Origin of the sequence: Rhizobium sp. BR 315, assembly GCF_050577975.1 — a bacterium.
GTDB lineage: Bacteria > Pseudomonadota > Alphaproteobacteria > Rhizobiales > Rhizobiaceae > Rhizobium > Rhizobium miluonense.
In genome coordinates, this window is the sequence record NZ_JARWKZ010000011.1 from 1 (window position 1) to 57671 (window position 57671).

Sequence of the window (57671 nt, forward strand, 5' to 3'; positions counted from 1 at the left end):
CGGACCATAACGTTCCGGCACTTCCGCCCACGGCGAGCCTGTTCGGAAACGCCAAAGGATGCCGTTCAGGACCCGTCGGTCTTCGACACGAGGAACGCCCCGAGGCTTGTTCGGCAGACGTGGCAAAATGATCGACCATTCATGGTCCGTAAGTTCGTAGCGACGGCGTGTCATCATAGCTCCTCATTCGGAAGCCTTGAATCACGCGAGCCGTAAAACGCAAAGCGAATTTATGAGTTTACGTCCTAGGCGAACGTCACGATTTCGATCCAGTTCGCGCCGGCATTGACCGGATACCTGCCGACGGCAGAGAGTTCGCCATCGGCTTCGCCAATGGAATAGACCGACAGCCGATCGGACTTTTCGCCAGACGCTACCAGGAACCGGCCCGACGGGTCGATGCGAATGCCGCGCGGCTGCCGCTCCGTCGGATTGTTGGTGACATAGGTCAGCGTTCCATCCTGCCCGTCCACATGGAAGAGCGCGATCGTGCTCGTGGTTCGCTCGGTGGTATAGAGGAACTTGCCGTTCGGCGTGATGGCGATATCGGCAGCCCAAACCTTTGGTTTGCTGTCATCCGCCTGGCTGACAGTCGACGTTGTCGTCCCAATTGGCGCAGGAGCCGGCGGTGCAACGCCTGGAAACAGCCCAGCCTTATCGGGAACGGAATGTACGCTCTCGACCTCAACCAACGTTCCCTTGGCCTGATCCTGTGCGTAGTGAATGACATGGCCGGTCAATTCCGTGAGGACATAGACATATCTGTTGTCCGGCGAAACAACGATATGACGCGGGCCGAAACCCGACCCCGTCGTCACATGCGGTGGGTCGTTTGCCTCCAGCCGACCGGTCTCGGGGTTGAGAATGAACTGCAGTACGGCATCCGAACCGAGATTGGTCGCAAAGACATACCTGCCGCTCCGGTCGCTAACGACCGAATGCGCGTTGCGCCCGGTGGGGATAATCTGCGCCTCTCCGTCAGTGACGAGCCCATCTCCGCCGATCCGCAGCACTGCAACCTTGTTGCCGCCATAGGATGCGGCGAGGAGCAAGCTGCCCGACGGATCCGTGGAAATGTAAGCCATGCTATCGGGCAGAGGAGCAACGGCTTCCTGTACCAATTCGCCGGTTAGAGGATTTATCGCCAAAGTCAGCAGCCGATACGGCTGCGCCCGAATGGCCGCATAAAGATGCTTTTTATCTGGCGCAACGACCGTCGGCATAACCATCGCGCCCGCGTCGAAGGCTGAAACCGGCGTGAGCGCGCCTGTCGCGTCATCCATCGCGTATATGTCTATCGTCCCTGCGGTGGCAGCAGAGACGTAGACGAAGATCCGGGCAGGTGTATTGAAGGAATCTTGTTTCATAATTCACCTCACCCGGGCGTCGACGGCCGGCATGGCTTATCGATAATACGGACCTTCTAGCAAATCTCATCCGGCCGCGGCGACGATCTTCTCCAGCACGACCATTTCCTCCGCCGTCAGATCGGTCAGAGGCGGCCTTACTGGACCCGGCTCCTTGCCGAGAACGCGCAGTCCCGCCTTGATGATCGAGACTGCATATCCTTTCCTGCGATTGCGCAAATTGACGAGCGGGAAGAAAAACCCTTTCAGGATCGTGTCCACCGTTGCCTGGTCTCCGGCACGCAGGGCCTTGTAGAAACGTTGCGCCAGCGCTGGCACGAAATTGAAGACGGCCGACGAGTAGGTTGTCACGCCCGCAGCGAAGTAGGCCTGCGCATAGACTTCATGGGTGGGCATGCCGCCGACATAGACCAGGCGATCCTTGAGCGTCGTGGTTATTTCGATGACCTTGTCGACATCGCCGACGCCATCCTTGTATCCGATGAGATTGGAGCACTCGTCTGCCAGGCGCGTCAGGCTCTCGGCACTGAGCACGGCATTGTCGCGGTTATAGACGATGACACCGATACCGACGGCATTACAGACCGCCTTCACATGAGCGATCAAACCGGCCTGCTCCGCAAACATCAGATAGGGCGGCAGCAACAGCAGACCGTCCGCGCCGGCCTTTTCCGCCGACTTGGCAATTTCCACGGCAAGCGAAGTGCCGTAGCCGGTTCCAGAAACGATAGGCGTGCTGCCGGCCGCGGCCTTGGCGGCGCGGACAACTTGCGGAATTTCTGCAGGATTGAGAGAGAAGAACTCACCCGTTCCGCCGGCGGCGAAGAGTGCCGCCGCGTCGTAACCTGCCAGCCATTCGACATGAGTGCGATACTTCGCCTCGTCGAATGTCAGATCCTGATTGAAGTGCGTGACGGGAAAGGACAGCAGCCCACTGCCAACGGCCTTCTTCAGTTCATTCGGGTTCATGGAGAAATCCTCTTTTCGGTCAGTAGGACCATCAAATCTCAGGCCTGTTCAAGCGTCTGCAGAAGGGCGGCGATGTAGCCGTAGCAGAAAGCGAAGGCGACGCCGGTCGGATCGCGGCCGCTGATCGTCGGGACGTGATCGGGCATCAGCATGTATCGGTAACCGACCTCCTTGTAGATCCGGGCGGATCGCGCCATGTCCATGTCGCCCTCCTCCGGGAAGGTCTCCATGAATGATAGCTTGCCACCTCGGATATTGCGGAAGTGGACGTTGAAAATCTTGCCGCGCATGCCGAACCAGCGAATGATGTCGTCAATCTCCTCGCGCGGATTGTCGAGCATCTCGCCGATCGAGCCTTGGCAGAAGTTCAGCCCATGATAGGGACTTTCGCGCATGAGCACGAATTTCTTCAGGCCCTCCACGGAGCCCAGCACACGCGTCACGCCGCGATATCCAGGTGGCGTATAGGGATCGTGCGGGTGACACGCCAGACGAATGCGATTGCTTTCAGCCACGGGAACAACGCGCGCGAGGAAATAGTCGATGCGCTCCCAGTTTTCGTCTTCCGACAAAACGCCCGCGAGGCCGGGTGCGGCTTCACGGTCGGTCTTGTCCCAACGGAAGCTCGCATTCATCGAGCCTCCTCGTCCGGGCTCGTCCGGCGTACGCGGAATACCGATGAGATTGAGATTGTATTTCACGGAAGGGATGCCGGCGGCGGCGGCTTCCTCGATCAACTGACAGACCGCATCGATCTGTCGGTCGCGATCAGGCCCTGCAAGCAGGATGTCGGGATAGGAGGCTTTCTCGATCGGCTGCGAGGGCAGCGGCAGCTGGATCATGTCCAGAACCAACCCAAAGCTTTCGATCTTGTCACGGTGACGCTCGAGATCGGACAGCGTCCAGCGATCCGGTCTTCCCGGTGGGTCCGCGCAGATATGCTTTACCCCTAATTGCGCAAAGACCCGGTAGTCATCATCGTCTCGCGCCTCGACCTGTGTTCCCACATACACCCGCTGCATCTCCCACGGAACTTATATCATATGACATAATATGACTCTCACTGGGAGTCGAGCCTTATTGAGGCTGCTGCTCCGCCAGTTGCCGGTAGCGCCGCTGGCTCGCCGTCATATGGGCCCGCATCGCCTGACGCGCACGATCGGGATCCTGCTCGGCGATTGCAGCGAGGATTTCCGTATGTTCGGCGTGAACCTTCTCCAGATAGGCGCGATCATTGGCTTCCGGCAATGTCGGAAATTGCCCGCGCGGGATGGTGCGCGCACCGAAATGCCGGAGTACGTCGACGTAGAAGCGGTTGTTGGTGGCGATCGCAACGGCCAGATGAAACTCATAATCTGCTTCGACCGTCGAAAGCCCCTGCTCTATCAGAGCCGCCATTTTCCGGTTGGCGGCAGCAATGGCGGCTTCCTGTTCGGCGGTTCTGCGATAGGCCGCAATCGCAGCCGCCTCGCCCTCGGCGGCCATGCGAAACTCTAGCAATTCCAGCGTCTCGGGAATGCCCTTGATCTCGACCGGCGTCAACACCAACCCTGGTCGTGCCGTCATCTCGGAAACGAATACACCCTTGCCCTGGACCGGCTTTACGAGGCCTGCGGCGCGCAGATCGGCGATCGCCTCGCGCACGACCGTGCGACTAACGCCGAATGTCGCCTCCAACTGCGGCTCCGTGGGAAGCTGATCACCCGCTTGAAGTTTACCCGTTTCGATCTGCTGACGCAGCTGGTCGATGACCTGTTGCGCCAACCTTTGTCGGCCTCGGCCGATTATCGTCATTTCCTGCTCCATCCGGCCGCCGCGAGCCTCTCCGGATAACATTTCGTTATCCAGTCACTCGTCAATTCATAATATGACATGGAATGCGTGCCAGCGGCAATCAGCGGCTCACGTTCTCATTGGCAAGCATAGTCGCGACCACGCTGCCGTAATACGGCGAGATCAACTTTCCGGATCCAGCCCGCACAACGGGACCGAAATTTTGAGCGGTAGCATTCCCGACCCTCCTGCTCCCGACGTTGCAAAGAGAGACTGCAAGGCGGCTTGGAAATAAGCAAGCGTCCGCCTCGGTGTCACGCTCTCCACATCACGATGCGAGACGCCCGGAAGAGCCAATCCCTCCGTCCGCAGCAATCAGCGTCATCAGCCCAGCCTTCCAGACCACCCGATAGAGAAGCATGCGTAACTATTATTTGTGATGAAATATCAAATAATTAAGACAAATTTCGAAACCTATTTCTCCGAAACCGCCACCTTCTCAAAAAAGGCCAGAACCGCCGTTTCGTTAAATCTGAATTGCCATATTGACATTTGTCGAACGTAACTCGAATATTGTAAACATCAGTGCTCGAAGACAGAGATTGGCTCCAGTCGATCTTTTGGACCGGCATTCAGCGTGCGGAGGGGAACGTGGAATTCCTGCTTGAAGTAGAGGGGCTGAAGAAGTCCTTTGGCGGCGTCGCTGCATTGCGCGACGGGCGCTTTCAGCTGCGCCCCGGCTCCGTCCACGCCTTGTGCGGGGGCAATGGTGCCGGCAAGTCGACCTTCCTCAAGATCTTGATGGGCATCCACAAGCGCGATGCCGGCTCCATTCGCCGCCGCGGCAAGGATGTGGATTATGCAAGCCCTGCCGAAGCCCTCGCCGCCGGTATTGCCATCATTGAGCAGGAACTCAGCCCCATCCCGCATATGACCGTTGCGGAGAACATCTATCTCGGGCGCGAACCATCGGCGCGGTTCGGTGGCATCGATTTCAAAACGATGAACCGAAATGCGCAGGCCCTGCTCGACCGACTGCAGTTCAACATCCGTGCCTCCCAATTCATGATGAATCTCTCGGTCGCCCAGATTCAACTGGTCGAGATCGCAAAGGCGCTCAGCCACGATGCCGAAGTGATCTTCATGGACGAGCCAACTTCGGCGATTGGTGAGAAGGAAGCGCAGCAGCTGTTCTCGACCATCGAGCGACTGAAAGCCGAGGGCAAAGGCGTCGTCTATGTCTCGCACCGGCTATCTGAAATCTTCCAGATCGCCGATTCCTACACAGCCTTCCGCGATGGTTCCTATGTCGGCAGCGGCGCTCTCGCCGATATCGATCGGCCCGGGCTCATCCGCATGATCGTCGGCCGCGAGCTTGGTGAGGAATACATCAAGACCAATGTGCCGACGGCAACGCCCGGGCTGGAAGTTGCAGGCCTGACGGCGGCAGGCAAGGTCAACGATATCTCGTTTACCGCCCATAAGGGCGAGATCTTCGGTATCTATGGCCTGATGGGGTCTGGCCGAACCGAGATCTTCAACTGCATTTTCGGCGTCGATACCGTCGATAATGGCCAGATCAAGCTGGCCGGAGAGCCCATCTCCGTGAGCAAGCCTGCCGAAGCCATGCAGCACGGCATCGCCTTTGTGACGGAAGACCGCAAGCTGACCGGCCTTAACCTCATCGACAGCGTGCGCAACAATATCTGCCTGGCAAGTCTTCCTGAAATGAGCCCGCGTTTCTCGATGGATCGCCGGGCGGAAGCCAGCGCCAGCCAGGAGATGATCAAGCACTTCGGTATCAAGGCAGCACGCGACAGCATGCCCGTCTCCGGCCTCTCCGGCGGCAATCAGCAGAAAGTTGTGCTCGGCAAGTGGTTCCTGCGCAAGCCGAAAGTGCTGTTGCTGGACGAGCCGACGCGCGGCGTCGATGTCGGTGCCAAGCGCGAGATCTATCGCATCATCTGCGACTTCGCCGCCGAAGGCGGCACCGTCATCATGATCTCGTCCGAAATAGACGAGGTTCTCGGCATGTCCGACCGCATCCTGGTGATGCGCCAGGGGCGTTCTGCCGGAATTCTCAAGAGGGAGGAGGCCGACGCGCAAGCGCTCGTGCATCTGTCGACCTGAATGCGACAGAGCTCGAAGCCCAGAAAACAGCGCCCGGCAACAAGAGGTATTTGCAATGACCGCCACTGACAACAATCAGTCCAACTCCTGGTTCGGCTCGGACCGGCGCAGACTGATCATTCAGGAATACGGGATCTTTCTCGCTTTCCTGCTGCTCGCCGCCGTTCTCTCGGTCTCGAACCAATACTTCCTGACGGCCGGTAACATCTCCAACGTCTTGCTGCAGACCTCGATCAACGGCGTGTTGGCGATCGGCATGACATTCATCATCCTGACGCGCGGCATCGATCTCTCCGTCGGCTCCGTGGTCGCGCTCACCGGTATCGTCAGCGCGAGCTTCGCGACCACCTCCGCGACGGCCGGTATCGTTGGCGCCCCCTATCCGCCCTATGTCGCGCTCGCGGTCGGGCTGCTGGTCGGTGTCGCTTGTGGCGCCTTGGTCGGCCTCATCGTTTCGCGCTTCGCCGTTCCAGCCTTCGTCGCGACGCTCGGCATGCTCTCGGCAGCACGCGGCCTGACACTGATCTATGGTGGCGGCAAGCCGGTTCCGGCCCTCACCCCCGATTTCCGTTGGATCGGTACCGGCAGCATTCTGTCCATCCCGATGCCCGTCATCCTGCTCACCATCGTCTTCATCATCGCCTGGTGGGTCCTCAACCGCACGCGCTTCGGCCGGTATATCTATGCCGTCGGCGGCAATCCGCATGCTGCCATCACCTCGGGCATCAATGTCAGCAAGCTGCGCTTCCTGGTCTATGTCATTTCCGGCGGCCTTTCCGGGCTGGCAGGCATGATCCTTGCTGCCCGCACCGGCTCAGCTCTGCCTCAGGCCGGCATCGCTTACGAACTCGATGCGATCGCGGCTGTCGTCATTGGCGGCACCAGCCTCTCCGGCGGCGTCGGTCGCATCACCGGCACGCTTATCGGCGCATTGATCATCGGCGTCATGAATAACGGCCTCGATCTGATGGGGATCCAATCCTACTACCAGCAGGTCCTCAAAGGGGCGCTCATCGTTGGCGCCGTCATGCTCGACCAAAAGAGAAATCTGGGCAACTGAGCCCAAAGAAATCCCTGTGTTCGCACCAGGAAACCAAACGGCGCGTCACGACGGCCGCCGGACTTTCAACGGAGGAGAATTGTAATGAAGAAATTGCTTATTGCTCTTGCTGCAGCAACTGCACTTCTGGCTTCGCCATCTCTTGCTCAGGAGAAGAAGCTGAAGATCGGCGCGGCCCCCTATGGCCTGAATGCCGAGTTCATGCAGATCTGGTCGGCAGCGCTCAAAGAACACCCTGCCGTCAAGAGCGGCGGCGTTGATCTGACCATCTTCGACGGTCGCTACGATGCGCTCGTCCAGCAGGAACAGGTCAATACGATGATCACGCAGAAGTTCGATGCGATCATCTTCGTCCCGATCGATATCGAAGCCGCAGCGACCGCCGTTCAGGCCGCGCATGACGCCGGTATCCCGGTCGTCGGCTCCAACACCCGCGTAAACTCCGATCTGCTGTCGTCCTATGTCGGCTCCGACGATACGGTTTCCGGCTACATGGAAGCCAAGACCGTGCTCGACAAGCTCGGCTGCAAGGGCAATGTCGTCATCCTCGAAGGCCCGATCGGCCAATCGGCGCAGATCTCGCGCCTCGAGGGCAACAAGAAGGCGCTTGCCGAGTGCCCGAATGTGAAGGTGCTGGAAGACCAGACGGCCAATTGGTCGCGCGCAGAAGCGCAGACGCTGATGGAAAACTGGCTGACGGCGCATCCGGGTCAGATCAACGGCGTTATCGGCCAGAATGACGAGATGGCGCTGGGCGCGATCGAAGCGATCAAGGCAGCCAAGCTCAACGTCAAGGATTTCTCCATTGCCGGCATCGACGGCATCACTGATGCACTCCACGCCGTCAAGCAAGGCACGATGACCTCCATCCTGCAGGACGCAAGCGCACAGGCGCAGGGCGCACTCGATCTTGCGATATTCGCAGCCAAGAAAAGCAACTACAAGCCGGAATCCAAGATTTGGCAGCAGTATCCGGACATGCCGTTCAACGAAGGCAAGAACAAGAATTACAATGTTCCGTGGACCCCGGTAACGGCAGAGAACGTCGACAAGCTGCTCGAAACCCGCAAGTAAAATGAATGCGGCGGGGCGAGGATCTCGCCCCGCTTCCCCTAAAGACAGAGGCTTGAATAAGATGACCGAGACATCTCCAGACATCGATTTGAACTTCCCGCTCTCCGGCAAGATCGCCCTCGTCACGGGCGGCGGCTCCGGCATCGGCGCTGCCGTTGCGGCAGCGTTCGCATCCAAGGGTGCAAAGGTCGCCGTTCTCGATATCAATGTCGATATGGCAAAGGCCAAGGCATCCGAAATCGGCAGCGGAGCCGCACCGTTTGCCTGTGATGTCTCTGATCCCGCTTCGGTCAACAAGGCAGTGAGCGACGTTGTCTCGCATTTCGGCGGCATCGATATCGCCGTCAACAGCGCCGGTGTCGTCTTTCTCGCGCCCGCCGAGGATTTGTCGTTGGATCATTGGGATAAGACGATCAACATCAATCTCAAGGGCACGTTCCTGGTCACCCAGGCTGTTGGTCGCGCCATGATCGCCGCTGGCAAAGGCGGCAAGATCGTCAACCTCGCCTCCCAGGCGGGCACTGTCGCCATCGAAGAGCATGTCGCCTATTGCGCCTCCAAGTTCGGCGTTATCGGCATGTCCAAGACCTTCGCCGCCGAATGGGGCAAGCACGGCATCTGCGTCAACACCATCTCGCCAACCATCGTCCTGACCGAGCTCGGCAAGAAGGCCTGGGCCGGCGAAAAGGGCGAGGCAGCTAAGAAGCGCATCCCCACCGGCCGCTTCGCTTTCCCGCAGGAGATTGCAGCTGCGGCTGTTTTCCTCTCGTCGTCGGGCGCGGACATGATCAACGGCGCCGATCTGCTGATCGACGGCGGCTACACCATTCTCTGAGCGCAAATGCTCGACAATTCGACAGGAGTGACCATGCAGCGGTTCGTCAACAATCCCGATGAAGTCGTTGAAGATACTGTAAAAGGCTTCATCAAGGCACATTCGGACATCGTCCGTCTAGCAGAAAATCCGCGCGTCGTCGTCGCCAAGGATGCGCCCCATGCTGGAAAGGTCGGCGTGGTCACCGGCGGCGGTTCGGGTCATGAGCCGGCATTCATCGGCTATGCCGGCAGGAACATGCTGGATGCGGTCGCAGTCGGCGAGCTCTTTTCTTCTCCGACGGCCAAAAGCTTCCATGACGCTATTCGGGAGGCCAATGGCGGTCGCGGCGTCATCTGCTTGTACGGCAATTATGCCGGCGACAACATGAACGTGAAGATGGCGACGAAGCTTGCCGCAAAGGACGGCATCGAAGTCGTCACCGTTGTTGCCAACGACGATGTCTGCTCCGCACCGGCGGAGGAGCGCGAGAAGCGCCGAGGCGTGGCCGGCGAAATCTTCATGTGGAAGATCGGCGGCGCCAAGGCTTCAAAGGGAGCAAGCCTTGAGGAAGTCCGCATTGCCGCGCAGAAAGCGATCGACAGTTGCCGCTCGGTCGGTATTGGACTCGGTCCCTGCACCCTGCCCGCCGTCGGTCATCCCAATTTCCAGATCGAGCCGGGCACCATGGAAGTCGGCATCGGTCATCACGGCGAGCCCGGCGTTCGCGTGGAGCCGTTGAAGACAGCAGCCGAGATCGGTGAAGCCATGTGCCAGATCGTGCTCGACGATCACAATCTGGCAGCCGGAACGGAAGTGGCCGTCCTCGTATCGGGCCTCGGCGCGACCCCGGTCAACGAACTCTACATCCTGAACGATACGATCGAGGCGAAGATCTCCGAACGGGGCCTGAAAATCTACAAGACCTATGTCGGCAACTACTTCACGTCGCTCGAAATGGTCGGCGCGACGCTGACCGTGATGGCGCTCGACGAGGAGCTGAAAGAGCTTCTGGACGTCGAGGTCAAGTGCACGACACTGCTCTGAGGGGGGCGCACGCATGCAGACATTCAACAACACAACGGCTGGCAACATCGTCTTGGCAATGGCTGATCGCATTGTCGAGAACCGCGCCTATCTCAGCGAGATCGACGGCAAGATCGGCGATGGCGACCATGGTGTGAATATGGCCAAGGGCTTCGGCATGGCCGCGGAGCGCCTGAAGGGCAAGAACCAGTCGCTTGCGGCTTCGCTTGAAACGTTGGGCACCGTACTGATGACCGAGATCGGCGGCTCCATGGGCCCGCTCTATGGTATCATGTTCACCGAGTTTGCCGAAAAGCTCGAAGGTATCGAGGCGATCGACAGCGCAGCCTATAGCCGAGCACTTCATGCCGGGCTCGAAGGCATTCAGTCGATCGGCTCAGCAAAGGTCGGCGACAAGACGTTGCTTGACACGCTGGTTCCGGCGATCGAGGCCTTCGACGCGGCAAATGCTGCCGGCAAGTCGTTTGCCGACGCGCTCGATGCGTTGGTGGCTGCTGCCGAGGCTGGCCGTGACTCCACGCTCAATCTGGTCGCCAAGATTGGCCGCGCCAGCCGGCTGGGCGAGCGCTCGCTCGGCGTGCTGGATGCCGGTGCGACCTCCTGCGCGGTCATCCTGAAAGAGCTTTCCCTGGGCGCTCGCGCTCAACTGCAATAACGGGCTCTCCCAAGGCTGCGCGATCCCTCGATCCACCGTGGGGTCGCGCGCCGCCCCTCAAGAAGAAGCATTTGCAAACATGCGCTATTGCTTCCATCTTCGGGCGGGAAAAGGGAACAGTGAATCGTCATGACAGGTAAGGCATCTTCGGTCAGCAAAACTGGTGCAAGCAAAACGGGCGTGCCGGACGCGACCGACAGCATGCCGCTGCGCTATGGCGACGACCCCTACGTCTGGGCTTGCTGGCTCTATTACGAAGACGGCAGGACCCAGGGCGATATCGCTGACATCATGGGTATCTCCCGGGCGACCGTGAACAGCTACCTCGCTGACGCGCGCAGCCGCGGCATCGTCAATATCTCGCTCGAACCGTCACGCCTGAGCTCCCTTTCGATCGCGCTTGAACTGAAACGCCATTTCGGGCTGCACGACTGTCTTGTCGTCCCCAGCGACGATGGGGCACGCCCATTGATCGACCGCCTGGGAACGGCTGGTGCGCAGGCGATTGCCAAGCTGCTGAAGTCAGGCGATACGCTCGCCGTCGCTTGGGGTCGCACGGTCCTTGCAATCGGTGAACAGGCGAATGTTCCGAACCTGCAGGATGTCACTGTCGTTCAGGCTACGGGTGGCACACGGGCGCGTTTTGCCTATACGCCGGAGCTTTGCGCGGCGGCCTTCGCAAATGCCACCGGTGGGAAGCTCGTCAACATTACTGCTCCAGCCATCGTTTCGACGACGGAAGTCCGTGATATCCTGTTGCAGGAACCGTTGATCGAAGATGAATTTGCGGTGCTCTCCAAAGCCAACAAGGCGGTCTTCGGCGTGTCGTCGCTGCGGCCAAACTCGACCATCCACAGCAGCGGCTTTTTTGAATCCGTCTCGCTGCAGGACTATCTGGTCAAGAATGCAGTGGGTGTCGTTGCCGGGCGCTTCATCGATACGAAGGGCCAGCCCGTCGCCGGACCTCTCGATGAGCGGACCATCGGCATATCCCTCGACATGCTGAAATCGATCGGCCTGCGCATCGCTGTCGCCGGTGGTTTCGACAAGGTGCCTGCGATCCTTGCCGCGCTGCGCGGCGGCTATATCAACGTACTGATCACGGACGCCGCCACGGGTCGAGGCATTCTGAACGCCGATGGCGTCACGGCCCTCGATCAGAAGGCGACCCAGCGTCCACGGGCAGACAACAGCGTGGCGTTGCCGAGCAACTATCGCACGCACATCAAGAAATTCCTCAACAATCCCGACGACGTCGTCGACGAGATGCTGGACGGCGTCGTCAAGGCGCATGCGTCTCACATCGCACCAATCAAGGGATCGAACCGGGCGCTGGTTGCGCGGAATGGTCCCCGGCCTGGGAAAGTCGGCCTCGTCATCGGCGGCGGTACGGGCCATGAACCCGGCTTTCTCGGCTATGTCGGCAAGGGTCTGGCCGATGCCGTTGCCATCGGCAACATCTTCTCCTCGCCTCCCCCGACGCCCATCCTCGAATGCGCCAAGGCAGCCTCAGGCGGTCAAGGCGTGCTCTTCGTCTACGGCAATTATGCCGGCGACGTCATGAACTTCGAAATGGCTGCCGAAATGGCGCAGGAACAGCAGATCGACGTCCGCACGGTGCTGACGACCGACGACATCGCATCGTCGCCCATCGAGGATAAAGAAGGACGGCGCGGCGTTGCCGGCAATTTCTTCATCTTCAAGATTGCCGGAGCTGCCTGCGACAAGGGCTTGTCGCTCGATGCCTGCGAAACCGCGACGCGCAAGGCCAACGATCGAACCTTCACCATGGGTGTCGCGCTGGAGCCTTGCTCAATGCCGCAGACACGACGGCATAATTTCGAGATCGGCCCGGACGATATCGAGTTCGGCATGGGCATCCATGGCGAGCGCGGCGTTACCCGCGAGAAAATGATGAGTGCAGACGAGATCACGGATCGCGTCTTGGACCGGATCTTTGCCGAGATGAAGCCCGCCGCCGGTGACCGTGTCGCCGTTCTGATCAACTCCTTTGGCGCGACGCCGATGATGGAACTCTATATTCTGTTCCGACGCGTCGAGCAGAGGCTAAGCGCCAAGGACATCAAGATCGACGCGAACTGGGTGGGGCACTACTGTACGTCGCTCGACATGGTCGGCGCATCCATATCCATATTGCATCTCGATCAGGAGCTGACGGAGCTGTTGCACCATCCGTGCGACACCTTCGCTCTGAGGGTCGGATGATCATATAAGAATGAGCCCGGCGGCCTACATAACTGCTGGGACCGGGAGGAAGACGATGTCGGAAAAAGCCGCGCGATGCCTGGGCAACATGTTTCAGCGCATATCCATCGCAATCAATGCAGAGAAAGACCGTCTCTCCGAGCTTGATGGTGCGATCGGAGACGCGGATCACGGGATCACCATGTCCCTCGGCTTCATGGCGGTGAACGCCGAATTGACGAAGCTGGACCCTGCTCAGGCGCTACCCTCCGAGATATTTGCTGTTGCAGCCTCCGCCTTTCTGGATGCCGTCGGCGCATCGACGGGCCCGCTCTACGCGACAGCCTTCCGCCGAGCCGCACAGGCACTGAAGACGGATGAGTCACTTTCCCCGGCCTCCCAGGCGATGATTGTGGACGAGATGCGCGCGGGCATTCAGCAGCGCGGCAAGGGCCAGCGAGGCGACAAGACCATGCTGGACGCCTGGATCCCCGCAGCCGAAGCTGCCATCGATGCCAGGGCACGCTCGCTTGAAGTCGCCGGCATGTGGAACGCCATTCTGGACGCTGCCGAAACCGGTGCGAATTCGACGAGCTCCATGGTTGCCGCTCGCGGCCGGGCGGCCCGTCTTGGGCAAAGGTCGCTCGGACACATCGATCCTGGCGCGGCATCAGCGGTAATCATCCTGCGTGCGATGAAGGATACGTTTGTGGAAGGCGGAACCGCAGCTCATCCATAGCCGCCCCGACGGCACCGTTTTCATTTGCCATAGTCAGTCCACCAGGCCGCGAAAGGCTCCCGTCTGAAATCTTCCATTTATGCGCGCTGTCGCAGATAGACATATTCGCGGCATGATAGTATCAATTGCTCACTATTGGTTTGTCGCCCCATTCTGATCAATCAAAAAGGCTGCACAATGATGCATACAAGGATAGGTTTTGCATTTGCGCTTGCGGTTCTCTCGGCGTCTCCGGCTTTGGCGGACACCTGCGCGAGCCACTATGAGAGCAGCGGTGTTCCGTTGGTCACGGGTGTCACCTACAAGACCTGGATGGTTTTTCCGTCAGTCAATCCGAACGCGGCCTTTGACAAGGTTTCCGGCGCGGTTCTGGCCGAGGGCTTTGTCGATGTGAATGTGGAGAAGAAGCTCGGCACGTTGACGGCTCAGCAGGAAACGAGCGGATCCGGACGGCCACAAACCCTGCGCGTCGTGGTCCGCAAAAATGACAAGGGCAGCCGAGTCGATGTGGTTTTCATCGTGCAACAGGGGCAAGTGGCCCCGAACATGAGCAAAAATCTTTGCCGTATCGCCAACGCCGTTGGTGAATAAGCGGCTCGAATAACAATTTCCTAATGGGGTCCGGAGCAAGCGCTCCGCGTTGCAGCAGGAAATGGCGCGGCAGAACGCTGCGTCGTTTTCTCAACGCATGGGCATGAGCGCGCTGGTACGAGCAATTTTCGGTCTCTGGCCCTGGTCACGGCAGCGTCAATTTCCATCCCAATCGCCGATTGTTTATGCCGCCGCAGCGGCCCTATATATACCGTCGGTCACGCTTCGCCGCGTCGTCGCGTCCCCCATGCAGCCGATGACTGGACGCTAGATGAGATCAAGGCCGTCAGGGAGAAGGTCGGCCTCGAATATCTGAACGACAAGATCGAGGAAGATGCGCCCTGGGACCAAACATTGTCGGGTGGCAAAAAGCAGCGCCTCGCCCTCGCACGTCTCCTTTTGCACAATCCCGACATCATCGTGCTCGATGAGAAGAGCCGGGACAACATGATGGACATGGTGATACATGAATTGCCGAAGGTCACCACTATCAGTGTCGCACACCGAGCCGAGTTGGCAGCCTTCACAGCCGCAAGATTACCTTGGAGCGCCGCGAGGGTGGCGCAAAGCTCGTCAGTGAACTTGATCTTGTCCATCGCGGGAGAAAAGGGAGCTCGCTTTTGCGCCGTTTGGATAATCGGCCATCTCTTCCGAAAGGCAATGCCACCGCATATAAAGCAGCGCGGCCCCAAAACGGAAATTGAAGTCAACCTGACCTGCGAAACGCCGAACCCATAGCCGACAGCAGCGATATCAGCGCAAATCGGCCTGATTAACAGTCCGTGCGGCCGCACTGGCGATCTGTGCGAAATCAGCGGACAAGGCAAACTCTCGCGCACGCCGCTGCCTGCGCGCCGCGTCCTTCAACAAGCTTGCCATCCCAGTAACAGAGATGTGATCCGCGCGCATGATCTGGCGGATCAGCGGGTCTTTGAGAACTTCAGTGATCGTCAGGTCCCTGTGCGTCATCGCTATCTCCTGTTCGTACCAGCATAAGATAGACCACTTAATTTGCAGTGCGATGTCAAAAGCCGGACAAAAACAAGGCAGTTCGTTCGATTTTGTTACAGGATAATTGCAAAACCGCTCGCCGACATATTCACAAAATGCAATACGACCCTAATTGTCGATTGACGAGGGTTGCGCCGTGGTGATCAGCCCCGTGGGAGGTTCAGTCGCTCGGCGAGGGTGCAATATATTTGCAATGGCTCAGAACATAATTTTGCAATTTTTGCATTGATTATCGTTTGGTGCCTGAACTTCAAAGCTTAAACACCCATAGACGATCGGATGCGGCATGTACTCAGATGAAACTACAGAAGATGACCGCCTCATCTATCACGCGGATCTTCTAAGCCAGCTTTCCAATCCGAAACGCTTGGAGGTCTGTATTTACCTGTCCGACCACGAAGAAGACGTCAATAGTCTGGCAAAAAAGCTTGGAATATCCCAATCTGCATTGAGCCAACATTTGACACGACTTTATCATTCTGGGATCGTCAAGGTACGCCGGCAAGCACAGTTCAGATATTATACTTGCGACCATCCGGGCGTGCTGCGGATCTTGAAGACACTTTCAGAGGTTTTTGACCCCGACATGGATAAATCGGAGTCGAAAGTTACGGACAGTGCCCTGCACGATAAGTCTTGACGTCGAGCAGTTGTCTTGCTGCCATCGCTTGGCAATCATCCCATAAGGTTCCCTTCCCCATTTGGCATCGCGCTGGTGAATTGGTAGAGAAGAACGCCCGCGTCTAGCTGATCCTGGCTTACCGCTTCAGCTCACTCCTGCAAATTTTCCCGAAATATTGAGATCCGGATAGTAGCCGGCCGGCTTCCCGCCCACCGTCTGCCCGCCGGTCATAGAGCCCTGAATCTCCGATCCAAAGAAGGAATAGGGGAAGGTTGGCTGTAAGGCGCTGACATCGTTTAGCCGCTGGCGCAGTTGCGGCGGAATCTCGAAATCCAAAGCTCCAAGATTGTCCTTCAACTGACTAAGCATCGTTGCCCCGATGATGATCGAGGCAATGCCCGGTTGTGTCATGGCCCAATTAACCGCCACCTGCGCCATGCTGCGCCCAAGCTCGGCCGACACTTTCTCCAGTTCCGCGACGATTGCCCAGTTGCGCTCGGTGAATTTCTGAAAGCCGGGATTTGCCGTGCCTCGCACCGTCTCAAGCCGACCCTCCGTCTGCTGGCTGCCGCTGGCGCGATACTTGCCGCTCAGAAGGCCGCTCGCCAACGGGCTCCAGGCCATGATGCCCGCGCCATAACGTGTGCCAAACGGAACGAATTCGTTTTCAATATTGCGCTCAGCCAGCGAGTATTCGAGCTGCAAGGCCGATATCGGCTCATAACCGCGGTAGTCGGCAACCGCCTGAGCGCGACTGGCATACCAGGCCGGCACATTGGACAGGCCGACATGGAGCACCTTGCCTGAGCGAACGAGGTCGTCAAGTGTGCGCATCACCTCTTCAGGTGGGGTGAGCCGATCCCAGCAATGCATCAGATAGAGATCGATATGGTCAGTGTTGAGCCGCTTCAATGAGCCTTCGACGGCTCGCAAGATGTTCTTGCGACCGTTGCCGGCGGCGTTTGGCGACTGTGCGGTAAGGTTCATGGTGAACTTGGTCGCAATCACCGCATCGTCGCGCAGTCCGCGTTCGGCGATGAACTCGCCGAGCCAGCTTTCCGACGTGCCACCTGTATAGGCGTCGGCAGTATCGAAGAAATTGCCGCCGGCATCGACATAGGCGTTGAAGATGGCGCGCGCCGCTTCCTTATCTGCTCCCCAACCCCATTCGGTGCCGAATGTCATGGTGCCGAGAGCAAGCCGGGTTACCTTCAGACCGCTATTGCCGAGAGTATAGAATTCCATGCTCATAGGTGTGCTCCTCTTTGAAGCGCTCGGCCTCGTTGGATCGTTCATGGCGCCGGGCGTTTTGATGGAGACAAGTTCGCCGACTTTCGTTCTTTTTATAAGATCATCTAATTCGCATGCATTATGCGATATGGCTCAGTAATGGATCGCGATTTGCTTACACACCTGCCCATCATCGTCGCCGTGGCGCGCCGCCGTGGCTTCGCAGCTGCCGCCAACGAGCTGGGAATGAGCGCTTCAGCCGTCAGCCATGCCGTCCGACTGGTGGAAGAGCGGCTCGGTCAGCCACTCTTTGCACGCACGACACGCAGCGTCGCATTAACGGAGGCCGGCAAGGACCTGATCGGCACGGTGGCCCCTGCTTTGCAGGACATTCACGAGCGGATCGAGCGCATCCGTGCGATCAACGGAAGGCCGAGCGGGCTGCTGCGCATCAACGCCGCCCGTGTCTGCCTGCCGCTTGCAGTCACGCGCGTGATTGCGGCCATGAGCGAACGCTATCCCGAAGTCGAGGTGGAGATCTTTTCCGACGAGCGGCTGACCGATATCGTCTCGGAAGGCTTCGATGCCGGCATCCGCATCGGAGAGATGATCGCGCAAGATATGGTCGCCGTACGCCTCACGCCGCCGTTCCGGTCGATCGTTGTCGCCTCGCCCAATTATGTCAGTCGCTTCGGCCGTCCGATGACGCTCGGCGACCTCTCAAACCACAATTGCATCGGCTACCGGCTCATTCGTTCCGGCGGCCTTTATCAATGGGAATTCGTTGAAGACGGACGGGATGTGGCCGTCACGGTGCAAGGCCAGGCCATCGTCACCGAATCTCACTCGGCAATCGAGCTGGCTTTGGCAGGCGTCGGCATAGCTTATGTGTTCGAGCCTCTGGTCCAATCGGACATTGCCGCCGGCAGATTGATTGAGCTCCTGCCTCACCACGCCGTAACGGAAGCCGGTCTGTTTCTTTACTTTCCACGTCGCGCCGAGCTCGCGCCGAAACTCAGGGCCTTCATCGACACGGTCCGACAGGTCGGGCGCGAGCACGCCGTCAGCCAGTGAGCCGCGGCGTGCGAATGACCTTCAGAAACAGTGCATTCATCGCGTCCGTGATGCCCTGCGTCGGGCTGACTTCGAAGTAGAGGCCAGGCGAAGCGCAATTCTGCAGGTTCGTGCCGATCTGCGATTGGAATGGTGCAATCCAGGTATTGTACCAGGCGTTCTGCGGCAGCGGCAGATAGGTCGTGTAGAGAATGGCGATCTTGACGTTCTGGTTCTTCAGCGGCTGACAGAAGGACGTATCGAGCGGCTCCTGGCAGCGGCCGCCGGTGGTCGGCTTGGTGCAGGTTGTCGGCTTGTGGCTGTCGCCCACGCCATCGGTCACAAAAAACAATACCTTCGCCCGGTCGGCGCTGGAGGCTCCGCTCCCACCAGTGCCGATGATCGGCTTCATCTGGGTGAGCATGGTATCAAAGCTCGTGTCCTGATCGCTATTGTAGTTCTGGCTGGGAGTGGTCATCAAGTCGACGGCGCCGGCGGAACTCTTCACCTGCGTCATATCCGAAGAGAGTGCGGAGACGTTGGTCAAGCCCGCAGCCTCGGCTTTGCTTCCAAAGGTATAGACTGCCATGCGATACTGATCGGGAGTGAGGCGGTTCGTCGTCGCCGTGTCTGTCAGCGACTGCGTTGCTTGCCGCACCACGTCGATGCGCATGTTTAGGTGGAGGCTTTTCGCGAGATTGTAATAATTGTTCGTCGTATCGAGATTGTGGCAGGCGAAAGCGCAAGTGTCGCTGGTGTGGCTCTGCAAGGTTGTAATATCGTTCAAAGTCGCCCCAACGCCCATGGACGGCGTATTGTCCAGCAACATGTAGAAATCGATGAAGCTTGCCATCTGATATTGCGCGGATGCAACGCCACCAATCGGGATCGAGGTTTGCCCCATCAACTGCATCAGCGTTGTCGGCACGCTTGCGGAGAAACTGACGCTGGAGGACACGACGTTTGCGGCTCTCGTCACCGCAATATTCACGCTCACAGGCACATTTTGCAAATCGCTCGACGTCTGGCCGAAGAAAAGCTTGTTCGCGTCATCCTGGCCAACGGTGACGGTGCCGTCACTGGTCATGGCCATCGCTGCCGCAACGGCGGGAGAAGACGACGCGATGGCGCCGACAGCAGCTGCGTCGGCCGCATTGTAGAGATCGTTCCTGATAAGCATCGCATCGGTGACGTCGATCGCGAGACCAGCCGCAACGATCAGCGGAACGGCGAGGAGAGCAGTTATGGTCGCGAAATTGCCTGACCTGTCGGCAATCAATTTTCGAGATTGCTTACATAGCATGCGAAAAGGTTTTACGCAGCTTTTCAATATCTTCACGAACAAGCTCTCTCTGGTGGAGGTTAGATAGACAAATAGCGCATAAGTAGAAAGCAGCAGTACTTTCAAATATACTTAATAATAGTATCGCAAATAAAGATTGACATTCCGATAATGATGTATTTCAATTTTAGTGCATCCGAATTTATGTAAAATTTACCTAAAGGCAAAAAATATACTTTTGCGCGGTCGAAATCATTTAGCGACCCAGATTTGGTCGGCAGACAAGATCTAATTTATTCAGCGCATTGACGTTTCCGTAAATAACACGCAGGCGCGACGATCGAGAAACCCATATGGAACAGCAGTTTTCCCGACAATTTGCGCAGATTGTATTTACTCGATCTTTAGTGTTTGCCCGCGAAAGCGTAACCAGCAATTTCAGTTGTGAGGGTCGCAAATCAAATGGACGTCCCTGCAGTGACCAGATTTGGGATTCTCTAAGTGCGCGTCCTTTCATGCATCGTCACAGCGCATAATCTGTGGCTCGTATTTCTTGCGGCATTTGTCTGTGTCAGCGGCAGCTGGATAACGCTCAACCTGTTGCGGCGGGCGGAAAAGACGCACGGACTTCAACGCGGCGGCTGGATCTTTCTGACCGGAGTAGCTGCAGGCGCGTCGATATGGTGCACGCATTTCATCGCTATGCTGGCCTATGAGGTCGGCGCACCCGTCACCTTCGATCCGATCCTCACAATGGCTTCGTTTCTGCTCGCCGTGGCCGGATGCGCCGGGGGGATTGCAATCGCATTGTCGCGCCTGCCGCGGTTCGCTCCGGAATTAGGCGGCGTGATCGTCGGGCTCGCCATCACGACTATGCATTACACCGGCATGATGGCCTACCACGTCGATGGTATCGTCGAATGGGACAAGAGCTATGTCTTCACTTCCGTCGTCCTTTCGGTAACGCTGGCCGCAGCTGCCCTCAATCAAGCAATCCGTCGGCCATGGCGTCACTGGTCGCTGGCTGCGCTCGTACTTTTCGTTCTGGCTGTGGTTTTGCTGCATTTTACCGCGATGACAGCCGTCTCCGTCACGCCGCTGGCCACCGGCGCCGGTCTTGTCGATTCCTATGCGCTGAAAGCCATGGCCGTAGCGGTCGCCGGCGGCTGGTTGCTCGTCATCGGCACGGGCGTTGCCAGCTATATGATCGACGAACGCGCCTCACAGGAATCCATTCAGAAGCTCCAGCACATGGCGCTGAACGACCTTTTGACCGGCCTACCCAACCGTAGCAGCTTCAACGACTATCTCGATGGCGCGCTGGAGCATGCGAAGGAAGATGGCGCAAGGCTCGCAGTGATCGGCATAGATCTCGATCGCTTCAAGGAAATCAACGACCTGCGCGGCCATAAGGCGGGCGATCAGGCGCTGAAGGCAATCGGACGCCGACTCATCCGCCTTATCAAGGACGGCGAGTTCGTCGCGCGCGTCGGCGGCGATGAATTTGCAGCCGCAAAGCGATTCCAGAATCAGAGCGAACTTCTGGATTTCGTGGCGCGACTGGAAAAATTTCTGTTCGAACCCATCCGCATCGATGACTTCGAGACCGTAACCGGCGCAAGCATCGGCGTGGCCATCTATCCCGATGACGGCGACGACCAGGAACGCCTGATCAGCAATGCCGATCTGGCGATGTATCGCGCCAAGGCCGATGTCGGTCGCGCCGTCTGCTTCTACGAATCCAAAATGGACGAGGCGGCACGCGCGCGCCACACGCTTGCACAGGATCTGCGGCGCGCGGTTGAGCTGGATCAGCTGGACTTGCACTATCAGGTACAGACTTCCGTTCGGACGGGAGAGGTGTGCGGCTACGAAGTTTTGGTCCGCTGGAATCACCCCGAACGCGGCGCAGTGCCGCCTTCGGAATTCATCCCCATCGCTGAGGAAAGCGGCACGATCCTCGTCATCGGCGAGTGGGTCATGCGAAACGCTTGCCTGGAGGCCGCCTCCTGGAGCAAGCCCTACAAGATCGCCGTCAATCTCTCACCCGTGCAGTTCGCGCACGCAGACCTTGCGAAGCTTGTCCATTCGATCCTTTTGGAAACGGGCCTGTCGCCGTCGAGGCTCGAACTGGAGATCACCGAGTCGACGATCATCGCCGACAAGACCCGCACGCTTCATGTGCTGCGACAGATCCGGGCGCTTGGCGTCACCATAGCCATTGATGATTTCGGAACAGGCTATTCATCACTCGATACGCTGCGCTCGTTCCCATTCGACAAGATCAAGCTCGACCGTTCCTTCATGAACGAGGTCGACAACAGCATTCAGGCAAAAGCGATCGTTCGCGCTGTGCTCACCCTCGGCAAGAGCCTCGACATCCCGGTTCTGGCCGAGGGCGTGGAAACCAATCATCAGCTGGAAATTCTTCGCATCGAAGGCTGCGATGAGGCACAGGGCTTCTTCCTTGGAAGACCCAAACCCATCGGGCAGATCTTTCAAATGGAACAGACGGCAGACGAAGAACTTGCCTCCTCCTTCTCGGGTCGCGTCCCGCCGCAGCGCATGCGGCGTCGGTGAAACTGTCTTTCCAACGATAAGATAAGCCGCGCCGGCGAGGCATAGAACTTCTACGCCTCACCAATCATCTCGAACCCAGCCACCGTTGCATTCTAGCTGTCAGATCGAACGGTCCGAGGCCTCGGCGACCCATTCCCTTGCGAGTTCGATCGTAACAGTGGAGCGGATGTCGGCGGCATTGGCAGCGACGAGAAGCTCATAGCGGCCAGCTGAGGCGCGAAACGCTTTCGTCTCTTCATCGAAATAGGTGAGATCGCGCGGGCCTACGACCAGCGAGGCGGTACCCGTTTCGCCCGGCGCCAATTGAAGCTTGGCAAAGGCACGCAGCTCTTTGTCCGGCCGCTCAACCGTCGCAGCGAGCGGGCGCACATAGAGCTGCACAAGCTCGGATCCTCGTCTGTCGCCAATGTTGGTGATGTCGACAGAGACTGTGATGCCTTCCGGGCCTATCTGCGCCGCCGATGCCTCCGCCGTGCCCCAGGAAAAACGCGTATAGCCAAGGCCGAAGCCGAAGGGAAACAAGGGCTCCACGCCCCGCGTGTCATGATGACGGTAACCGACGAAGACCCCCTCGGCATAGCGAACATGACCATCCCTGCCGGGATAGACGGTTTCGTCACCGGTCATCGCAGAATTATCCGACAACTGCTTCGGGAAGGTCTGCGGCAGGCGGCCACCGGGTTCGACATCGCCGAACAGCACATCGGCAACCGCATGACCCAGTTCCTGGCCTGGATACCACATTTGTAGCACAGCCTTGACGTTGCCTAGCCATGGCATCTCGATCGGACCACCCGTCTGCAGGACGACAACGGTATTGGCGTTCACCGCCGCCACTTTTTCGATCAGCTCTTCCTGGCGGCCTGGCAACCGCATATTGGGTAGATCGAGCCCCTCGGTATCCCACTGACCGTCACGGCCGACAAATAGCAATGCGACGTCCGCAGCCCGGGCGGTTTCGACAGCCGCTACCATATCGGCGTCGCCGAGCGGCTTCTCCACGCCAAAGCGCACGGCCGTCAGATTGATGCCTTCCCCAGTCGCCCCCAAGGCACAATATTCGACAACGACCTCGTATCGCTGACCGGCCTCCAGATGGATGCCTTGACGTTGCTCGACATTAGCCGTCCCGAAATAATTGTCGCCCGGCGCCCAGCCATCGAAACCATTGACCAAAAGCCTGCCATCGACATAGAGCTTAGCGAGACCCGCATTGGTCATGCCGAAAATGTGCTCGCCGCTTTCGGCGGGCGTGTAGAATGCCGTCATACGCGCGGAAAAATCGCTCGGATCGAGCTCCGCCGACGGCAGATCGAACCAGAAGAACTCGCCTACATCAGCGGTTTCGACCGCAGCCGGCGAGCCAGTCAAGCTCCGGCCCTTGAAATACTCCACTCGCATCTCGCCGGAAAAGACGTTGATGAGCCGGTTATTGCGGCAGCCGGTAGCGTGATGGATGCTGTTGGCATTCGACAGCGCCTCGCGGATCCCCTCAAGCGGGCTCACCCTGTAGTGGGCGGCAATCTGGGCGCTGCCGCCACCCATGACCCGAGCCTCTGCGGCATTCGGGCCGATGACTGCCACATGTCCGAGCCCGGCCTTCATGAGCGGCAAAATGCCGTCATTCTTGAGAAGCACGGCACCTTCCGCGCCCAATTGACGGATCAGAGCCCGGTCCTCAGGCAAATCCAGTGCATGCTCGCTCAAGTCGGGAGCCTTCTCAAAGGCGCCGACGCGCTCGAGCAGCTTCAAGATACGACCGGCGGCCATGCGCACGGTCTCGAGCTTGACCTCGCCGTTGCGCACCGCTTGCACCAGCTTTTCGCCGCGGTCGCGCGCCGGCCCCGGCATCTCCAGATCGAGCCCGGCATTGACCGTTGCGGCGGTCGTATGAGAGCCGAACCAATCGGACATGACGATGCCGTCGAAGCCCCATTGCTCACGCAGAACCGTAGTCAACAGCCATGGATGCTCGCTTGTGTAAGTTCCGTTCAGCCGGTTGTAGGAAGACATGACCGCCATGACACCGGCCTTTTTGACGGCCTTCTCGAACGGCAGCAGATAGATCTCGCGAAGGGCGCGTTCATCGATATCCGAAGACATCGTCTGCCGCTCGATCTCGGATTCGTTTCCGGCGAAATGCTTGATCGTTGCGGCAATACCCTGGCTCTGCACACCCTGGATATAGGCGACGGCAAGCTCCGCCGTCAGCATAGGGTCTTCCGAATAGCATTCGAAGTTGCGTCCATTCAGGCCTGAACGATGAATGTTGACCGTTGGCGCCAGTAGAACAGACGCGCCCTTGCTTTTGGCCTGGCCGGCGATAGCCACACCCATGCGCTCGATGAGCTTCGGGTTCCAAGTCGCACCGAGGGCGATGGCCACAGGAAAGCAGGCGGCATTGACGCCGGCAACCAGCGAGCCCGCACCACGCGCACCGTTCGGGCCATCCGTGACCTTGATTTTCGGGATGCCAAGCCGCTCAACCGGCACCGTGGTCCAGAAGTCGGCACCGGAGAGCAGCGAAACCTGCTCTTCAAGCGTCATCCGGTCGAGAATATCGTCGATCATAAAGCCTCCCGATGTGTTTCCAGCGCGCTCCCGGCACCCTCATGCCGGGGACCGCTATTTGAAGTAACCAAATCATAAACGCGGTCAAGACAATTCGGCAATCGTCATATGTCGATGAAATCACATATCTTTCCGCTCGCGGCTCAATCTTCGACCAGCTGGGTCGCCGTGCCTTCACCTAGGAAAAATCGCTATGCGGCATCAGCGCTATGGTTCATAGCAGCCCAAAACGCGACTTCGCTAAAATGCGAATGATCTTCTTCCGAATAAATTTGACCGCATCGGATTTCATGAGCGCAATTCATGGAGCCGACTATGCGTTCATTCCTCATCGCTGCAAGCCTTCTCTTCGTAGCCGGCCTGTCGTTTTCGACAGTCACCACTGCAAAGCCGGTGGCGAATGCCGCGAACACGCCAGCCCGTCAATTTGCACGGGTGGTCACGGATGCGAGCGTACCGGTCGGCTGGGCAGGCTTCTGTTCGGCACAGCCGGCGGAATGCGCGACGGGCGAGAAAAGTGATGAGTTCGTCGCGATCAACCAGGAGCGTTGGGGGCAATTGCAGCAGGTCAACAGCCTCGTCAATCACGAGATCCAGGGCGTCGGCGACAACGACCACTACGGCATCTACAAACTCGGTATCATCAACTGGTGGACCTATCCCGACGACGGCGCCGGCAATTGCAACGACTACGTTATCCTCAAGAAGAAGTTGCTTATCGAAGCAGGCTGGTCCCGCTCCGCACTGCTGCTGACCGTCGTTCTCGACAAGAATAACGAGGGACATCTTGTCCTGATGGCTCGCACGAGCGATGGCGACCTTATCCTGGACAACCTCACGGACACAGTCAAACCTTGGGAGGGTGCGGGCTATACCTTCATCAAGCGCCAGTCCGCCGACAATCCGAATAATTGGGTTCGGCTTGAATCCGGACGCACGCCCGAACAGCTCGCCATGATCAGCAAGGTATTGGCCTCTCACTCGCAGTGATTGGCGGACCAATAGGTATCGACCAAGCCTCTGCCATCCTGATCCAGTATGGCAAAATCACCCGGTATGATCACGAAGAAGCGCTCTCCGTCCCCTGCTCCGGAGGCTCTATCGACGCGGCCGCAGACGACAAAGCCAGGCATTCGCTCACTCGGCTTGGCGCTCAATATATGAATGGCGGACGCCGGCACATCGATCCTTCGCGCAACGGCAGTTTTGGCAAGGGCTGGAACGTCAGCCATCGTCGGCACAGCCTCGCCCGGCGCGGCCGCAAGCAGGATACTTCCTGCTACAACAAGATGTTTCAACGAAATCCCCCCGAAAACCAGGACGGCAGGCCCGAAACTCGCCTCGGCAGCATTGCCATGCACTTCTGCAGCCAGAAGCTGCTTCATGCAAAGTTTATTGTGATTCGCCGGACAGAAGAAGCGCCCGCCCTTGCCTTTGCGGGCTGTTCGACTATGAAGATCATCCCCGTGCCGGGGAACATTTTTGAAAGTCTACTTACGAATGCGTACAAGCCTGTCGAGAATTCCGGCACTCAGTCTTCTTCTCATCCTTACCCTGACGGGCGCCTCTTTTGGGCATGATCTGGTGCGTGTGCCGCCCGGCAATCGCAACAGCACGCAGCCGCCGATCCCCAACACATCGGCATTGCGGGCCAAGGCGTTCAACACGAGCTACGAGGAAAAATACCAGAAGATCGTCGGTGTGCTTCGCGAAGACAAGGAGCTGATCGCTTCGATCAAGAAGGCTGCACAGGCCTATAGGATCGACCCGATCCATATCGTCGGTGCGCTTGTCGGCGAACACACCTACAACATCACGATCGTCAACAGAGTGAAGTCCTATTACGTAAAGGCCCTCGCCTATTCTCAGGCCGATTTCAAATTCAGCTACAAGGATGTGAGCGTCCAGTCCTTCATAAAGAAGCCGGAATTCGCCCATTGCGACGCCTTTACCGGCAGCGCCGAATTGTGGGAATGCCGCGACGAAACTTGGGACAAGAGTTTTCGCGGCAAGGTCATCGACGGCGTCACCTATGAAAACATGACGTTCCAGCGCGCTTTCTTTCAGCCGTTTTTTGCGGGGCAAACCTTTGGCCTTGGTCAGATCAGCCCGCTGACCGCGCTTGAGGTCACCGATCTCGTGCATGCCACCAGCGGCCTGCCGAAGCTATCGGCCGAGGATCCGCAAGCCATCTACCGTGATATCATGGATCCCGACCGCAGCGTCATCTACATCGCAGCGATCGTCAAGGATGCCATGGATGTCTATCGCGCTCAGGGCTTTGATATCAGTGAAAATCCCGGCCTGACTGCCACGCTCTATAATGTCGGGCAACCGCGCCGGCGCGCCCTTGCCCTGCGGCAAGCGTCGGATGCGTCCGGCGGGAAGAAGCTGCCGGAAGAGAACTATTATGGCTGGCTGGTCAATGACAGGCTATCTGAGCTGAACAGCCTGTTAGGGCAGTAATAAAGGGCCATGCCCTTTCAAATCCATAGCTGAATGAAGTCGATCTCGCCTGGCTCACGCAAGCATGCCGATGCGGCCGCTCGCAATCTTGTCCTCGACCCAGGCGCGCTCACTCTGCCAGTCGTGCCGCCTCCACCCCTTCCAACCGAAGCCGCATAGGCGGATATCCCATTCGGAGGCGGGGAAATTGGCCAGAGCATAGCAGATGCCGAGAAAGCCGGTGCTTGGAAAGACGGTCCGCATCTGGTTCGCCGCAATACCGAGCTCAGCACAGCCCTCGGCATAGAATTGCGGCGGCATGATGCGGATCTCCTTGCCGGCATGCCCGATAAGTTCAATCGCTTGCGCTGTCCAATCGGCCCTTCGACCCCTCAAGCGCTGGAAGATGTTGGGCTGCGGGTGATATTTGCGGATGATCTCGGGATGGTAGGCGAGCATCAGTACTTTTGCGCACTTGAGCGCCGCATTTTCCAGAAAGGCCGGATCGACCATCCGCTTATGCAAAGCTTTGCTCGACGCCGCCAGCACGAGCACATCTGTGCGAGAGCCGCTCCTGTCGTCGAGGAGGTTCGGCTCGTTAAAGCGCATGACAAACTCGGCATCGTCGATGACCTTGGAAAGATCACGCTCCAGCCTTCCATTGCCGATGATAATAGCAGTCTTACGCGCCAATTGCGGTCGTCCAGCAAATTCCGACGGTGGTCTATCAACGCCTTCTGACAATCCGCTGAATCTGTCATGCAGCGGAACGGATATCCGGTTTCCTGTCGCGCCCAAGGCCTGCTTTCCGAGGTTAGCTATGTCCGCCGTTCACATGTCCGCGGGGGTCGGCGCCACATTGCTCACCCAAATGCGCGCCGATTAAGGCCGCAATGTTACAAAAAGTAAACGAACTTTAACGGAAGTAAAGCCGCCCCGAGGGTGGCGGCATCTCCCTTCGTTTCGCTGAGGACCAGTCGCGCCTCATTTGGCGCGACGCCATAGCGATGGCGACGCTCAGATGGCATGAGCACGCGGGAGATCATCATCCGCCCCAATTCCTGAGGTAATTGCCCGCCAAAGACAATGGCTTGCGGGTCGAGCACGCCGATTAATGCCGCGATCAATCGATCGAGCATAGGCATCGTATCGGCGAGCCAGCCCTCCACACCTGGCCAGGCCGGATCGAAATTTTGTCGCAGCTCTTCGATCGAGCCAATGTGGACGCCATTCTCACGCAAAGCAGCAATCAGGTATTGCAAGGCCGGTCGCCGCGACATTTCGTCGGGTGTGTAGATCATGCTGAATTCCCCGGCATTGCCGTGGAAGCCGACATAGGATTTACCCTCCAGAACGAGACCGCCACCAAATCCGTAATTGAAGGAAAGATAGGCAAAGGTTCGGCACCAGCGCCCGACCCCGCGCAGGCTCTCGCCGATCGCGCCTGTCGTGGCGTTGTTTTCCAGCCATACCGGCAGCTTGAAAATCTCTTCCAGCTCCGGGCGCAGTTCGATCAATGACCAGTCCCGCAAGGGTTCGGGAGCGTTGAAGACATGCGTGTCGAGCACGAAGAAGCCCGACATGGCAAAACCAAGCCCAACCAGGCGATCACGATGTATGCCATGCCTTTCCAGGAGGTCTTGAAGTGTTCCCGCGAGCGCGGCGAGCGTTTCGCGGCGATCGCTCGGCACCATCTTCAGCATCTCTTGCGCGACGATGTTGCAGCCGAAATCGGCAAGCGACAAAATAGCTGAGTCGGTGTTGATGGAAATGCCGACGGAATAGACCGCCTCCTTCACCAGTTCGATCGTCGGACTTGGCTGACCACGCACGCCTCTAAGCGGTGCCGCGGTGCGGAGCAGACCGCGTGCAATCAGTGCCTCCACCAGGCGATGGACCGATTGCTGCGTGAGATTGGTGTGCCCTGTGATCAGCGCGCGCGCAATCGGCTCATGGCGACGAACAATATCAAGGATCAGCCGTTCGTTTTCACTCGCCAACGGGGATTTCTCGAACGCAATCATGCACCTAATCCTCGATCCTGCAATCCCGCCTTAGCCTCTCGCACGCCTGCTTGCAATCCAGCGATAGCGCCTTTCTGCACGGTTGTCACAAATACTACACTCTATGTGTATTAATAGGCAACTACGCCGCCTGTCCCCAAAGCGAAAGGTCGGCGCCAGAACCATTGGCGTTTGCATTCCTCGACCGCCAAGGAAAACCCTTCGCTTAAGAAAGCCACCTTCATGTCCAGCCAGACCACCGCCGCTCTTGCGCCACGCACCGACATTTACGACCTTCTGTCTCGCTCCAATCCGGACATTCTTACCATCGCGCATCGCGGTTTGTGGTCGGCAGCGCCGGAGAATTCGCTGGCTTCAATCCGGGCTGCTGCCGAGCTAGGCGTCGAATTCGTCGAGATCGACACGCAAGCGACCGCTGACGGCCGCCTTGTCGTCATCCATGACAAGACGCTCGACCGAACCACCTCCGACAAGGGCGTGGTCGGCGCCAGCAGCTTCTCAACCGTTCGCGATGCGCGCCTTCGCGCCGGTGCCGGCGGCGAGGATGCACCACTAACCGACGAACGAGTGCCGACGCTGGAGGAGGCTCTCGAAGAGGCGCGCGGCCGCGTCTTCGTCAATATTGATACGAAGTTCCCGCACGAACTGCCGCTGGTCATTGCGGCGGTCCGGCGGCTTGGTGCGGAAGATCACGTCATCATCAAGTCTGATGTCGATCCTGAGAGCGGCAGCTTTCCGGTGCTTACCGCCGACTGGTTCGGCGCCATCGCACACATGCCGATGTTCCCCGTCAGGCCCGGCAAGTTCGCCGACGATCTGCGGCGGATCGAGCAGCTGCGCGCGCCGATGGTCGAGGTCAAGTTTGCCGATATTGCTGATCTCGCGGCCGGCCGCGAAGAGCTCGAACGCCAGAACATTCGGCTGTGGATCAATACGCTCGACGTTTCCCACAATCTCGATTTCAACGACAGCCGCGCTCTTAAGTATCCCGATGGCGTCTGGGGGGCGCTCGTCGCAGCCGGCGTCGGTGCTATCCAGACCGACACGAATGTCGAATTCAAGCAGTGGCTGGCGGGCCGAAGCGCCAGATAGCGGACTGTCAGCTCGGCGCCGGATACAGGAAAGCCCGGCCGATCGGAAGGAGCGGCCGGGCTTTCCGCGTCTTGGGAGACGGTCTTTATCGAGCGTTGTACTTCGCGTCGACCTCGTTGATGGCGTTGACGTTACCGGCCGAGCGGCCCTTCTCGTCGAAGCTCTGCGCCAGGAAGGCGTCGGCAATCGCCTTGGCAAGTTCGGTGCCGATGACCCGGGCACCCATGGTGATGATCTGAGCGTTATTCGACAACGCAGCACGCTCTGCGGAATAAGTGTCGTGAGTGAGCGCTGCGCGAATACCCGGCACCTTGTTGGCCGAGATGCAGACGCCGATGCCTGTGCCGCAGACGAGGATCGCCTTGTCATAGGTGCCGTCGATGACGCCGGAGGCGACACGGTCGGCGAGATTGGCGTAGAACGGGTCGGCGCCTTCCTGCGTGCGCGACACTTCGCTGACGTCAAAACGGTCCGTCAGGTGATCGGCGAGAACCTTGGAGAGGCCTTCGCCGGCGCTGTCTCCAGCAATAGCAAGCTTCATGATGTGTCTCCTTAGAGTTTGGCGGCGCACTTGGCGAGAATGTCGAGATAGCCTTCGACGTTCCAGGCGGAGCGCCCGATGAAGAGCCCGTCTACGTTCGGGCAGGATATGAGTTCTTCGCAGTTTTGCGGATTGACCGATCCGCCGTAGAGGCATGGAATCTTTCGGCCGAGCACCTTTTGCGCGACCGCGATGATTTCGGCCTGGCGCGCATCGGCATAGGAAGGCTCGGCCGGAATCCCCTTTTCGCCGATCGCCCAGACCGGCTCATAGGCCAGCAAAATTTCAGCCTGCTTCTGCGATGCAGAAAGCTGCGAGAGCGCGCCGACAACCTGCTCGCTCAGGATCTCCGTTGCACGACCGCTTTCGCGATCCTCCAGCGTTTCACCGATGCAGATGAGCGGGATCAGACCATGGCGAACCGCGGCCTCGGCCTTCAACCCCACGGTTTCGTTGGTCTCGCCGAAATGCTCGCGACGTTCGGAATGGCCAAGCTCGACGACGTCGAGATTGCAATCCTTCAGCATCAGCGGCGAGATTTCCCCCGTCCATGCGCCCTGATCGGCCCAATGCATGTTCTGTGCGCCCACGTTGACGGAGGTTTCCGACAGGATCGCCTTTACTTCGCGAACGGCCGTGAACGGCGGAATGATAAAGCGTTGGATACGCGCGTCACGAAGAGCATCGGCTGCACGCAAGGCTTCGGCGAAGGCGCGCGCCTCCGCCAGCGTCTTGTTCATCTTCCAGCTGGTGCCGATCCAATAGCGGGGCGTCTCTGTCATGTCATATCCTGGTTCGAAGCAATGGTAAGAGTGATGCCGTCACGACGGAATTGATCGAGAATGGCGGCATCGGGTGCGCGATCTGTAATGATGGCATCGAAATCGGCGAGATCGGCCATCACATGCAGGGCCGTATGACCGATGCGTTGATGGCTGACGAGCAGGCAGCTCTTGGCGGCTGAGGCGATCATGGCGCGCTTGGCGCGCACGACATTATCATCCATGTGATAGGCAAGCCTGCCGGAGATGGCCGGCGTCGACAGAAAAGCGATGTCGGCCCTCAGCCGCGACAGCGCCTCCTCGGTTACGACGCCGAGAAAGGCGTTGAACTTGGCGGAATAGACGCCGCCAAGCGCGATCACGGTGATGCCGCTTTCGCTTTTCATGCGGTCTATGATCGCTGCGTTGTTGGTGATCAGCGTCAACGGGCGCTTTTGCAGCAGCATCTCGCCGAGAACGGCGGCCATGGACCCGTCATTGACCATAACGGTCATGCCGGGCTCAACGAGATCCAGCGCACAATGCGCCATGCTGAGCTTCTCTTCATGATCCTGCCGCTCTCGGAAGCGGAAATCGCTCTCGAACTGCGTGCCGGCATCGATCGTCGCGCCTCCGCGAACTTTGCGCAGCACGCCGGCCTGCTCGAGATCGTCAAGGTCCCGGTGAATGGTCATCTTGGACACGGCGAAACGATCGGCCAGATCGTCGAGATCGACGGTCTTATGCTCGACGAGCAAATTGATGATCAATTGCTGGCGCTCTTCTCGCTTCACCTTGCTCTCCGGCTATTTGCCAATGGAACCAAAGAAGATATAACATTTATATATCACAATTCAACATTGGTATTGTGATATTGAGATGAATTCACGTTGCTGGAGCGAGGGCGGCCTATGCGTTCAACAAGGCCCGCGCCGTTCTTTCATCGGTAATCAAGCCGTAGAGACAACGATTTTTCAAAACCGCACGAATGGCCTCGACCTTGGGCAGCCCGCCGGCAAGCGCCACCAGCCGTTCCTTTTTCGAACGCGGCAGCGACGCCGAAAGAGTGCGCGCCGAAAGCGTCGTCTCTAGGATATTGCCATCGGCGTCGAAGAAGTGGCCGAGGATTTCACCGACGCCACCGGCGGCGGTGACTTCCTTGATCTCACGCGGTTCCACCATACCCGAGAGCACGAGCTGCGCCTCCGTGTCGACGGTGCCCAGACCGACCAGCTTCAATTCGGCACCATTTGCCAGATCGAAAACCTCCCTCACGCCGCGCTGCGCCAGCAGCACATCGCGATCCTCGCGGGTGTTGGCGAAAAACGGCACCGGCATCACATGTGCCTGCATGCCGGTCTTTTCAGCGATGCGATGCATCACGTCATAGGGGTTGGCGGCATAGTTTCTCGTGAGCCCGCCGAGCAGCGAGACGAAGCGCAAATCCCTGGCGCTGACGCGCGACATATGATGAACCGCAGAAGAAAGGGTTCGGCCATGGCCAAGGCCAATGACCTTGTTGTTGCCGCTTTCGATCTCACGGCGCAGAAATCCGGCACCCGCTTGCCCAAGAGCGCGAAACTCGTAGCCGTCTTCGCCAAGGTCAGGCGCGACCTCGCAATATTGCAGACCGAAGCGCGCCACTAGTTCCGTTTCCAACTCGACGCACTCGACAATATCGCCGTCGATCGTGACTTTCACGACGCCGTCGGCCACGGCACGCGCAATCAACCGGTGTGCCTTCACGGAGGGAACACCGAGCCGTTTTGCCACCTCGGACTGCGTCAGTCCGCCGGCATAATGCAACCAAGCCGCCCGCACGGCGAGCGAAGCATCCGCATCCGTCATAGACCGTTCCCTTTCATTGTCTCACGCATAAGGTTCCGCCCACTTCTAGATCCCGATTTGGTTTCCTCGACATCGCCTCGTGACCGATTTGACTGCTGGTTCGAGACCAGATCATTTCTATAGCTAGATATGCAAATCACTGAGGCCCGTGTCGATATGAGGTGCCCAGAAGGCGACACTTTCGGCAATCTGCGAAATGACCTGACGGTCGTTCGGCTCGCGCTCCTTGAACGACAGCTCCAGGCAGATCTCGTTATCCTTGGCGCCACCTTCGGCAAACGCCTTCAGCAGCGATTGCGGCTGAATGCGGCCCTTGGCGTTGAATTCTGCCGTAAAGGGACGGTGTCCACCCTTGTCCATCAGGCTCTGCTTGATGTGGATGATCGGCGAAACCCTCGGAACGGCGCGTGCCCATGCATAGGGATCGTAATCGTCGGGATTGGCCGAAGTGACATCACCATGGTCGACGTCGGCCATCATCCACATCGGAATGGCGAATGGCGCCTTCGTCAATCTGTTCTGTAGCGACAGGCATGCCTCAATGGTATCGCCGAATTCGCGTCCAATGCTCATCGGCTCCCAGAAGACATAGGAAAGACCGGCCGCCCGGGCGTGCTCGGCCACCTCGCCCCAGCAATCGATCGCGATCTCAATCAGTTCCTCGCGCCGCGCCGGATCGTCGTAATCCTTGTAGGTGAAGATCGCAAACTGCGTACCGACGGAATGGCCGCCGAGGTCGGCGGTGATATCGGCAAAGGTCTTGAACCAGTCGACATAGTAGCGCCTGACATCCTTGTCCGGATGACCGAAATGATTGAGACGGCCGTAGGGACCGGTCATGCCGGAGGTGACGCGAACGCCGGTGCGCCTCAGCGCTACCTGCATGTCGCGCGTCAGACGGCGGATAAGCGACGCCTGCCAGCTCGGATTGATGAATTCGTGGGTCAGCTGCAGATCGCGGATGCGAAGATCACGAGCGACTGTTTCAATCAGGTCTGAAGGCTCCGCGAAGCGGTTCACCAGCGGGTTGGTATTGAGTGACAGGGTCAAGGGCATCGATGTCGTCTCCCGGCAATGTTCAGGCGGCCAGCGCCAGTTCGGCGTCGAACCAGGCGGAAAATGCCGCCTTCTCCTCGGCCGTCATGCGCAGGCCTTCCTTGGTGCGGCGCATGAGGACGTCCTCTGCCTTCTGTGCCCACTCCGAGGCGGCCAGATAACGCGCCTCCGCTTCGTAGAGATTGCCGCCGAAGTGACGGCCAAGCCCCTCAAGCGAACGGGCGTCGCCGACGATCAGCTTGGTGCGCGCGCCATAGAGATGTCCGTAGTGATTGATGAGCGCGCGAGGCATCCAGGGATAAGCCGTGCGTAGCTTATCGGTGAAGGCGACATAGTCGGTATTCAGGATCTCACCGCCGGGAAGAGTGGCGCTGCGCGTCCAGTCGCCGCCCATCTTCGGGAAAAACCTGGCAAGCTTCTGCATCGCATGCTCCGAAAGCTTGCGGAACGTCGTGATCTTGCCGCCGAAGACGTTGAGAAGCGGCGCACCGCCGGTCTCGTCGAGATCGAAGACATAATCGCGCGTCACGGCCGAAGGATTGCCCTTGCCGTCGTCGAACAGGGGCCGCACACCGGAGAAGCTTTCGAGCACGTCTGAACGGCGCAGCTTTTCCTTGAAGTAGCGGTTCACGGCCGCGATCAGATAATCGATTTCCTTCTCGTCGGCCTTCACCTCTTCGGGCCTGCCTTCATAGGGAATGTCGGTCGTACCGATCAGCGCCTTGTCGCCTTCATAGGGGTTGATGAAGATGACGCGCTTATCGTGGTTCTGGACCAGATAGGCCTGCTGTCCGTTCCAGAACTTCGGAACGATGATATGGCTGCCCTTGACGAGCCGGACGCTGCGGCTGCTGTTGGAGCCGGCAACGCGATGGATGATGTCGTTGACCCAGGGTCCCGACGCATTCACCAGCGCCTTGGCACGCACAGTGCGCACTTCGCCGGAATGCTGGTCGCGCATCTGAACGGTCCAGCCGCTCTGATCGCGACGGGCACTGATGCAGGCGGTGCGTGTCAGGATCTGCGCGCCCTTGGCGGCGGCATCGAGCGCATTGAGGACAACAAGGCGAGCGTCATCGACCCAACAGTCGGAATATTCGAAGCCCTTGGAGTACTGATCGAGAATAGGCGCTCCCTCGGGATCGCGGTGCAGATCGAGCGAACGCGTGCCCGGCAGCTTCTTGCGGCCGCCGAGATGGTCGTAGAGAAAGAGGCCAAGGCGAACGAGCCATGCAGGACGATCCGTCGGACTGTGCGGCAGCACGAAACGCATCGGCCAGATAATATGACTTGCGGAATTGAGGAGCACTTCGCGCTCGATCAGGGCCTCGCGCACCAGTCGGAACTCGTAATATTCGAGATAACGCAGGCCGCCATGCACCAGCTTGCCGGACCGCGACGACGTTCCTTCCGCCAGATCGCCCTTCTCGCACATCATCACCGAGAGGCCTCGTCCGGCCGCATCGCGGGCAATGCCGGCACCGTTGATGCCGCCGCCGATCACGAAGAGATCGAAGATTTCGGGTTCAGTCATGTCGTGCTCCTTCGGATGCCTCTGGCATCATCAAATCAAACTTCACGGGCAGCGGGGCGCTATGCTGGCTAGTGCAGGGCAAGTTTGTCCCAGCCGGGCGCAATCGCTTCGCGTACATCCTTGTAGGCGTCAAACAGGCGGTCGTAGCGCTCGGCATCCCCGGCGTTCGGGGCTTCGGCTTCACCAAGCAAGGGTGTCACCCAGTCGGCAATGCAGCTGTCCATGTCCGGATAGGCGCCGACCGCAACCGCCGCCATCATCGCGACGCCGGCAGCTCCCGCCTCCTCGCGGTCGGAAATTCTCACCGGCGCATTGACGGCTGCGGACAGGGAACCGCGCAAGGCGCGCGAGCGGGCAGCACCGCCCGTGATGCGCAATTCAGACGGCATATCGCCCATGGCCGTGTAACAATCGCGCGTTGCCATGCCGAGCCCTTCGATCACAGCGCGCAGCATGTCGGCGAAGCCGTGACGTGTCGAAAGCCCGGTAAAGCCGGCACGCGCATGCGCATTGACGAAGGGGCCGCGCTCTCCGGCCTCGGAAATATAGGGATGATAGAGAAGGTTTGTCGGGCGACTTTCGGCAAACCAGGCATCGATACGCGGAATGAGGTCCGAATAGGAAACCTGGCGACCGCCCTCAGAGATCAGATCCGCCGCTATCCGCAGGATCCAGTCGACATTGATCGTCGCGCCCATATTGGTCTGAACCTGCGTGACGATGCCCGGGATCGGCAAGGCAATGACATAACCGGTCCCCTCGTCATTGAGTTGAACGTCGGGGACGGCCTTGGCGCGCATATGCACGCCCGTCGAACCGATCGTCGAGCAGGCCGCGTTCTGACCGCCCGTGCGCACGCCGGCGCCGAGAGCGGTCATAACCATATCCACATAACCGAGGCACACCGGAGTTCCGGCAAGCAATCCAACCGCTTTTGCCGCCCCGGCGGTCAAGGGATGGCTGATTTCGGTGCCGTCGATGATCTCAGGCAGAAGCGAACGCCTGCGTGCAAGACCGAGAGCATCGATCACAACCGGATCATATTGGCGATTGCGGAAATTGCCGAAAGTAAAGCTTGCCTCCGACGGATCGGTCGCGCGAATGCCGGTCAGGTTCAGATAAAGCCAATCCTTGCAATGCAGTGACGCCTCTGCCCGATCGAGAAGCTCGGGCATGAGGCGATCCATATGGGCAAGCTGCGCACCCTGCTGGCAGGTATTGAGCCCGGTGCCAGTCGCCTCGAAGCGGGCGCGGTTGCCGGACCCGGCGCTCAGCCGCGTCACGGTCGGCGCGGCACGCGCGTCGAGCCAGAGCCAGGCGTCTCCAACCGGAGCGTTGCCGGCGCCGACGAGCCATGTGCCATCCCCCTGCCCGGTCACGGCTATGGCTGCGGTGCGAGAGGCAAGATTCACCACCGTTTCGCCAAGACCGCGCAGAGCACTGACGCAATCGGACCAGGTCTGGCCCAACGACTGCGTGACGGAACCATCTTCGCCCGTCTCGTATCGATTTCGGGCTGACGCCGAAGCTATCTGCCGACCAGACAAGTCGAAGGCGACCGCCTTGAGGACGGAGGTTCCCGCATCGATCCCAATGATGATCCCGTCACTCTTAGGCATTGCGCGCCGATCCCATCACCACGCGCCCTGCGACAGGGACGCAAGCATTCACAGAAAACATCTCATTCCTCCCGGCTCGCCCTTTGACATGAGCCTTCGCTGCGAAGGTGCCCACACCACGACCAGACAATAAGACCGATCGCATGATCACCCCTCACCCAATCGCAATCCAGTAACGCGATTGCCCACTTATAACATAAAGATATCATTGTCACAGTAAAAATTTTCTGGTGTTGTAATTTTTTTCATATAAAATAGGCATTGCCAACTCCCCGATCATGCCTAGGAGGAATCGTCGCAGCGAGCCGAGGAAGGGAATTCCATTGCGTGATACGCCAGAAGCGTGATCCGCGCGGAGAGTCGGCGAACCCGCCATATTTTTTGCTATTATAGCTCTATATCAATGGCTTATTTCCGAGCTTTGCACAAAGCCAACACCGCATCAGCGGCGGAGATGGCGATCTCAAGCTTGATTTTCCAAGCTAAAGTTGCAGCCCACCAAAGGCAGCGAACGTTAACTTGCAAGATGATGACGAACGCAGGAAACACGATATTTGGCGATTGACAGGCTCTGAAATTTATAACATACAAAATACAGTTATTAACACAACTCTATCACAAAGGCCGCAGATCAGCGGCTGCAGAAGCGAAACGGATGACTGGAGGAGACGGTCACCCGATATGCTGAGGAGGATCCCGATGTCGAACTCCCTTTCCAATCACGGCTTGAAGCGAAGCCTAGCGGAGTGCCCGCATGTTCTAATGGGCAGCAACGGTCTTCGATAGATCCTTGCCGGGAACGCAGCGCCTTTCTTTCTCCAGCAAGTAATCCGGCCGATACGCCGAAGGTCGTTTGAACATGAATACGCAAATTCAATACGCAACCGCCAAGCCGACAGGCTCCAAGCTCAAGATCATAACGGGCGCCGCCGCCATCGTGATCGTGATTGGCGCCATTGCCGCCGATACCAAAGTGGTCAAGATCGGCTCCGAGCACGACGTGCGCGAACAGGGCTTCCAACCTGATGCCTATGGCGCCCAGGAATTCCCGAAGGTGCAGATGGATGTGGCGCAACGGGCCGTCGATGCGGTGGCGCTCGCCACCGCCGTGCTTGCCGACAAGAAGATTGCCGGCGAGAAATATGGCGTGGCAACCACGACCGGCCCCGTGCTTCCAGTCTCGCTCAGCGGCACGTTTGGCGACCGCAAGGCCAACCTTAACGAGTTCAAGGTCGACGGCATGCCGGATGGTGTCACCGTCCGCATACAAACCGGCCCCGCCATCAATGGTACAGATTTGCGCGATGCAACCGGCAAGATCGAATTCGGCCAGTTCACCAATCAGATCGAATATCAGAATGCCGGCTCCGCCATCAACAACGAGATGAAGAAGGCAACCCTTGGAAGCATCGATCCTGAGAAGCTGACGGGCAAGACTGCAAAGATTGTCGGTGTCTTCAAGCTCATCAATCCGAAGAACTGGCTTGTCACGCCGGTAAAGGTCGATGTGAAATGAGCCAGGCCCCGCAAAATGGAGTGGCAAAGGGCGAAGTCGTTCTCGCTGCCCGCAACGTCGCTAAGTCGTATGGCAGTGTCCATGCGCTCAAAGGCGTGAACTTCGATATTCGGCGCGGCGAAGTCACTACGCTGTTTGGCGAGAATGGCGCCGGCAAATCGACGCTGATGAAGATCCTTTCCGGCGTCATCCAGCCATCCTCTGGTGAAATCATCCTCGACGGCAGCCCGATCAGCTTCGCCTCGTCTACCCATGCGCGCTCCTGCGGCATTTCCATCATTCACCAGGAATTGAGCCTGGCGCCCAATCTCAGCGTTCGCGACAACATCTTCATGGGCCGCGAGATCATGAAGGGCGGCGTGGTCGACTTTGCCGAAGAAGAGCGTCAGACCCGGGTCCTGATGGAGGAGCTGGAAGAAAATATCGATCCGCTCACACCGATCGAGGATCTGCGTCTCGGTCAGCAGCAGATCGTCGAAATTGCCCGCGCTCTTTCGGTCAATTCACGCATTCTGATCATGGATGAGCCGACATCGGCGCTCAGCGCCACGGAAGTCGAGGTCTTGTTCAAGGTCATTCGCGACCTTACGGAGCGCGGCGTATCGATCGTCTATATCTCGCACCATCTCGAAGAGGCGCTCCAGATCACCAACCACGCCGTGGTGCTCCGCGACGGCAACATGACGGCCTATGCGGAGCGCACGGACATCGATCTCGAATGGATCGTGCGCAACATGGTCGGTGACAATTTCGATCTCGGCAGCCCGCCGGCCGGCCACAAGATGGGCAGCGTCGCATTGACGATCGATAGCCTCACCGTTCCAGGCCCGTCCGGCGCCGCCTACAATGCGGTCGATCGCATGTGGCTTCAGGTCCGCGCCGGCGAAATCGTCTGCATCTACGGCCTGATGGGTGCCGGGCGCACCGAATTGCTCGAATGCGTGGCTGGACGCCTGAGATCGAGCGGCGGCCACGTGCTGCTCGGCAACACCGACATTGGCGGCCTGAGCATCGCCGGCCGCATCGCGCAGGGCCTGGTCCTGGTGCCTGAAGATCGGCAGCGCGACGGCCTCGTCCAGACGATGACCGTCGGCTCGAACCTGTCGCTTGCCAGCATCGGCGCCTTCACCAAGGGTCTGTTCACCTCAGGCGGCCGCGAGCGGGCACTGGTGGACCAGTCCATCCGCAAGGTTCACATCAAGACCGATGGCGGCGCTGCGGCGATCGGTTCGCTGTCGGGCGGCAACCAGCAGAAGGTCGTGATCGGCAAGATGCTGGCGACGAACCCAAGAGTGATCCTGCTCGACGAGCCAAGCCGCGGCATCGACATCGGCGCCAAGGCCGAGGTCTTCAAGCTTTTGGCAGAGCGCGCCAAGGAAGGTCTGGCGGTGATCTATTCGACGTCGGAAGTCGCCGAATGCCTAAGCATCGCCCATCGCATCATCGTCATGCACCGCGGCAAGATATCAGCCGAATTCGGTCCCGACGTCCCCAAGGAAAAGATCATGGCCGCCTCTGGCGAAGCAGTGGTCGCGCACTAGCCGCATTCATGGAGCACTGATTATGTCAGTCACGAACATCACAGATAAGAAACCCATTTCGAACGAACAGCGGCGAAGCTTCAATATCGTACGGCTGATCCTTGAAGGGCGCGCTTTCTTCGCGCTGATCGTCATCATCGCGGTCTTCTCCTTTCTGTCGCCCAATTACTTCACGCTGGGCAACTTTCTGACCATGTCCTCGCATGTGGCCATCTTCGGTATCCTTGCGATTGGCATGTTGCTCGTCATCCTCAATGGCGGCATCGACTTGTCGGTCGGCTCGACGCTCGGCCTTGCCGGTTGCGCCGCCGGCTTCCTGATGCAGGGCGTCACTCTTTCGAGCCTTGGCGTCATTCTCTATCCGCCAGTCTGGGCCGTCGTCGTTTTGACCTGCGCTTTCGGAGCCGTCATCGGCGCCGTCAACGGCGTGCTGGTTGCCTATCTGCGCGTCCCCGCCTTCGTCGCCTCGCTCGGCGTGCTCTACGTCGCCCGCGGCATCGCATTGCTGATGACCAACGGTCTTACCTACAACAATCTTGGCGGTCGTCCGGAGCTCGGCAATACCGGCTTCGGCTGGCTCGGCTTCAATCGGCTTGCCGGCATTCCGATCAGCGTCATCGTGCTTGCAGCACTGGCTATCATCTGTGGCCTCGTCCTCAGCCGCACGGCCTTCGGCCGCTGGCTTTATGCCTCAGGCGGCAACGAGCGTGCGGCCGATCTTTCCGGCGTGCCGGTCAAGCGCGTCAAGATCGTCGTCTATGTCCTGTCGGGCGTCTGCGCCGCTATCGCAGGCCTGGTGCTCTCCTCACAGCTGACCTCCGCAGGCCCCACCGCCGGCACCACCTACGAGCTGACGGCGATCGCCGCTGTCGTCATCGGCGGTGCCGCATTGACGGGTGGACGCGGCACGACGCGTGGCACCATGCTCGGCGCCTTCGTCATCGGCTTCCTGTCCGACGGTCTCGTGATCATCGGCGTCTCGGCCTACTGGCAGACAGTCTTTACCGGCGCGGTCATCGTGCTCGCCGTTCTCATGAACAGCATCCAGTACGGACGGCGGACCAAATCCGGCTGACACTTCCATACGACCTTGTCACCGACCGATGAAATGCATCGGCCGGAGAAAGAACGGCCGGTTCGCCGGCATCACCAGAGCTCATCAAAAGGGAGAGAGACTAATGTTTAAAAAAGGTTTGCGCATTGTCATGGCAGCGGTTGCTGTGGCACCGCTTCTAACAGGAGCTGCATGGGCCGCCGGCCAGATTACCGTTATCGTCAACGACCCGTCCAACCCCTACTGGCTGACGGAAGGCAATGTCGCCAAGGCGACCGCTGAAAAGCTTGGCTACACGGCAACAGTCGGTGCCCACAAGGGCGACACGAATACCGAAAGCAACCTGATCGATACGGCGATTACCAACAAGTCGGTTGCCATCATCCTCGATCCGGCCAATGCCGATGGTTCCGTCGGTGCGGTCAAGAAGGCCGTGGCCGCCGGCATCCCGGTTTTCCTCGTTAACGCCGAAATCAACCAGGAAGGCCTTGCCAAGGCCCAGCTCGTCTCCAACAACGCCCAGGGCGCGGCCATCGGTGCACAGCAATGGGTCGAAGCTATTGGCGACAAGGCCAAATATGCCGAACTGTTCGGCGCTCCCTCGGATAACAATGCCGCAACCCGTTCGAACGGCTATGAAACCGTACTGACGCAGTATCCCGATCTGCAGAAGGTTGCCAAGGAAGTCGCCAACTGGGACCGCACCCAGGGCCACAACAAGATGCAGTCCATGCTGCAGGCTCACCCGGATATCAGCGGCGTGATTTCCGGCAATGACGAAATGGCGCTCGGCGCGATCGCCGCCCTCAAGGAAGCCGGCAAACTCGCCAACGTCAAGGTCGGCGGCTTCGACGGTTCGCCGGACGCGGTCGCCGCTATCAAGTCCGGCGAATTGCAGTACACCGTTCTGCAGCCGGTTGCCGTCTTCTCGCAAGAAGCCGTCAAACAGGCCGATAGCTTCATCAAGACCGGCAAGACCGGCGCAAAGAGCGAAAAGCAGCTTTTCGATTGCCTCCTGATCACCAAGGACAATGTCGCGAAGTACACGGCACCGTTCGTTCTGTCCGAGTAATGACATCGGGGGCGCCGCAAGCCGGCGTCCCCAACCCCTTGACCGCTATCGGCGGCACCCTGGCTGAACGTCAGACACAACTTGCGGAAACCCTAGTAGCGAATTGTTCTTTCTATTCTTTTCCCATAGCATGACATTCGCTGCAGCAAATTAACATCCGCAAGGCACAGCGCCAGAGGCCAACGTGAAAGACAAGACAAGCCCCGTATCATTCCTGCAAGACGAGTTGCCGAGCGACAGCCGGCACTCCCGTCAGATCGCCCGACGCCAGATGATTGCCGAAGCCGTCATGGCGGAAGGTTCCATGCGTATCGAAGATCTGACGGATCGGTTCGGTATCAGCCTGATGACGGCACATCGCGACGTTGACGAGCTGGTCAGCCGAGGACTGTTCCGAAAGACGCGCGGCATCGTCTCCGCCGCCGCGACCAGCCTGATTGAATCGAGTGACGTCTACCGCGCCAACCGACAGGCAAGTGAGAAGAAGATGATTGCCGCCGCCGCCATGCAGTTCATCGAGCCGGGCCAGGCGATCTTCCTCGACGATTCCACCACCGTCCTGCAGATGGCTTCGCAGTTGCCGGCCAAAGTTCCGCTGACGGCGATTACCAATTCGCTGACGCTGATGAATGCGCTCAAGGACATGCATGACGTCAACCTGCTGGCGCTTGGTGGGCAGTATTACAATTGGTGCAACGCCTTCATGGGGCGCATGACCATCAACGAGATCAACCGGCTGCGGGCCGACGTTACCTTCATTTCCATGTCAGCCATCATCGACGATGTCGTGTTTCATCAATCGCCCGAGATCGTCGACATCAAGCGGGCGATGTTCGACAGTTCGGCCAGGCGCATCTTGCTGATGGATCACACCAAGTTCGAACGACGGGCCCTGCATAGTTTCGCGCATTTGAGCGAATTCGACGTCGTCATCGTCGACGAGAAGACACCTGCCGCTCATCTGGAGCGCATGCGTAACAAGAATATCAATGTGGTCGTCGCCAAGGGCGACAAGGAGCGATCCTGACGGACGGCTCCGGCAGGGGCCGCCTTACGTCGCTCACGATCGGGAGTAATGAGAATGCCGAGTCTGCTCGGAATTGACAGCGGTTTGACCGTCACCAAGGCCGTCATCTTCGATATCGATGGAACTCCGATTGCTGTCGCCCGCCGCCGTGTGACCCAGTTCATGCCGAAGGCCCGCCACGTTGAGCGCGACATGGAGGAACTCTGGACCCGAACGGCCGACGCCATAGCCGAGGCGATCAAGCTCAGCAACCGCCCCGCCAGTGATATTCAGGCGATCGCCGCCACTGCCCACGGCGATGGCATCTATCTGGTCGACAAGGCCAAGAAGCCGCTCGGGCGCGCCATTCTTTCCCTCGACAGTCGCGCCCGGTCGATCGTCGAACAATGGTTGAACAGCCCGCTTGCCGACGAAGCCCTGACGCTCACCGGTCAATTGCCGCATGTCTCGGCCCCATCAGCGCTGCTTGCCTGGATCAAGGCCAATGAGCCCGAGCGCTTTGCACAAATCGGGCATATCCTCAGCTGCAAAGACTGGCTACGCTTCTGCTTGACTGGCGTTGCCGGCACCGACCGGACGGAGGCCAGCACCTCCTTTACCAATGTTTCGACGCAGGACTATTCGCCGGATGCCCTGAAACTGTTCGACCTCGGTGAGATGATCGGTGCCTTGCCGCCTGCCTCGCGATCCGACGAGGTTGTGGGATACGTGACCGAAGCCGTCGCGAGGCGGACGGGCCTTGCCGAGGGCACGCCCGTTGTTGCCGGCCTGCATGATGTGACCGCCTCCGCCCTTGGCGCTGGCGGGTATGCCGACGGCGTCGTCGCCGTCATTGCCGGCACCTATTCGATCAATGAGACACTTTCGTCGGAGCCGCGCGCCGACCCCCGCTGGTTCTGCCGCAATGCCATCGCGCCTGGACAATGGAATAACATGTCGATCTCACCGGCATCGACGGCCAATTACGACTGGTTCCTGGACAAGCTTTGCGCCGGCGAGCGTACAGGAGCAGAGGCTTCAGGCCAATCGATCCACGCCGTGTTGGCGCCCGAAATCGAGGCTGCGTTCAACCGTCCGTCGAGCGCCCTATTCCATCCATATCTGTTCGGCTCGCCCTACGGCGCCGATGCGAGCGCCAGCTTCTTCGGGCTTGGCGGCTGGCATGATCGCGGCGACATGCTGCGTGCCGTCCTTGAAGGCATCGCCTTCAACCACAAGATTCACATTGATGCCCTAAGTGACGGTTTTTCCTTTAATCAGGCACGGTTGGCGGGTGGCGTGTCGCGCAATCCGCTCGTTGTGCAGATGTTTGCCGATGTGTTCGGCATGCCTGTTACCGTCACCGAAACCGACGAGGCAGCCGCCTGGGGTGCAGCACTTTGTGCCGGCGCCGGGATCGGCGTCTACGCCAACCCGGAAAGCGATCCCCGAAATGTCGGCAAGATCGCCAGAACCTATTATCCCGATTCCGCCCGCAGTGCCGCCTATCGCATCCGCTATGACCTCTTTCGCGACATCGCCGAGGCGATGTCGCCGCTCTGGCCGCGGATCGGCAATCTCGCAGTTCAACACTCCCAAGACTAGACCGCCAATTACGCCGCGCAGACCGGCTGTTTTCGCGGCAGTTCAGCAGGACGATAATGTTATGACCGATATGGCCGCCGATCTGAAACAACGCTTCTCGCAACTTCAAGACGGAGGGATCGACGTCGTCATCTTCGGTGCCGGCGTCAATGGTGCCGGATTGTTTCGCGATCTCTCGGCCCAGGGCATCAACTGCCTGATCCTCGATAAAGCCGACTTCGGCTCTGGAACGAGTGCAGCACCATCACGGCTGATCCATGGCGGCCTGAAATATCTGGAAACCGGCGAATTCCGACTCGTCGCTCAATCGGCGCTTGAGCGCAACCTTCTATTGAAGAACGCGCCGCATTGCGTCGAGGCGCTACCGACATTCGTGCCGATCTTCTCTTGGATGCGTGGTATACCGGCGGCCCTTCGCACGCTTGTCGGATCGACGACTGCTCCGCGCAGCCGTGGCGCAGTGCTCATCAAGATCGGACTTGCGCTCTACGACTTCTTCGGGTCGCGCAACCGCGTCATGCCCCGCCACAGGTTCCTGTTGAAGGGCCGCGCCCTAAAGGAAATGCCGCATGTCACACCACAGATCGTGGCGGGCGGCATCTATTATGACGCTAAGATCAGCCGACCGGAGCGGTTGGTCTATGAATTGGTCAATGATGGGCTTGAGGCGAACAAGGGCTCGCTGGCGGCGAATACCACAAAGCTCGTTTCCGCGGCAGAAGGCCTACTGACCTTCCAACGCGCGGATGGATATGCCTTCTCGGTCAAGCCGAAGCTCGTCGTCAACGCCGCCGGCCCCTGGATCGATCAAGTCAATGCCGCTCTCGGCGCACCGGCTCATCATCTCATCGGCGGCACCAAAGGCTCGCACATCCTGCTCGATCATCCGGAGCTGGTGCGCAGCCTGAACGGCCACATGATCTATTTCGAGGCCGACGACGGCCGCATCTGCCTCGTCTATGGCTATCTCGGCCAAGCGCTGGTCGGCTCGACCGACATTCCCTGCGACGACCCCGACAATGTGCGCTGCGAAGAACATGAGATCGACTATTTCCTCGACAGCGTGCGGTCGCTTCTGCCGAGCCTGCGTTTCGAGCGCGACCAGGTGACCTATAGCTATAGCGGCATCCGCCCCCTGCCCGCCTCGGACGCCTCGTCACCGGGCCTGATCAGCCGCGATCACTCCGCACCCATCTTCGAGCCGCAGCTTGGACGCCCCTTCCCGATCATCTCGCTCGTCGGCGGCAAATGGACCACCTTCCGCGGCTTTGCCGAGGAGGTTGCCGATACTGTGCTGACGCGCCTTCAACGCAGCCGAAAGAGATCGACCGAGCGCCTCGCCATCGGCGGCGGACGGGATTATCCGGTGGGCTCCCATGAGCGTACGAGCTGGATCCGATCGATGGCAGCAAAAACCGGCGTGGACGCAAGCAGGGCCGATGAGCTGTTGAGCAGATACGGCACGACGGCAGCGGCGATCCTTGCCCATCGTTCGGAGTATAGCGACAGCCAACGTATCAGCGGCGCGCAACGCCATAGCACGCTCGAGATCGATTGGATCTCGCGGCAAGAATTGGTCGTCCATCTCTCGGATATTGTCTTCCGCCGCACGACAATGGCGATCGAAGGTCTCTTGACGATCCAGGGCTTGCGTGAAATCGGCGCGATCGCAGCTGTGGCCTTGCAATGGGATGCACAGCGACTGAGCAGGGAAATCGACGACGTCGTGACGTCGCTGGCAAAGTTTCACGGTCAGGTGCTGACCGAAGAAGGCGTGCGCCGGGCGGCAATCCCGGCGACACGCTGATCTACTGGCTCAGGAGAAAACCGGGTCGAGCGAACCGGACTTATAACGCCTGGCCATCTCGGCGACTGTCAGTGGCTGGATGCGCGAGGCATGACCGGCGGTCCCGAACTGCTCGAAGCGTTCCTTGCAGAGTTTCGTCAGGGCAGCCATGGCGGGCTTCATATATTTGCGGGGATCAAATTCGCTCGGATCCTCCTGCAGCACGCGGCGGATCTGGCCGGTCATCGCCATGCGGCCATCGGTGTCGATGTTGATCTTGCGCACGCCATTCTTGATGCCGCGCTGGATCTCTTCGACCGGCACGCCCCAGGTCGGCTTCATCTGACCGCCATACTTGTTGATGATCTCCTGCAATTCCTCAGGAACCGAGGAGGAGCCGTGCATGACAAGATGCGTAGTCGGCAGCTTGCGATGGATTTCCTCGATCACATTCATCGCCAGCACGGAACCATCCGGCTTGCGGGTGAATTTATAGGCGCCATGGGACGTGCCCATGGCGATCGCCAGCGCGTCGACCTTGGTCTCGCGCACGAATTTCACCGCTTCCTCAGGATTGGTGAGCAACTGATCATGCGACAGCTTGCCTTCCGCGCCATGACCGTCCTCCGCCTCGCCCATACCGGTTTCCAGCGATCCCAGCACGCCGAGTTCACCCTCGACGGAAATGCCGCCGAGATGCGCCATGTCGGTAACCGTCTTCGTCACGCCGACGTTGTAATCCCAATCGGCCGGGGTCTTGGCATCCGCCTTCAGCGAACCATCCATCATGACCGATGTGAAGCCGGCCTGGATCGCCGTCATACAGCTCGAGGGATCGTTGCCATGGTCCAAATGCACGCAAACGGGAATATGCGGATAGATCTCAACGACTGCATCCATCATGTGCTTGAGCATGATGTCATTGGCATAGGCCCTTGCGCCTCGAGACGCTTGCATGATCACGGGTGCGCTGACGGCATCGGCAGCTTCCATGATGGCAAGCGCCTGTTCCATGTTGTTGATATTGAAAGCAGGAACGCCGTAGCCGTTTTCAGCGGCATGATCGAGCAATTGCCTTAAGGTGATACGTGCCATTCAACTCTCTCCCTGGGTCATAGTTGGCAGTTATGATCGCTTGGATGATGCTATCTGCTTTGAGCCGCCGCACAAACAGAATACTCGCTGTCGACATCCTGCTTGCCTCGAACTCCGGCAAGCACGACGCTCGCACTCGGAGTGCATCACCTCCCCGCGCTGATAACAAATAGAAATGACAAAATCACAAATTTCATGACATTTTATTGTGATTTTCATGAAGAAATAGCGCCAGAACGTGGCGGCAAGGGTCGGATACCCCAGAGAAAAATCGCGCGGCCGGCGCCCCAGCTCTAAGCGGCGTTTTCAAATAGCCGCCGATACGAATTCATGGTTGCGCTGCTCGAAACACGCAATCGTGCTCACGATGTTCGGTCGAGGGCGTCGCGTCATAGCGTTTATCTATTGCCATTAAAAACATTTGACTGCCGATCGCTTAACTGTTTTCTATAGATAAAAAACATATTATGGGAGAAATGCTTGAAGTCGGCATATCGCCCTGATCAAGCGACCATATTTATCAGCATTGAGCATAAGAGGGTCTTGGCGTGAGCTCGCGGATCATCCAGTTCGGCACCAGCCGGTTTCTACAGGCGCATGCGGCGTTCTTCGTGCATGAAGCGCGGCAATCGGGCCAGGATGTCGGCCCCATCACCGTTGTTCAGGTTTCAGGCGCCAGCAGCCGTAGCGGGCGCGTTGAAGCTTTCAACAATGCGGAGGGCTATCCAGTCGCCATCCGTGGCATGTCGGAAGGGCAGCCCGTCGAGCAATCCGTGCAAGTCACTAGCGTCGAGCGCGGTCTATCTGCCAACGAAAACTGGGAAGAGCTCTCAAAGCTCTTTGCCGAGGATGCCGAATTCATCATCTCCAATACCGGCGACACCGGCTACCAGACCCAACCAGAGGAAGACGGCTTTGGCGTGAATGGCCAGATTCCGAGATCCTTCCCCGCCAAGCTCGCAGCTCTCCTCATCAAGCGCTGGCAGGCATCCGCTCGCCCCTTGGTGATCCTTCCTTGTGAGCTCGTCACTGGCAATGGCCACGTCCTTAAACATGCTGTGATCGATAGCGCCAGACTCAACGCCGCGCCCGCTGAATTCTATACCTGGCTCGATGACAGCGTCGCTTTCGCGGAGACCCTGGTCGACCGAATCGTTTCCGAGCCGATCGAGCCGATTGGCGCTGTTGCCGAACCCTATGCGCTGTGGGCGATCAAGCGAGCTCCAGGCGTTCGCCCGCCATGCACCCACGCAAACATCGTATTGACCGATGATCTGGAACCCTATGAGCGCCTGAAGCTGCATATCCTCAATCTCGGCCACACCTTCCTTGCCGAGATCTGGCAGCGCGAAAACCGGCCAGCGGAGGAAACCGTGCGCGCGATACTGGCCGACAAGGACATACGCGCAAGGCTGGATTGGCTCTATCAAAGCGAAGTGCTGCCCGGCTTTGCCGCAAACGGCATGGGCGACGTGGCGCAGAGCTATGTCGCGACGACGATCGACCGTTTCCGCAATCCCTTTCTGGACCATCGCATCGCCGATATCAGTCAGCATCATCGCGAAAAAGTTGGCCGCCGCATTCACGCCTTCCTGGAATGGGCGGGCAGAGCAGGCAGTCCTTCGAGCGCGCCGGTGCTGAGAGAAATCGCAGCGCGCTACCCGCTGGTTGAGGCTGCGCCATGATGTTTCGAGCCACGGCGGCAAATCCGACCGGACACGCGATGAATGAACAGAACCAAGCCTGGGTCTCGCCTCGCGACGTCGGCCAGACACCTATTTTGTAACACCAACGGCCGGCACGCCGGCCTTTCGAAAGTGCATCATCATGAGAACACTGATCTGCAATGAACCCGGCCGTCTCTCGCTAATCGAGCGCGATGTCCCAACTCCAACAGAGGGTGAGGTCTTGGTGCGCATCAGACGCGTCGGCATTTGCGGCACGGATTTTCACATCTATCAGGGCAAGCACCCCTTTCTCGAATATCCACGTGTCATGGGGCACGAGCTGTCCGGCACAGTCGAGGATGCAAATGGATCGAGCCGCCTCAAGAATGGCGAGAACGTCTACATAGTTCCCTATCTCGCCTGCGGCAAATGCGTCGCCTGCAGGCGCGGTGTGACCAATGCCTGCCAGAGCCTTTCCGTGCTTGGCGTGCATCGCGACGGCGGTATGACGGAATTCATGTGCCTTCCGGAGCAGAATGTCATCTCGGCCGGCAAGGCTTCGCTGGACGAAGCCGCCATGATCGAATTCCTGGCGATCGGTGCCCACGGCGTCAAGCGAGGCGGCATCACGGCCAAGGACCGCGTCCTTGTCGTCGGCTCCGGCCCAATCGGCATGTCCGCCATTATTTTCGCCAAGGCGCGCGGTGCAGATGTCACCGTGATGGACATACGCGAAGACCGATTGGAGTTCACCCTCGCCGCACTCGGTGCCGACGGGACATTGCTTGCCAATGACGACGCGGAAGCAAAAGCAAAACGCCTGACCGACGGCGACTTTTTCGACGTCGTCGTCGACGCAACCGGCAACGCCAAAGCCATGCAACGCGGCTTCGGCTTTGTCGCGCATGGCGGCCGCTACGTGCTCGTCAGCGTGGTGCGCGACGACATTACCTTCTCGGACCCTGAGTTTCACAAGCGCGAAACCACGCTCTTTGCCAGCAGGAATGCGCAGCCGGACGACTTTGCGGAGGTTGTAAAGCAGATGGAAAGCGGCAAGGTACCCACGGCGGCGCTGAACACGCATCAGGGTTCGCTGGACGATGGACCGGCGCTCTTCAAGGAATGGCTGCGGCCCGAGGCCGGGGTTATCAAGGCCATATTAGGTGTAAGCTAATCTGGAGCGGCGTAAGCTGCTCATCGAAGCGGGCCTTACGTCTAAGAGAACATCCGCTGCGCGCCAAGGGTGCGCGCAGACTGACCTCTTGCGCTAAGCTTTGAGGATGCTTTTCTCAGTGCGAATAATCATACCGAAGTACTTCACTCGAAGCATTCAGCATCTGTGAGGCAAGGTTGGAACTGATCCTTCGACGAGAGTATCGGCTGATCATGAAGTTTCCAATCGATGGCGATTTGCGGGTCGTTCCAGCAAATGCCGCGGTCGCTCTCTCGCGCATAGTAGTTCGTGGTCTTGTAAACGAATTCGGCGTGATCGCTCAATGTCAGGAAGCCATGGGCAAATCCCTCCGGGATCCAAAGCTGACGCTTGTTTTCCGCCGATAGAAGGGCGCCGACCCACTGGCCGAATGTCGACGAGGATTTTCGGATATCAACCGCGACATCATAGACTTCACCAATGATGACACGCACCAGCTTTGCCTGGGCATGGGGCGGTAGCTGGTAGTGGAGACCGCGCAGGACGCCCCTACCCGATCGGCTGTGATTGTCCTGCACGAAGTCGGCGCTTCGGCCGATAGCCGCCTCGAACTTCATCTTGCTGAAGCTTTCAAAGAAGAAGCCACGGTCGTCGGCAAATACACTAGGCTCAATGATTTTCACGTCAGCGATGGCAGTATCGATGGCTTTCATTCGTCTTCCTACTTAGGTGTTCGCGTGAATAAGCAACCATGCATATGCACTTTGAAGGATTAGAATACTTGCTCTCGCAGCATCCCAAGAAGATATTACCCATAAGTATTCTTCTGAAGCGGATGCGCCAGCGTCTCGACCTGCGCGGCATCGATCCAGCCACTGCGATAAGAAATTTCCTCAGGGCAGGCGACTTTCAAGCCCTGTCGGTTTTCGATCGTCGCGATGTAATGGCTTGCCTCGAGCATTGATTCATGAGTGCCGGTATCGAGCCAAGCATAGCCACGGCCCATGGTCTGGACATCCAATTGCCCAATCTGCAGATAGTGGGTGTTGACGTCGGTTTGTTGATTTCCGCTAGGAACTGACCCGGCGCAGCGCAATATTTCCATTGAGAATTGGCTCTGACGCACTTTTGCTGACGTGCAGATCCTACGATGCGCCGATCAATCGCGCCTGCAGCAGATCGAGTTTTGCACGTCCGTACATCTGTCGTTTGATGAGCTTTAGTCGTGTGATCTGACCTTCCGTCTGCCCATTTGACCACGGTGAAATGATTGCGTTTCTCACAGCGTTGAGGTCCTTCTCAACGCCACCGGCAAACGATCCGACCAGGCTGTTTTTAGCTGCGTCAAGCCATTCATCGAGCTTTCGTGTTGTCTTCGAGCGGATCATGGATTGGAAGTCGCCAATGGCCGTGCGGGCGACGACCAGTTCCGGAACATTCACTTCGATTGCAGCCACCAGGATCGCCTCGGATTTTGCCAAGTCATCGCGTGCGGTGGTCATTAAGCGGGTGATGACCCGCGCTGATGGCGTTCGTGCAAGCCCGCTCTGGTTTGCTTTCTCCGCGCGACGCCGGCGTTGGGCCCATTGCGAGATGACACCGCTCTGTCCCGCAAAGCCCTTCGCTCTCATCTCGCGCCAGAGCGCCAAGGCGTTCCGGGCGCCTTCCTCCCAGCGGCTGTTGAGCCACGGCAGCCAACTATCCAGAGAACTGGGCCGTGTTCGGAAGACATCGAAGCGCTGGCCACGTAAAACATCTCGAACAAGCTTCCGGCTATGACCGGTCTGCCGGACAATCTGTCGAATTGAGGTTCCCTTCTTCGACAGTTCCCGGATCGCCTCATTTGTCTCCTGGCGGCGCAGATACCCCTCGTACTGCAGCCTTTCCGCGTAAGTCAGAAGCTTGGGATCAACGACATTGCTGCCGACCGCCTGCCTGATCTGGCGCATCGACTTGCCGACAGCATCGAGAAACGCTCGGCTGGAATTCTCCATCAGATGCCAGCGGTCGGCAACCTGCTCAGCATAAGGCAAGGCCTTCGCGATTGCCTCGCCATAGCCACCGCCACGGTCGCGAGCGATGATGGAGATCGACTGGTGCTCGGCAAGCCATGATCGAGACGTATCCAGCGCACGATCCGGCAACAGGGTGACAGGCTTCCGCCGCTCCAGATCGCAAACGATCGTCCCATAGGTTTGGCCCCGCCTGAAGGCAAAATCATCAATGCCTATGACGGTGAGTTCATCGTTCTGATCGGCAATACGGCGGCGAACCACCCGCAATAGTGTGTCGTTGCTCACTGGCACCATCAGACGATCGGCAAAGGCTGCCGCCGGTCTGCCGCCGAGCGCTAAACCAAGGTGGTGGACGATGGTCTCCAACCGCTGGCTACGAGACCTTCGCGGACTGGCTGACCGCTTGCCCAGGTTCATCGAGGAGATCTACAATGCAGGCGGTTGCACTCAGCCCTTGGCTATCGATCGCCAGCAGAATTTGAAACCCAACTCGCCCAGCAGGCGGCTTAGTTTGACGCGCATCGCTGGTCCAGCCCCAGGGGTTCACTCCAAACGCCGGGTCAGTTCCTAGCGGAAATCAACACTGCCGGACGATTGGTGCGCTTTTGCGACTTATCATTCCGATATGGGTGATTGTTCAAAGCTAGATCAGCGGATGTCAGAGTCTTTCCCGAATTTTTTCGGATTGCCTCCCGAGTTGCGGCAGTTCGGCTCTGATCCTTTTGTCTCGGATATTTATGCATTGATTACCATCGGCTCAAAGGCGGCAATTCCCGCTGCTCTCTTGGGTAAAAGAATCGTTGCCAATCCGTCTACGATGCTAGCCGGATTGTCTATCGATAACACAGCGAAAATAGATAACGCGTCCTCGCTGACAGATATTGAAGCCGGTCGAGTGCTCACGTTCCTATCGCATCGATACACGATTTCCAATGAACGCCTATTCCAAACAGATGGATTCTGGCTTTCCCATATAGAAGCGCTCCTTAACGCGAGTTCGCGCGAAGGCCATCTTTTGGACGCAGCCGAAAGTGCGCAAGACTCGGTGGATGAGATGTTCGGACGTTCATTGACGGAGTTTGGAATGCCTTCCGCTCCCTAGATTTCAGGTATTTCGCCAACCTATGCTCAAAGCAGTACTATCGTTTTTCGCGTTTCGCCTTTTTCGATGTCTGAGCCAAACCCGCCTCAAATTTTGCGGCCAGACTGTTCGCACCGGCGCTCGTATAGGTCTGGTGGCGCTCGCCTGGCCTCAGTTGTCGCCCGTTGCTCGTGTCACTCAGTGTAGACGGCGAATGAGCCCCATCTGGCAGGGTGCCCTCTGTTCTCACGCAATTTTTGCGATTTGATGATGTTTCGCGCGGGAAGTTGCCGCGCGCTTGCAACATGAGTTTCGGCAGCTGACCGGGCTTTCCACTACAATAAGCGGCATGAGCCGGAGCGATCAATCTTAACGAAAAACTCGAAATACTGTGACGACTGATCCGCGCCTTCGACGATTTCGGCTTTCTGATCAAGTCGGCCCGGGATAATGGTGCAGAACTTTCGCGCCTTGCGGCCAGTGATAACAGAATTGGACCGGGCGCTAAGACGCCCTACCGCGATCACCATACCCATTTCGCAACCGCGGAAAGCCCCTCTACTGGCGAGACGAAAAGTCGTGCTCATCTTTAGAAGGCACTCACGATAGCAGAACATCGTCCATCCTGCTCGAGCGCCGCCGAAATACCCGCTCCTTCGCTCAAACATCTTCCAAAACCAACAGATCGTTTAGGCTCTGACGCTTGCGGATCAATCGATGCTTCGCGCCATCGATAAGCACTTCGGGTGCATAAAGCCGGCTGTTGTAGTTAGAAGACATCGTTGCACCATAAGCACCGGCGCCGTGAAAGACAAGATAGTCGCCGACGTGAGCCTCGGGCAGATCGCGTTGCTGTACGATTCCGGTTTCTGCCTGGGTGAAAACATCGCCCGACTCGCATAAGGGGCCAGCAACGACAGTCGGCAATAGTTCCGATACCGCGCTCCGCGCCGCCTTTCCCGGGACGACCGAGATATTGTGGTAGCTGCCATACATCGCCGGCCGGGCAAGATCATTAAAGCCGGCATCGACAAGCACGAACCGGTTGCGGCCCATCATTTTGACTGCCCTCACTTCAGCGAGCAGTACGCCGGAATCTGCGGTCAGGAAGCGGCCAGGTTCGATCTCCAGACGGATCGGGTGGCCAAAGCGGGCCTCTATCTGGCGCCGCGCTGCATCCCAAAGTGAATAATAGTGCGAGGGATCGATCTCCTCCTCGCCTTCCCGATAGGGCACCGAAAGCCCGCCACCGGCAGAGATCGCCTCGATATCGACGTTGAGTTCGCGGCAAAAGCCAACCATTGCCCCACAGACGCGCTGCAGATGGCCGTAGTCGACGCCCGAGCCGATATGCATATGCAGGCCAACGAGCTTCAAGGAGTATTTTTGCGTCAGCGCCACGGCTTCCTGCAATTGCTCGAACCAGATGCCATGCTTGCTATTTTCGCCGCCGGTGTTGGTCTTGTTGCTGTGGCCGTGCCCGAAACCCGGGTTGATGCGCAGCCATACCCTATGACCCGGCGATCGTTCGCCCAGCTGATGCAGCATGTCGATCGAGCCGATATTGACCTCTATGCCGTCGGCGACGACCCGCTCCAAGGTCGGCCGGTCGAAAACATCGGCGGTAAAGACAATTTCGGCTGCATTGGATGCACCGCCCGCGGTAAATCCGGCCCGCATTGCCCGCTCGATTTCACCGAGAGAAACTGCGTCGACAAAGACGCCTGCCTTGCGCATCTCCCGCAAGATATGAATGTTCGAACAGGCCTTCTGCGCAAAGCGCACGATATCGAAGGCTGACAGTTGCGCGATGCGGCCGCGGATCGCGGCGGCATCATAGATCCAGAGCGGCGTTCCATATTCGGTTACGAGCGCGCTTAGTGTTTCATCGGAAGGGATAGTCATCGTTTCTCGGTCTGCCTGGGGCGGGAATGAAATCAACATTGGATAATAGTATGGGCGGAGCGGCAATGCCACTTCGCCCGCCTGCCGATAAGAAATCTTGGGAGCTTATTATCGTCCCGCGGCGCTCAGCGCTTGATCCAGGTCGGCTATGATGTCCTTTGCCGCATGGAGCCCAACATTCAGCCGGATCGTGCGATCGCTGACACCAAATCGCGCAAAGACGTTTGTCTCCGGCGAAATGCTGAGTGCCGCCTTGGCTGGCACGACCAAGCTCTCTGGGCCTCCCCAGCTCACTCCGATGCGAATGAGGCGCAGCGCGTCGACGAAGTCTGCGACATCGATACGGTTCGAAACCTCGAACGAGAACAGTCCACCAAATCCGCTAAAAGTGTGCTTGCCAGGATGGTCGTAGAGCGCGGGGTGCATGACATGGGTTACGTCCCCATGAGCGTTTAGCCAGGATGCCACCTCCAGACCGGCTTCGTGGTGGTGGCGCATCCGGAAAGGCAGCGTTTCCAGATTACGCAGGACCAGCCAAGCCTCGAACGGCGCAAGCTTGGCTCCCGTATAGGGGTAGATTTCGCTGTTGATCTGGTCGATATGCGCCTTCGAGCCGGCAACAAGGCCCGCCACCGTGTCGCTGTGGCCTCCGAGATATTTCGATGCCGCATGGATGACGAGATCGATGCCGAGAGCGAGCGGGTTTTGGTAGAGCGGCGTCGCCCAGGAATTGTCGACCATCGTCACCACGCCGTGGCGCCGCGCCGCTTCGGCAATGGCCGTCAGATCCTGAAGCTCGAACACCATCGAGGTCGGGTTTTCGAGGTAGGCGAGCCGGGCGCCGGGAAGAGCCGCGATCATGGCTTCGCTATCGGTGCCGTCGATATAATCGATAATGACGCCGAAGCGCTTCAAAACCTTTTCGAAGAAGCGGAACGCGTCGCTATAGACGTGCCGCACCGTGACAATGCGATCTCCCGGTCCGACGAAGGCGAGAACCGCTGCCGCGATGGCACCCATACCGCTTGAGAAGGCGCGCGCCTCTTCGGCTCCCTCCATCTCGGCGATCTTGCGCTCTAGCATCCGCACCGTCGGATTGTCGCCACGCGAATAAATCGGTTTCTTCGAGCGGCCGGCAAAGACGTCCTCCAGCTCCTTGTAATTGTCGAACAGGAACAGCGATGTCTGATAGATCGGCGGCACAGCGGCATCGAACGGATCGGCGCGATGGTGCATCGGCGCATTGGGAGTAGTGTGTCGATAAGCATCGAATCTCGGTGTCTCGTTCATGGCGTTCCTCATAAGTCAGGAGTGAAATGTCGATTGGCCGGCCACACGGGCCAGCGGATCCGCCGGCAGAATGGCAAGCCATTCTCTTCTGGCGACGAAAAGGCCAAGCATGGCAGCAAGAATGGCAGCGGCTGCGGGGGCTATCGAGATACCGCCAAAGCCCATCCAGATCGGCAGAACGAGCAGAAGCGG

50 protein-coding genes and 3 pseudogenes (1 of these 53 running past the window's edge) are annotated in these 57671 nt (G+C 58.7%); 26 read left to right on the plus strand and 27 right to left on the minus strand.

All coding sequences use genetic code 11. The features are described from left to right. From QD409_RS13710 to QD409_RS13730, 5 genes are all read right to left on the minus strand, one after another. A partial coding sequence (locus tag QD409_RS13710; protein WP_430762949.1) for a transposase occupies positions 1-174 on the minus strand: 174 nt, incomplete at its 3' end. Between the two features lie 71 nt (positions 175-245). Beyond that, positions 246-1367 carry a lactonase family protein gene (locus QD409_RS13715; protein WP_430762912.1) on the minus strand — a complete coding sequence of 374 codons (1122 nt, stop codon included), beginning with the start codon at positions 1365-1367 and terminating at the stop codon, positions 246-248. Positions 1368-1433: 66 nt separating this feature from the next. Then, the gene (kdgD, locus tag QD409_RS13720) at positions 1434-2336 is read right to left on the minus strand and encodes a 5-dehydro-4-deoxyglucarate dehydratase (protein WP_092851908.1); all 903 of its coding nucleotides are present in this window, start codon (positions 2334-2336) and stop codon (positions 1434-1436) included. A 38-nt stretch (positions 2337-2374) separates the two neighbouring features. Beyond that, the gene (locus QD409_RS13725) at positions 2375-3349 is read right to left on the minus strand and encodes a mannonate dehydratase (protein ID WP_092851906.1); all 975 of its coding nucleotides are present in this window, start codon (positions 3347-3349) and stop codon (positions 2375-2377) included. Positions 3350-3413: 64 nt separating this feature from the next. Beyond that, positions 3414-4130, minus strand: a complete 717-nt coding sequence (locus QD409_RS13730; protein WP_430762913.1) for a FadR/GntR family transcriptional regulator — start codon at positions 4128-4130, stop codon at positions 3414-3416. A gap of 630 nt (positions 4131-4760) precedes the next feature. Here QD409_RS13730 and QD409_RS13735 point away from each other — a divergent pair. The 10 genes and pseudogenes from QD409_RS13735 to QD409_RS13780 form a co-directional block, all read left to right on the plus strand. After that, on the plus strand, positions 4761-6239 hold the full coding sequence (locus QD409_RS13735) for a sugar ABC transporter ATP-binding protein (protein WP_092852005.1): 1479 nt from the start codon (positions 4761-4763) through the stop codon (positions 6237-6239). A 55-nt stretch (positions 6240-6294) separates the two neighbouring features. Then, positions 6295-7299, plus strand: a complete 1005-nt coding sequence (locus QD409_RS13740) for an ABC transporter permease (RefSeq protein WP_430762914.1) — start codon at positions 6295-6297, stop codon at positions 7297-7299. A gap of 84 nt (positions 7300-7383) precedes the next feature. Further along, positions 7384-8373 (plus strand): substrate-binding domain-containing protein, encoded by a 990-nt coding sequence (locus tag QD409_RS13745; protein WP_092851902.1) that lies wholly within the window; start codon positions 7384-7386, stop codon positions 8371-8373. Between the two features lie 61 nt (positions 8374-8434). Next, positions 8435-9208, plus strand: coding sequence for an SDR family oxidoreductase (locus tag QD409_RS13750; RefSeq protein WP_092851900.1), 774 nt, complete (start codon positions 8435-8437; stop codon positions 9206-9208). Between the two features lie 33 nt (positions 9209-9241). Continuing rightward, a complete protein-coding gene (locus QD409_RS13755; protein WP_092851898.1) occupies positions 9242-10234 on the plus strand; it encodes a dihydroxyacetone kinase subunit DhaK in 993 nt (330 codons plus the stop codon). Between the two features lie 13 nt (positions 10235-10247). Beyond that, positions 10248-10889, plus strand: coding sequence for a dihydroxyacetone kinase subunit DhaL (gene dhaL, locus QD409_RS13760; RefSeq protein WP_092851896.1), 642 nt, complete (start codon positions 10248-10250; stop codon positions 10887-10889). Between the two features lie 129 nt (positions 10890-11018). After that, positions 11019-13115: a bifunctional sugar-binding transcriptional regulator/dihydroxyacetone kinase subunit DhaK gene (locus QD409_RS13765; protein WP_092851894.1), complete on the plus strand. Its 2097-nt coding sequence runs from the start codon at positions 11019-11021 to the stop codon at positions 13113-13115. Between the two features lie 55 nt (positions 13116-13170). After that, positions 13171-13833 carry a dihydroxyacetone kinase subunit DhaL gene (dhaL, locus tag QD409_RS13770; protein ID WP_092851892.1) on the plus strand — a complete coding sequence of 221 codons (663 nt, stop codon included), beginning with the start codon at positions 13171-13173 and terminating at the stop codon, positions 13831-13833. Between the two features lie 237 nt (positions 13834-14070). Further along, entirely contained in the window at positions 14071-14424 is a 354-nt protein-coding gene (locus QD409_RS13775; RefSeq protein ID WP_245298054.1) for a hypothetical protein, read from the plus strand. Between the two features lie 100 nt (positions 14425-14524). Next, positions 14525-15128, plus strand: a pseudogene (locus tag QD409_RS13780) (ATP-binding cassette domain-containing protein); the annotation flags it as partial. Between the two features lie 49 nt (positions 15129-15177). On the opposite strand, the gene QD409_RS13785 reads toward QD409_RS13780, so the two are convergent. Continuing rightward, entirely contained in the window at positions 15178-15393 is a 216-nt protein-coding gene (locus QD409_RS13785; RefSeq protein ID WP_092851890.1) for a hypothetical protein, read from the minus strand. Between the two features lie 328 nt (positions 15394-15721). Between QD409_RS13785 and nrcR the strand changes: the two genes are divergently transcribed. Continuing rightward, on the plus strand, positions 15722-16075 hold the full coding sequence (nrcR, locus tag QD409_RS13790) for a transcriptional regulator NrcR (protein ID WP_092851888.1): 354 nt from the start codon (positions 15722-15724) through the stop codon (positions 16073-16075). 126 nt (positions 16076-16201) lie between these two features. Here the strand turns inward: nrcR and QD409_RS13795 are convergent, their stop codons facing one another. Next, entirely contained in the window at positions 16202-17308 is a 1107-nt protein-coding gene (locus QD409_RS13795; protein WP_092851887.1) for an aldo/keto reductase, read from the minus strand. Between the two features lie 138 nt (positions 17309-17446). On the opposite strand from QD409_RS13795, the gene QD409_RS13800 reads away from it, so the two are divergent. After that, positions 17447-18361: a LysR family transcriptional regulator gene (locus tag QD409_RS13800; protein WP_092851884.1), complete on the plus strand. Its 915-nt coding sequence runs from the start codon at positions 17447-17449 to the stop codon at positions 18359-18361. Here QD409_RS13800 and QD409_RS13805 read toward each other — a convergent pair. Further along, on the minus strand, positions 18351-19643 hold the full coding sequence (locus QD409_RS13805; protein ID WP_092851882.1) for a TadE/TadG family type IV pilus assembly protein: 1293 nt from the start codon (positions 19641-19643) through the stop codon (positions 18351-18353). The genes QD409_RS13800 and QD409_RS13805 overlap by 11 nt on opposite strands. 480 nt (positions 19644-20123) lie before the next feature. Between QD409_RS13805 and QD409_RS13810 the strand changes: the two genes are divergently transcribed. Continuing rightward, positions 20124-22202: a putative bifunctional diguanylate cyclase/phosphodiesterase gene (locus QD409_RS13810; protein WP_430762915.1), complete on the plus strand. Its 2079-nt coding sequence runs from the start codon at positions 20124-20126 to the stop codon at positions 22200-22202. Positions 22203-22301: 99 nt separating this feature from the next. Here QD409_RS13810 and QD409_RS13815 read toward each other — a convergent pair whose 3' ends face one another. Next, entirely contained in the window at positions 22302-24773 is a 2472-nt protein-coding gene (locus QD409_RS13815; protein WP_430762916.1) for a glycoside hydrolase family 3 C-terminal domain-containing protein, read from the minus strand. Between the two features lie 315 nt (positions 24774-25088). Here QD409_RS13815 and QD409_RS13820 point away from each other — a divergent pair, with 315 nt between their 5' ends. Next, positions 25089-25763: a transglutaminase-like cysteine peptidase gene (locus tag QD409_RS13820; protein ID WP_430762917.1), complete on the plus strand. Its 675-nt coding sequence runs from the start codon at positions 25089-25091 to the stop codon at positions 25761-25763. On the opposite strand, the gene QD409_RS13825 is transcribed toward QD409_RS13820, so the two are convergent. Next, positions 25751-26158 carry a hypothetical protein gene (locus QD409_RS13825; protein ID WP_430762918.1) on the minus strand — a complete coding sequence of 136 codons (408 nt, stop codon included), beginning with the start codon at positions 26156-26158 and terminating at the stop codon, positions 25751-25753. The two genes, QD409_RS13820 and QD409_RS13825, sit on opposite strands and share 13 nt — an antisense overlap. 115 nt (positions 26159-26273) lie before the next feature. Here QD409_RS13825 and QD409_RS13830 point away from each other — a divergent pair, with 115 nt between their 5' ends. Further along, positions 26274-27239 carry a DUF1402 family protein gene (locus QD409_RS13830; protein ID WP_430762919.1) on the plus strand — a complete coding sequence of 322 codons (966 nt, stop codon included), beginning with the start codon at positions 26274-26276 and terminating at the stop codon, positions 27237-27239. A gap of 54 nt (positions 27240-27293) precedes the next feature. On the opposite strand, the gene QD409_RS13835 is transcribed toward QD409_RS13830, so the two are convergent. Continuing rightward, positions 27294-27911 (minus strand): glycosyltransferase family 29 protein, encoded by a 618-nt coding sequence (locus QD409_RS13835; RefSeq protein ID WP_245298053.1) that lies wholly within the window; start codon positions 27909-27911, stop codon positions 27294-27296. A 203-nt stretch (positions 27912-28114) separates the two neighbouring features. Then, entirely contained in the window at positions 28115-29242 is a 1128-nt protein-coding gene (locus QD409_RS13840; RefSeq protein WP_430762920.1) for an ROK family transcriptional regulator, read from the minus strand. A gap of 222 nt (positions 29243-29464) precedes the next feature. Between QD409_RS13840 and QD409_RS13845 the strand changes: the two genes are divergently transcribed. Then, the gene (locus QD409_RS13845; protein ID WP_092851870.1) at positions 29465-30334 is read left to right on the plus strand and encodes a glycerophosphodiester phosphodiesterase family protein; all 870 of its coding nucleotides are present in this window, start codon (positions 29465-29467) and stop codon (positions 30332-30334) included. An 85-nt stretch (positions 30335-30419) separates the two neighbouring features. On the opposite strand, the gene QD409_RS13850 is transcribed toward QD409_RS13845, so the two are convergent. From QD409_RS13850 to QD409_RS13880, 7 genes are all read right to left on the minus strand, one after another. Next, positions 30420-30875: an RpiB/LacA/LacB family sugar-phosphate isomerase gene (locus tag QD409_RS13850; protein ID WP_430762921.1), complete on the minus strand. Its 456-nt coding sequence runs from the start codon at positions 30873-30875 to the stop codon at positions 30420-30422. A gap of 11 nt (positions 30876-30886) precedes the next feature. After that, a complete protein-coding gene (locus QD409_RS13855; protein ID WP_430762922.1) occupies positions 30887-31657 on the minus strand; it encodes a triose-phosphate isomerase in 771 nt (256 codons plus the stop codon). Beyond that, positions 31654-32430 (minus strand): DeoR/GlpR family DNA-binding transcription regulator, encoded by a 777-nt coding sequence (locus QD409_RS13860; RefSeq protein WP_092851862.1) that lies wholly within the window; start codon positions 32428-32430, stop codon positions 31654-31656. The genes QD409_RS13855 and QD409_RS13860 overlap by 4 nt, the downstream gene beginning before the upstream one ends. A gap of 115 nt (positions 32431-32545) precedes the next feature. Then, positions 32546-33484 (minus strand): sugar-binding transcriptional regulator, encoded by a 939-nt coding sequence (locus QD409_RS13865; RefSeq protein ID WP_092851859.1) that lies wholly within the window; start codon positions 33482-33484, stop codon positions 32546-32548. Positions 33485-33607: 123 nt separating this feature from the next. Next, the gene (locus QD409_RS13870; protein ID WP_092851856.1) at positions 33608-34540 is read right to left on the minus strand and encodes a sugar phosphate isomerase/epimerase family protein; all 933 of its coding nucleotides are present in this window, start codon (positions 34538-34540) and stop codon (positions 33608-33610) included. A gap of 22 nt (positions 34541-34562) precedes the next feature. Beyond that, entirely contained in the window at positions 34563-36074 is a 1512-nt protein-coding gene (locus tag QD409_RS13875; protein ID WP_092851853.1) for a glycerol-3-phosphate dehydrogenase, read from the minus strand. A 68-nt stretch (positions 36075-36142) separates the two neighbouring features. Then, positions 36143-37693, minus strand: coding sequence for an FGGY-family carbohydrate kinase (locus QD409_RS13880; protein ID WP_092851851.1), 1551 nt, complete (start codon positions 37691-37693; stop codon positions 36143-36145). Between the two features lie 859 nt (positions 37694-38552). Here QD409_RS13880 and QD409_RS13885 point away from each other — a divergent pair. The 7 genes from QD409_RS13885 to QD409_RS13915 all read left to right on the plus strand — a co-directional run bounded on the left by QD409_RS13885 (position 38553) and on the right by QD409_RS13915 (position 47294). Further along, entirely contained in the window at positions 38553-39209 is a 657-nt protein-coding gene (locus QD409_RS13885) for a DUF2291 domain-containing protein (protein WP_092851849.1), read from the plus strand. After that, the gene (locus QD409_RS13890; RefSeq protein ID WP_430762923.1) at positions 39206-40750 is read left to right on the plus strand and encodes a sugar ABC transporter ATP-binding protein; all 1545 of its coding nucleotides are present in this window, start codon (positions 39206-39208) and stop codon (positions 40748-40750) included. Before QD409_RS13885 ends, QD409_RS13890 begins: the two co-directional genes overlap by 4 nt. 22 nt (positions 40751-40772) lie before the next feature. Then, on the plus strand, positions 40773-41825 hold the full coding sequence (locus tag QD409_RS13895; RefSeq protein WP_092851845.1) for an ABC transporter permease: 1053 nt from the start codon (positions 40773-40775) through the stop codon (positions 41823-41825). A 103-nt stretch (positions 41826-41928) separates the two neighbouring features. Then, entirely contained in the window at positions 41929-42876 is a 948-nt protein-coding gene (locus QD409_RS13900; RefSeq protein ID WP_167668014.1) for a D-ribose ABC transporter substrate-binding protein, read from the plus strand. Between the two features lie 271 nt (positions 42877-43147). Continuing rightward, positions 43148-43903 carry a DeoR/GlpR family DNA-binding transcription regulator gene (locus tag QD409_RS13905; RefSeq protein ID WP_245298056.1) on the plus strand — a complete coding sequence of 252 codons (756 nt, stop codon included), beginning with the start codon at positions 43148-43150 and terminating at the stop codon, positions 43901-43903. A gap of 54 nt (positions 43904-43957) precedes the next feature. Next, positions 43958-45487, plus strand: coding sequence for an FGGY-family carbohydrate kinase (locus QD409_RS13910; RefSeq protein WP_092851841.1), 1530 nt, complete (start codon positions 43958-43960; stop codon positions 45485-45487). Positions 45488-45548: 61 nt separating this feature from the next. Next, positions 45549-47294 carry a glycerol-3-phosphate dehydrogenase/oxidase gene (locus QD409_RS13915; protein WP_430762924.1) on the plus strand — a complete coding sequence of 582 codons (1746 nt, stop codon included), beginning with the start codon at positions 45549-45551 and terminating at the stop codon, positions 47292-47294. Between the two features lie 9 nt (positions 47295-47303). On the opposite strand, the gene fba is transcribed toward QD409_RS13915, so the two are convergent. Together fba and QD409_RS13925 are read right to left on the minus strand one after the other, a co-directional pair. Beyond that, the gene (fba, locus tag QD409_RS13920; protein ID WP_092851837.1) at positions 47304-48368 is read right to left on the minus strand and encodes a class II fructose-bisphosphate aldolase; all 1065 of its coding nucleotides are present in this window, start codon (positions 48366-48368) and stop codon (positions 47304-47306) included. Positions 48369-48561: 193 nt separating this feature from the next. Then, entirely contained in the window at positions 48562-48678 is a 117-nt protein-coding gene (locus tag QD409_RS13925) for an SWIM zinc finger family protein (protein WP_159432175.1), read from the minus strand. Positions 48679-48916: 238 nt separating this feature from the next. Here QD409_RS13925 and QD409_RS13930 point away from each other — a divergent pair, with 238 nt between their 5' ends. Together QD409_RS13930 and QD409_RS13935 are read left to right on the plus strand one after the other, a co-directional pair. Next, positions 48917-50053 (plus strand): mannitol dehydrogenase family protein, encoded by a 1137-nt coding sequence (locus QD409_RS13930; protein WP_430762925.1) that lies wholly within the window; start codon positions 48917-48919, stop codon positions 50051-50053. Between the two features lie 142 nt (positions 50054-50195). Further along, a complete protein-coding gene (locus QD409_RS13935; protein ID WP_092851833.1) occupies positions 50196-51209 on the plus strand; it encodes a zinc-binding alcohol dehydrogenase family protein in 1014 nt (337 codons plus the stop codon). Between the two features lie 143 nt (positions 51210-51352). On the opposite strand, the gene rfbC is transcribed toward QD409_RS13935, so the two are convergent. The 3 genes and pseudogenes from rfbC to QD409_RS13950 all read right to left on the minus strand — a co-directional run. Further along, the gene (gene rfbC / locus QD409_RS13940; RefSeq protein WP_430762926.1) at positions 51353-51901 is read right to left on the minus strand and encodes a dTDP-4-dehydrorhamnose 3,5-epimerase; all 549 of its coding nucleotides are present in this window, start codon (positions 51899-51901) and stop codon (positions 51353-51355) included. Positions 51902-51996: 95 nt separating this feature from the next. Beyond that, positions 51997-52245 (minus strand): annotated as a pseudogene (locus tag QD409_RS13945) (sugar phosphate nucleotidyltransferase); the annotation flags it as partial. 88 nt (positions 52246-52333) lie between these two features. Further along, positions 52334-53590: pseudogene (locus QD409_RS13950) on the minus strand (ISL3 family transposase); the annotation flags it as partial. 268 nt (positions 53591-53858) lie between these two features. Between QD409_RS13950 and QD409_RS13955 the strand changes: the two are divergent. Next, a complete protein-coding gene (locus QD409_RS13955) occupies positions 53859-54305 on the plus strand; it encodes a hypothetical protein (RefSeq protein WP_430762927.1) in 447 nt (148 codons plus the stop codon). Positions 54306-54944: 639 nt separating this feature from the next. On the opposite strand, the gene lysA is transcribed toward QD409_RS13955, so the two are convergent. The 3 genes from lysA to QD409_RS13970 form a co-directional block, all read right to left on the minus strand. Continuing rightward, complete coding sequence (gene lysA / locus QD409_RS13960) at positions 54945-56189, minus strand: diaminopimelate decarboxylase (RefSeq protein WP_092854720.1); 1245 nt, start codon at positions 56187-56189, stop codon at positions 54945-54947. Positions 56190-56297: 108 nt separating this feature from the next. Further along, the gene (locus QD409_RS13965; RefSeq protein WP_430762928.1) at positions 56298-57479 is read right to left on the minus strand and encodes a PLP-dependent transferase; all 1182 of its coding nucleotides are present in this window, start codon (positions 57477-57479) and stop codon (positions 56298-56300) included. Positions 57480-57494: 15 nt separating this feature from the next. Then, on the minus strand, positions 57495-57671 hold the 3' end of the coding sequence (locus QD409_RS13970) for an MATE family efflux transporter (RefSeq protein ID WP_245298145.1). The gene runs 1194 nt beyond the window's last position; the window shows 177 of its 1371 coding nt (coding positions 1195-1371); its start codon lies off the right edge, out of view; its stop codon occupies positions 57495-57497.

Excerpts from the sequence above, each read along its gene's own strand:
- QD409_RS13845 (WP_092851870.1), top strand. The coding sequence starts at position 29,465 with ATGTCCAGCCAGACCACCGCCGCTCTTGCGCCACGCACCGACATTTAC.
- QD409_RS13745 (WP_092851902.1), top strand. The coding sequence starts at position 7,384 with ATGAAGAAATTGCTTATTGCTCTTGCTGCAGCAACTGCACTTCTGGCT.
- QD409_RS13895 (WP_092851845.1), top strand. The coding sequence starts at position 40,773 with ATGTCAGTCACGAACATCACAGATAAGAAACCCATTTCGAACGAACAG.
- QD409_RS13800 (WP_092851884.1), top strand. The coding sequence starts at position 17,447 with ATGGATCGCGATTTGCTTACACACCTGCCCATCATCGTCGCCGTGGCG.
- QD409_RS13905 (WP_245298056.1), top strand. The coding sequence starts at position 43,148 with ATGATTGCCGAAGCCGTCATGGCGGAAGGTTCCATGCGTATCGAAGAT.
- QD409_RS13715 (WP_430762912.1), bottom strand. The coding sequence starts at position 1,367 with ATGAAACAAGATTCCTTCAATACACCTGCCCGGATCTTCGTCTACGTC.
- QD409_RS13850 (WP_430762921.1), bottom strand. The coding sequence starts at position 30,875 with ATGAAGCTTGCTATTGCTGGAGACAGCGCCGGCGAAGGCCTCTCCAAG.
- QD409_RS13755 (WP_092851898.1), top strand. The coding sequence starts at position 9,242 with ATGCAGCGGTTCGTCAACAATCCCGATGAAGTCGTTGAAGATACTGTA.
- QD409_RS13885 (WP_092851849.1), top strand. The coding sequence starts at position 38,553 with ATGAATACGCAAATTCAATACGCAACCGCCAAGCCGACAGGCTCCAAG.
- QD409_RS13750 (WP_092851900.1), top strand. The coding sequence starts at position 8,435 with ATGACCGAGACATCTCCAGACATCGATTTGAACTTCCCGCTCTCCGGC.
- QD409_RS13890 (WP_430762923.1), top strand. The coding sequence starts at position 39,206 with ATGAGCCAGGCCCCGCAAAATGGAGTGGCAAAGGGCGAAGTCGTTCTC.
- QD409_RS13765 (WP_092851894.1), top strand. The coding sequence starts at position 11,019 with ATGACAGGTAAGGCATCTTCGGTCAGCAAAACTGGTGCAAGCAAAACG.
- QD409_RS13900 (WP_167668014.1), top strand. The coding sequence starts at position 41,929 with ATGTTTAAAAAAGGTTTGCGCATTGTCATGGCAGCGGTTGCTGTGGCA.
- dhaL (WP_092851896.1), top strand. The coding sequence starts at position 10,248 with ATGCAGACATTCAACAACACAACGGCTGGCAACATCGTCTTGGCAATG.
- QD409_RS13865 (WP_092851859.1), bottom strand. The coding sequence starts at position 33,484 with ATGACGGATGCGGATGCTTCGCTCGCCGTGCGGGCGGCTTGGTTGCAT.
- QD409_RS13795 (WP_092851887.1), bottom strand. The coding sequence starts at position 17,308 with ATGAGCATGGAATTCTATACTCTCGGCAATAGCGGTCTGAAGGTAACC.
- QD409_RS13870 (WP_092851856.1), bottom strand. The coding sequence starts at position 34,540 with ATGCCCTTGACCCTGTCACTCAATACCAACCCGCTGGTGAACCGCTTC.
- QD409_RS13880 (WP_092851851.1), bottom strand. The coding sequence starts at position 37,693 with ATGCCTAAGAGTGACGGGATCATCATTGGGATCGATGCGGGAACCTCC.
- QD409_RS13915 (WP_430762924.1), top strand. The coding sequence starts at position 45,549 with ATGACCGATATGGCCGCCGATCTGAAACAACGCTTCTCGCAACTTCAA.
- QD409_RS13875 (WP_092851853.1), bottom strand. The coding sequence starts at position 36,074 with ATGACTGAACCCGAAATCTTCGATCTCTTCGTGATCGGCGGCGGCATC.
- QD409_RS13815 (WP_430762916.1), bottom strand. The coding sequence starts at position 24,773 with ATGATCGACGATATTCTCGACCGGATGACGCTTGAAGAGCAGGTTTCG.
- QD409_RS13935 (WP_092851833.1), top strand. The coding sequence starts at position 50,196 with ATGAGAACACTGATCTGCAATGAACCCGGCCGTCTCTCGCTAATCGAG.
- dhaL (WP_092851892.1), top strand. The coding sequence starts at position 13,171 with ATGTCGGAAAAAGCCGCGCGATGCCTGGGCAACATGTTTCAGCGCATA.
- QD409_RS13955 (WP_430762927.1), top strand. The coding sequence starts at position 53,859 with ATGTCAGAGTCTTTCCCGAATTTTTTCGGATTGCCTCCCGAGTTGCGG.
- QD409_RS13805 (WP_092851882.1), bottom strand. The coding sequence starts at position 19,643 with ATGCTATGTAAGCAATCTCGAAAATTGATTGCCGACAGGTCAGGCAAT.
- QD409_RS13840 (WP_430762920.1), bottom strand. The coding sequence starts at position 29,242 with ATGATTGCGTTCGAGAAATCCCCGTTGGCGAGTGAAAACGAACGGCTG.
- QD409_RS13740 (WP_430762914.1), top strand. The coding sequence starts at position 6,295 with ATGACCGCCACTGACAACAATCAGTCCAACTCCTGGTTCGGCTCGGAC.
- QD409_RS13855 (WP_430762922.1), bottom strand. The coding sequence starts at position 31,657 with ATGACAGAGACGCCCCGCTATTGGATCGGCACCAGCTGGAAGATGAAC.
- nrcR (WP_092851888.1), top strand. The coding sequence starts at position 15,722 with ATGTACTCAGATGAAACTACAGAAGATGACCGCCTCATCTATCACGCG.
- kdgD (WP_092851908.1), bottom strand. The coding sequence starts at position 2,336 with ATGAACCCGAATGAACTGAAGAAGGCCGTTGGCAGTGGGCTGCTGTCC.
- QD409_RS13830 (WP_430762919.1), top strand. The coding sequence starts at position 26,274 with ATGCGTACAAGCCTGTCGAGAATTCCGGCACTCAGTCTTCTTCTCATC.
- QD409_RS13910 (WP_092851841.1), top strand. The coding sequence starts at position 43,958 with ATGCCGAGTCTGCTCGGAATTGACAGCGGTTTGACCGTCACCAAGGCC.
- QD409_RS13825 (WP_430762918.1), bottom strand. The coding sequence starts at position 26,158 with ATGAAGCAGCTTCTGGCTGCAGAAGTGCATGGCAATGCTGCCGAGGCG.
- QD409_RS13965 (WP_430762928.1), bottom strand. The coding sequence starts at position 57,479 with ATGAACGAGACACCGAGATTCGATGCTTATCGACACACTACTCCCAAT.
- QD409_RS13730 (WP_430762913.1), bottom strand. The coding sequence starts at position 4,130 with ATGACGATAATCGGCCGAGGCCGACAAAGGTTGGCGCAACAGGTCATC.
- rfbC (WP_430762926.1), bottom strand. The coding sequence starts at position 51,901 with ATGAAAGCCATCGATACTGCCATCGCTGACGTGAAAATCATTGAGCCT.
- fba (WP_092851837.1), bottom strand. The coding sequence starts at position 48,368 with ATGGCACGTATCACCTTAAGGCAATTGCTCGATCATGCCGCTGAAAAC.
- QD409_RS13785 (WP_092851890.1), bottom strand. The coding sequence starts at position 15,393 with ATGACGCACAGGGACCTGACGATCACTGAAGTTCTCAAAGACCCGCTG.
- lysA (WP_092854720.1), bottom strand. The coding sequence starts at position 56,189 with ATGACTATCCCTTCCGATGAAACACTAAGCGCGCTCGTAACCGAATAT.
- QD409_RS13820 (WP_430762917.1), top strand. The coding sequence starts at position 25,089 with ATGCGTTCATTCCTCATCGCTGCAAGCCTTCTCTTCGTAGCCGGCCTG.